Origin of the sequence: Streptomyces sp. WAC07094, from assembly GCF_036320405.1 — a bacterium.
Taxonomy (GTDB): domain Bacteria; phylum Actinomycetota; class Actinomycetes; order Streptomycetales; family Streptomycetaceae; genus Streptomyces; species Streptomyces lannensis.
The window spans coordinates 3,379,771-3,435,321 of record NZ_JAVMJZ010000001.1 but is presented as its reverse complement, the minus strand read 5'-3'; the positions used below and the strand labels follow the sequence as shown (position 1 = coordinate 3,435,321).

At 71.5% G+C, this 55,551-nt stretch carries 53 protein-coding genes and 1 riboswitch (1 of these 54 only partly in view); of the genes, 30 read left to right on the top strand and 23 right to left on the bottom strand.

The window, feature by feature from the left end:
- Positions 1-445: the final stretch of a bifunctional phosphoribosylaminoimidazolecarboxamide formyltransferase/IMP cyclohydrolase gene (purH, locus tag RCR19_RS15055; protein ID WP_331265628.1), read on the top strand. Its footprint begins 1,121 nt before the window's first position; 445 of the gene's 1,566 nt are visible here — the last part of the coding sequence; its start codon lies off the left edge, out of view; it ends in the stop codon at positions 443-445.
- A gap of 67 nt (positions 446-512) precedes the next feature.
- On the opposite strand, the gene RCR19_RS15050 is transcribed toward purH, so the two are convergent.
- A complete protein-coding gene (locus RCR19_RS15050) occupies positions 513-1,127 on the bottom strand; it encodes an RDD family protein (RefSeq protein ID WP_331265627.1) in 615 nt (204 codons plus the stop codon).
- 257 nt (positions 1,128-1,384) lie between these two features.
- Here RCR19_RS15050 and RCR19_RS15045 point away from each other — a divergent pair, with 257 nt between their 5' ends.
- From RCR19_RS15045 to RCR19_RS15030, 4 genes are all read left to right on the top strand, one after another.
- A complete protein-coding gene (locus tag RCR19_RS15045; protein WP_331265626.1) occupies positions 1,385-2,239 on the top strand; it encodes a bifunctional methylenetetrahydrofolate dehydrogenase/methenyltetrahydrofolate cyclohydrolase in 855 nt (284 codons plus the stop codon).
- Positions 2,240-2,306: 67 nt separating this feature from the next.
- A complete protein-coding gene (locus RCR19_RS15040) occupies positions 2,307-2,777 on the top strand; it encodes a DUF3017 domain-containing protein (protein WP_331269449.1) in 471 nt (156 codons plus the stop codon).
- 906 nt (positions 2,778-3,683) lie between these two features.
- The gene (locus RCR19_RS15035) at positions 3,684-4,841 is read left to right on the top strand and encodes a DUF2690 domain-containing protein (RefSeq protein ID WP_331265625.1); all 1,158 of its coding nucleotides are present in this window, start codon (positions 3,684-3,686) and stop codon (positions 4,839-4,841) included.
- Positions 4,842-5,274: 433 nt separating this feature from the next.
- Complete coding sequence (locus RCR19_RS15030) at positions 5,275-6,264, top strand: malate dehydrogenase (RefSeq protein ID WP_331265624.1); 990 nt, start codon at positions 5,275-5,277, stop codon at positions 6,262-6,264.
- 100 nt (positions 6,265-6,364) lie between these two features.
- On the opposite strand, the gene RCR19_RS15025 is transcribed toward RCR19_RS15030, so the two are convergent.
- Positions 6,365-7,264, bottom strand: coding sequence for a bifunctional helix-turn-helix transcriptional regulator/GNAT family N-acetyltransferase (locus tag RCR19_RS15025; RefSeq protein WP_331265623.1), 900 nt, complete (start codon positions 7,262-7,264; stop codon positions 6,365-6,367).
- 192 nt (positions 7,265-7,456) lie between these two features.
- Between RCR19_RS15025 and RCR19_RS15020 the strand changes: the two genes are divergently transcribed.
- The 3 genes from RCR19_RS15020 to RCR19_RS15010 are packed head-to-tail and all read left to right on the top strand — an operon-like array spanning position 7,457 to position 10,644.
- Positions 7,457-9,199, top strand: coding sequence for a hypothetical protein (locus tag RCR19_RS15020; RefSeq protein WP_331265622.1), 1,743 nt, complete (start codon positions 7,457-7,459; stop codon positions 9,197-9,199).
- Positions 9,186-9,539, top strand: coding sequence for a hypothetical protein (locus RCR19_RS15015; RefSeq protein ID WP_331265621.1), 354 nt, complete (start codon positions 9,186-9,188; stop codon positions 9,537-9,539). Before RCR19_RS15020 ends, RCR19_RS15015 begins: the two co-directional genes overlap by 14 nt.
- A gap of 10 nt (positions 9,540-9,549) precedes the next feature.
- Positions 9,550-10,644 carry a hypothetical protein gene (locus RCR19_RS15010; protein WP_331265620.1) on the top strand — a complete coding sequence of 365 codons (1,095 nt, stop codon included), beginning with the start codon at positions 9,550-9,552 and terminating at the stop codon, positions 10,642-10,644.
- Positions 10,645-10,767: 123 nt separating this feature from the next.
- Here the strand turns inward: RCR19_RS15010 and RCR19_RS15005 are convergent, their stop codons facing one another.
- Positions 10,768-11,541 (bottom strand): hypothetical protein, encoded by a 774-nt coding sequence (locus tag RCR19_RS15005; protein WP_331265619.1) that lies wholly within the window; start codon positions 11,539-11,541, stop codon positions 10,768-10,770.
- A gap of 192 nt (positions 11,542-11,733) precedes the next feature.
- On the opposite strand from RCR19_RS15005, the gene RCR19_RS15000 reads away from it, so the two are divergent.
- The 5 genes from RCR19_RS15000 to RCR19_RS14980 all read left to right on the top strand — a co-directional run bounded on the left by RCR19_RS15000 (position 11,734) and on the right by RCR19_RS14980 (position 18,852).
- Positions 11,734-13,245 carry an aldehyde dehydrogenase family protein gene (locus RCR19_RS15000; RefSeq protein ID WP_331269448.1) on the top strand — a complete coding sequence of 504 codons (1,512 nt, stop codon included), beginning with the start codon at positions 11,734-11,736 and terminating at the stop codon, positions 13,243-13,245.
- A 97-nt stretch (positions 13,246-13,342) separates the two neighbouring features.
- Positions 13,343-14,869, top strand: a complete 1,527-nt coding sequence (locus RCR19_RS14995) for a GMC oxidoreductase (protein WP_331265618.1) — start codon at positions 13,343-13,345, stop codon at positions 14,867-14,869.
- Positions 14,869-15,957 (top strand): betaine/proline/choline family ABC transporter ATP-binding protein, encoded by a 1,089-nt coding sequence (locus tag RCR19_RS14990; protein ID WP_331265617.1) that lies wholly within the window; start codon positions 14,869-14,871, stop codon positions 15,955-15,957. The genes RCR19_RS14995 and RCR19_RS14990 overlap by 1 nt, the downstream gene beginning before the upstream one ends.
- Positions 15,957-17,894 carry an ABC transporter permease subunit gene (locus RCR19_RS14985; protein WP_331265616.1) on the top strand — a complete coding sequence of 646 codons (1,938 nt, stop codon included), beginning with the start codon at positions 15,957-15,959 and terminating at the stop codon, positions 17,892-17,894. Before RCR19_RS14990 ends, RCR19_RS14985 begins: the two co-directional genes overlap by 1 nt.
- A gap of 1 nt (position 17,895) precedes the next feature.
- On the top strand, positions 17,896-18,852 hold the full coding sequence (locus tag RCR19_RS14980) for an ABC transporter substrate-binding protein (protein ID WP_331265615.1): 957 nt from the start codon (positions 17,896-17,898) through the stop codon (positions 18,850-18,852).
- Here the strand turns inward: RCR19_RS14980 and RCR19_RS14975 are convergent, their stop codons facing one another.
- Both RCR19_RS14975 and RCR19_RS14970 read right to left on the bottom strand, forming a co-directional pair.
- Complete coding sequence (locus RCR19_RS14975; protein ID WP_331265614.1) at positions 18,853-19,578, bottom strand: isocitrate lyase/phosphoenolpyruvate mutase family protein; 726 nt, start codon at positions 19,576-19,578, stop codon at positions 18,853-18,855.
- A 195-nt stretch (positions 19,579-19,773) separates the two neighbouring features.
- Complete coding sequence (locus tag RCR19_RS14970) at positions 19,774-20,262, bottom strand: carboxymuconolactone decarboxylase family protein (RefSeq protein WP_331265613.1); 489 nt, start codon at positions 20,260-20,262, stop codon at positions 19,774-19,776.
- 47 nt (positions 20,263-20,309) lie between these two features.
- Between RCR19_RS14970 and RCR19_RS14965 the strand changes: the two genes are divergently transcribed.
- Entirely contained in the window at positions 20,310-21,701 is a 1,392-nt protein-coding gene (locus RCR19_RS14965) for a PLP-dependent aminotransferase family protein (RefSeq protein WP_331265612.1), read from the top strand.
- A gap of 12 nt (positions 21,702-21,713) precedes the next feature.
- Here the strand turns inward: RCR19_RS14965 and RCR19_RS14960 are convergent, their stop codons facing one another.
- Positions 21,714-22,535 carry a hypothetical protein gene (locus RCR19_RS14960; RefSeq protein WP_331269447.1) on the bottom strand — a complete coding sequence of 274 codons (822 nt, stop codon included), beginning with the start codon at positions 22,533-22,535 and terminating at the stop codon, positions 21,714-21,716.
- A gap of 153 nt (positions 22,536-22,688) precedes the next feature.
- On the opposite strand from RCR19_RS14960, the gene RCR19_RS14955 reads away from it, so the two are divergent.
- Entirely contained in the window at positions 22,689-23,021 is a 333-nt protein-coding gene (locus tag RCR19_RS14955) for a hypothetical protein (protein WP_059128527.1), read from the top strand.
- Positions 23,022-23,028: 7 nt separating this feature from the next.
- Positions 23,029-24,213: a glutathionylspermidine synthase family protein gene (locus RCR19_RS14950; RefSeq protein WP_331265611.1), complete on the top strand. Its 1,185-nt coding sequence runs from the start codon at positions 23,029-23,031 to the stop codon at positions 24,211-24,213.
- Here the strand turns inward: RCR19_RS14950 and rocD are convergent.
- Entirely contained in the window at positions 24,210-25,415 is a 1,206-nt protein-coding gene (gene rocD / locus RCR19_RS14945; protein WP_331265610.1) for an ornithine--oxo-acid transaminase, read from the bottom strand. The genes RCR19_RS14950 and rocD overlap by 4 nt on opposite strands.
- Positions 25,416-25,517: 102 nt before the next feature.
- A riboswitch (ZMP/ZTP riboswitch) is annotated at positions 25,518-25,611 on the top strand.
- Between the two features lie 32 nt (positions 25,612-25,643).
- Here rocD and RCR19_RS14940 point away from each other — a divergent pair.
- Positions 25,644-27,092, top strand: coding sequence for a glycine hydroxymethyltransferase (locus tag RCR19_RS14940; protein ID WP_331265609.1), 1,449 nt, complete (start codon positions 25,644-25,646; stop codon positions 27,090-27,092).
- 21 nt (positions 27,093-27,113) lie between these two features.
- On the opposite strand, the gene RCR19_RS14935 is transcribed toward RCR19_RS14940, so the two are convergent.
- A complete protein-coding gene (locus RCR19_RS14935) occupies positions 27,114-27,794 on the bottom strand; it encodes a hypothetical protein (RefSeq protein WP_331265608.1) in 681 nt (226 codons plus the stop codon).
- Between the two features lie 91 nt (positions 27,795-27,885).
- Between RCR19_RS14935 and trpS the strand changes: the two genes are divergently transcribed.
- Together trpS and RCR19_RS14925 are read left to right on the top strand one after the other, a co-directional pair.
- Positions 27,886-28,893 (top strand): tryptophan--tRNA ligase, encoded by a 1,008-nt coding sequence (trpS, locus tag RCR19_RS14930; protein ID WP_331265607.1) that lies wholly within the window; start codon positions 27,886-27,888, stop codon positions 28,891-28,893.
- A gap of 157 nt (positions 28,894-29,050) precedes the next feature.
- Positions 29,051-29,632, top strand: a complete 582-nt coding sequence (locus RCR19_RS14925; RefSeq protein WP_331265606.1) for a 2'-5' RNA ligase family protein — start codon at positions 29,051-29,053, stop codon at positions 29,630-29,632.
- A 26-nt stretch (positions 29,633-29,658) separates the two neighbouring features.
- Here RCR19_RS14925 and RCR19_RS14920 read toward each other — a convergent pair whose 3' ends face one another.
- Positions 29,659-30,426, bottom strand: a complete 768-nt coding sequence (locus RCR19_RS14920; protein ID WP_331265605.1) for a decaprenylphospho-beta-D-erythro-pentofuranosid-2-ulose 2-reductase — start codon at positions 30,424-30,426, stop codon at positions 29,659-29,661.
- A gap of 166 nt (positions 30,427-30,592) precedes the next feature.
- Here RCR19_RS14920 and RCR19_RS14915 point away from each other — a divergent pair, with 166 nt between their 5' ends.
- On the top strand, positions 30,593-31,504 hold the full coding sequence (locus RCR19_RS14915; protein WP_331265604.1) for a YihY/virulence factor BrkB family protein: 912 nt from the start codon (positions 30,593-30,595) through the stop codon (positions 31,502-31,504).
- On the opposite strand, the gene RCR19_RS14910 is transcribed toward RCR19_RS14915, so the two are convergent.
- Positions 31,452-32,714: a D-alanyl-D-alanine carboxypeptidase gene (locus RCR19_RS14910; RefSeq protein ID WP_331265603.1), complete on the bottom strand. Its 1,263-nt coding sequence runs from the start codon at positions 32,712-32,714 to the stop codon at positions 31,452-31,454. The genes RCR19_RS14915 and RCR19_RS14910 overlap by 53 nt on opposite strands.
- 112 nt (positions 32,715-32,826) lie before the next feature.
- Here RCR19_RS14910 and RCR19_RS14905 point away from each other — a divergent pair, with 112 nt between their 5' ends.
- From RCR19_RS14905 to RCR19_RS14895, 3 genes are all read left to right on the top strand, one after another.
- Positions 32,827-33,069 carry a hypothetical protein gene (locus tag RCR19_RS14905; protein WP_059128518.1) on the top strand — a complete coding sequence of 81 codons (243 nt, stop codon included), beginning with the start codon at positions 32,827-32,829 and terminating at the stop codon, positions 33,067-33,069.
- A gap of 17 nt (positions 33,070-33,086) precedes the next feature.
- Positions 33,087-34,346, top strand: a complete 1,260-nt coding sequence (locus RCR19_RS14900; protein WP_331265602.1) for a metallophosphoesterase — start codon at positions 33,087-33,089, stop codon at positions 34,344-34,346.
- Positions 34,347-34,503: 157 nt separating this feature from the next.
- On the top strand, positions 34,504-36,060 hold the full coding sequence (locus RCR19_RS14895; RefSeq protein ID WP_331265601.1) for an ABC transporter substrate-binding protein: 1,557 nt from the start codon (positions 34,504-34,506) through the stop codon (positions 36,058-36,060).
- An 18-nt stretch (positions 36,061-36,078) separates the two neighbouring features.
- Here RCR19_RS14895 and RCR19_RS14890 read toward each other — a convergent pair whose 3' ends face one another.
- Both RCR19_RS14890 and RCR19_RS14885 read right to left on the bottom strand, forming a co-directional pair.
- Entirely contained in the window at positions 36,079-37,548 is a 1,470-nt protein-coding gene (locus tag RCR19_RS14890) for a HAMP domain-containing sensor histidine kinase (RefSeq protein WP_331265600.1), read from the bottom strand.
- Positions 37,545-38,249 (bottom strand): response regulator transcription factor, encoded by a 705-nt coding sequence (locus RCR19_RS14885; protein WP_059128556.1) that lies wholly within the window; start codon positions 38,247-38,249, stop codon positions 37,545-37,547. The genes RCR19_RS14890 and RCR19_RS14885 overlap by 4 nt, the downstream gene beginning before the upstream one ends.
- A gap of 159 nt (positions 38,250-38,408) precedes the next feature.
- On the opposite strand from RCR19_RS14885, the gene RCR19_RS14880 reads away from it, so the two are divergent.
- Positions 38,409-40,838 carry an MMPL family transporter gene (locus RCR19_RS14880; protein ID WP_331269446.1) on the top strand — a complete coding sequence of 810 codons (2,430 nt, stop codon included), beginning with the start codon at positions 38,409-38,411 and terminating at the stop codon, positions 40,836-40,838.
- A 214-nt stretch (positions 40,839-41,052) separates the two neighbouring features.
- Here the strand turns inward: RCR19_RS14880 and RCR19_RS14875 are convergent, their stop codons facing one another.
- From RCR19_RS14875 to RCR19_RS14865, 3 genes are read right to left on the bottom strand one after another with little or no spacing between them, the layout of a single operon-like run.
- A complete protein-coding gene (locus RCR19_RS14875; protein ID WP_331265599.1) occupies positions 41,053-41,793 on the bottom strand; it encodes a TetR family transcriptional regulator in 741 nt (246 codons plus the stop codon).
- Positions 41,794-41,804: 11 nt separating this feature from the next.
- On the bottom strand, positions 41,805-42,290 hold the full coding sequence (locus tag RCR19_RS14870) for a DCC1-like thiol-disulfide oxidoreductase family protein (protein WP_331265598.1): 486 nt from the start codon (positions 42,288-42,290) through the stop codon (positions 41,805-41,807).
- Between the two features lie 3 nt (positions 42,291-42,293).
- Complete coding sequence (locus tag RCR19_RS14865) at positions 42,294-42,701, bottom strand: hypothetical protein (protein WP_331265597.1); 408 nt, start codon at positions 42,699-42,701, stop codon at positions 42,294-42,296.
- Positions 42,702-43,183: 482 nt separating this feature from the next.
- Between RCR19_RS14865 and RCR19_RS14860 the strand changes: the two genes are divergently transcribed.
- The gene (locus tag RCR19_RS14860; RefSeq protein WP_331265596.1) at positions 43,184-44,125 is read left to right on the top strand and encodes a hypothetical protein; all 942 of its coding nucleotides are present in this window, start codon (positions 43,184-43,186) and stop codon (positions 44,123-44,125) included.
- Here RCR19_RS14860 and RCR19_RS14855 read toward each other — a convergent pair.
- From RCR19_RS14855 to RCR19_RS14825, 7 genes are all read right to left on the bottom strand, one after another.
- On the bottom strand, positions 44,122-44,415 hold the full coding sequence (locus RCR19_RS14855) for a hypothetical protein (RefSeq protein WP_331265595.1): 294 nt from the start codon (positions 44,413-44,415) through the stop codon (positions 44,122-44,124). The two genes, RCR19_RS14860 and RCR19_RS14855, sit on opposite strands and share 4 nt — an antisense overlap.
- Complete coding sequence (locus RCR19_RS14850) at positions 44,415-44,996, bottom strand: hypothetical protein (protein ID WP_331265594.1); 582 nt, start codon at positions 44,994-44,996, stop codon at positions 44,415-44,417. The genes RCR19_RS14855 and RCR19_RS14850 overlap by 1 nt, the downstream gene beginning before the upstream one ends.
- A 147-nt stretch (positions 44,997-45,143) precedes the next feature.
- Positions 45,144-45,905 (bottom strand): succinate dehydrogenase iron-sulfur subunit, encoded by a 762-nt coding sequence (locus RCR19_RS14845; RefSeq protein WP_059128510.1) that lies wholly within the window; start codon positions 45,903-45,905, stop codon positions 45,144-45,146.
- Positions 45,905-47,659: a succinate dehydrogenase flavoprotein subunit gene (gene sdhA / locus RCR19_RS14840; protein WP_331265593.1), complete on the bottom strand. Its 1,755-nt coding sequence runs from the start codon at positions 47,657-47,659 to the stop codon at positions 45,905-45,907. Before sdhA ends, RCR19_RS14845 begins: the two co-directional genes overlap by 1 nt.
- A 19-nt stretch (positions 47,660-47,678) precedes the next feature.
- Positions 47,679-48,161 (bottom strand): succinate dehydrogenase hydrophobic membrane anchor subunit, encoded by a 483-nt coding sequence (locus tag RCR19_RS14835; RefSeq protein WP_059128508.1) that lies wholly within the window; start codon positions 48,159-48,161, stop codon positions 47,679-47,681.
- A 5-nt stretch (positions 48,162-48,166) separates the two neighbouring features.
- The gene (gene sdhC / locus RCR19_RS14830) at positions 48,167-48,547 is read right to left on the bottom strand and encodes a succinate dehydrogenase, cytochrome b556 subunit (protein ID WP_331265592.1); all 381 of its coding nucleotides are present in this window, start codon (positions 48,545-48,547) and stop codon (positions 48,167-48,169) included.
- A gap of 229 nt (positions 48,548-48,776) precedes the next feature.
- A complete protein-coding gene (locus tag RCR19_RS14825) occupies positions 48,777-49,451 on the bottom strand; it encodes a 2-oxo-4-hydroxy-4-carboxy-5-ureidoimidazoline decarboxylase (protein ID WP_079050407.1) in 675 nt (224 codons plus the stop codon).
- Between the two features lie 230 nt (positions 49,452-49,681).
- Here RCR19_RS14825 and RCR19_RS14820 point away from each other — a divergent pair, with 230 nt between their 5' ends.
- Both RCR19_RS14820 and RCR19_RS14815 read left to right on the top strand, forming a co-directional pair.
- Positions 49,682-51,277, top strand: coding sequence for a glycoside hydrolase family 20 protein (locus RCR19_RS14820; protein ID WP_331269445.1), 1,596 nt, complete (start codon positions 49,682-49,684; stop codon positions 51,275-51,277).
- Positions 51,278-51,452: 175 nt separating this feature from the next.
- Positions 51,453-52,022 (top strand): hypothetical protein, encoded by a 570-nt coding sequence (locus RCR19_RS14815; RefSeq protein ID WP_331265591.1) that lies wholly within the window; start codon positions 51,453-51,455, stop codon positions 52,020-52,022.
- 121 nt (positions 52,023-52,143) lie between these two features.
- On the opposite strand, the gene RCR19_RS14810 is transcribed toward RCR19_RS14815, so the two are convergent.
- Complete coding sequence (locus RCR19_RS14810) at positions 52,144-52,638, bottom strand: DUF1877 family protein (protein WP_331265590.1); 495 nt, start codon at positions 52,636-52,638, stop codon at positions 52,144-52,146.
- Positions 52,639-52,807: 169 nt separating this feature from the next.
- Here RCR19_RS14810 and RCR19_RS14805 point away from each other — a divergent pair, with 169 nt between their 5' ends.
- The 3 genes from RCR19_RS14805 to RCR19_RS14795 all read left to right on the top strand — a co-directional run bounded on the left by RCR19_RS14805 (position 52,808) and on the right by RCR19_RS14795 (position 55,225).
- A complete protein-coding gene (locus tag RCR19_RS14805; RefSeq protein ID WP_331265589.1) occupies positions 52,808-53,212 on the top strand; it encodes a hypothetical protein in 405 nt (134 codons plus the stop codon).
- A gap of 512 nt (positions 53,213-53,724) precedes the next feature.
- Positions 53,725-54,357 carry an RNA polymerase sigma factor gene (locus tag RCR19_RS14800; RefSeq protein WP_331265588.1) on the top strand — a complete coding sequence of 211 codons (633 nt, stop codon included), beginning with the start codon at positions 53,725-53,727 and terminating at the stop codon, positions 54,355-54,357.
- Positions 54,358-54,454: 97 nt separating this feature from the next.
- Positions 54,455-55,225 carry a hypothetical protein gene (locus RCR19_RS14795; RefSeq protein ID WP_331265587.1) on the top strand — a complete coding sequence of 257 codons (771 nt, stop codon included), beginning with the start codon at positions 54,455-54,457 and terminating at the stop codon, positions 55,223-55,225.
- Positions 55,226-55,551: the final 326 nt, after the last annotated feature.

Here is a 55,551-nt window from a genome sequence, read left to right as displayed (position 1 = left end):
CGGCGGTGCGCTCCTGCAGGTCACCGACCGTCTGCAGGCCGAGGGCGACGACCCCGCCCACTGGACCCTCGCCTCGGGTGACGCGCTCGGTCCCGACGAGCTGCGCGAACTCGCTTTCGCCTGGAAGGCCTGCCGCGCGGTCAAGTCCAACGCCATCCTGCTGGCCAAGGACGGGGCCTCGGTCGGCGTCGGCATGGGCCAGGTCAACCGGGTGGACTCCTGCAAGCTCGCCGTCGAGCGGGCGGGGGAGGAGCGGGCCCAGGGTTCCTACGCCGCTTCGGACGCCTTCTTCCCGTTCCCCGACGGGCCGGAGATCCTGATCGCCGCGGGTGTCAAGGCCATTGTCCAGCCGGGTGGTTCGATCCGCGACGAACAGGTCGTGGAGGCCGCCCGGGAGGCGGGCGTGACCATGTACTTCACGGGGACGCGCCACTTCTTCCACTGAGCCGGAGCCCGAAAAGGCCTGCGGCCCCTCGACGAGGGGCCGCAGGCCTTTTCGGTTCAACCACAGCTCACTGCGAGCGGATCACGATCGAGGAGCACACCTTGTCGGCGAACGTCTGCTTCTTGGCGTCCCACAGAGGCCACAGCCAGCCGAGGTAGCAGGCCACGCTGTCGAGGAAGTGGGCGATACGGCGGACGAAGGCCATGCCGACACCGAGCGGCTGACCGGTGGCCTCCTTCACCAGGCGGATGCCGACGGCCTTCTTGCCGATGGTCTGGCCGGTGCGGCCCTCCATGATCAGCTGCCAGATCGCCAGGCCGATGACGATGAGGTAGCCGACGATCGCCAGCGCTGGTATGTCCTGGGCGGCGCCGATCGCGACCAGGATGTAGGGGACGACGAACACGAGGACGTCCACCACCGTGCCGAGGAAGCGCCAGCCCCAGTTCGCGTACGGCGGCTGGGCGCCGTAGCCCGGCTGCTGCGGGTAGCCCGGGTAGCCGCCCGGCTGCTGCGGGTAGCCCTGCGGGGGGATGCCCGGCTGACCCTGCTGGGGGTAGCCGTAGCCCGGCTGGCCCTGCTGGGGCTGACCGTAGCCCGGCTGGGGCTGCCCGTAGCCGGACGGCGGGTTCTGCGGGTTCTGCGGCTGACCGTAAGGGTTGTTGGGCGAGCCGAAACTCATGGCCTGATTCCTCCGTAGCACGATCGGGGACGACGCGGAATGGCGCGGAGGATCGTCAACAGATGAGCGGTTTGCCCCCCAACACGGCCGCGATACTGCGCCAGTCATCGTCGTGGGGGAGTGGAGTCCTTGTCCAGCGGCATTACGCAGGTGTTGTCCAAGTGCAACATCACCGATCTTGGGACAGGGCGGACGGGTCGGGCGCGGAAGCCGCCCGGATTGGAACCACGGGCGGTTCATCCGGGAGGATGGGAGCCATGACCGCCCAGATTCTCGATGGCAAGGCCACCGCAGCCGAGATCAAGTCCGAGCTGACCGCCCGCGTGGCGGCGCTGAAGGAGAAGGGCGTCACGCCCGGCCTCGGCACCATCCTGGTCGGGGACGATCCCGGCAGCCGCAAGTACGTCGCCGGCAAGCACCGCGACTGTGCGGAGGTCGGTATCGCCTCCATCCAGCGCGAACTGCCCGCGACGGCCTCCCAGGAGGAGATCGAGGCGGTCGTCCGCGAGCTGAACGAGGACCCGGCCTGCACCGGCTACATCGTGCAGCTGCCGCTGCCCAAGGGCATCGACGAGAACCGGATCCTGGAGCTGATGGACCCGGAGAAGGACGCGGACGGGCTCCACCCCATGAACCTCGGGCGCCTCGTCCTGAACGAGCCGGCGCCGCTGCCCTGCACCCCGAACGGCGTGCTGACCCTCCTGCGCCGCTACGGCGTGGAAATCAAGGGCGCCGAGGTGGTGGTGGTCGGCCGGGGCGTGACCATCGGCCGCCCGATGCCGCTGCTGCTGACGCGGCGCAGCGAGAACGCCACGGTCACCCAGTGCCACACCGGCACGCGCGACCTCTCGGCCCATCTGAGGCGGGCCGACATCATCGTCGCGGCGGCGGGCTCCGCGCACCTGATCCGGGCCGAGGACGTGAAGCCGGGAGCGGCCGTCCTCGACGTCGGCGTGTCGCGCAGCGCCGAAGGCAAGATCGTCGGCGATGTGCACCCCGAGGTGGCCGAGGTGGCCGGGTGGATCTCCCCGAACCCCGGCGGTGTGGGTCCGATGACCCGCGCCCAGCTGCTCGTCAACGTGGTCGAGGCGGCGGAGCGCAGTGTCGGCTGAGAACAGGCCCGAGGGCCCCACGGGAGAGCGGCGGACCGGCGAGAGGGAGCCCGTCGCCAAGGACGCCGTGCAGGAGCAGCGGCCGGACGACACCGAGCCCGTCGTGACGGACGCCGTCAGCGCGCCCGACGCCGAGGGCAGGCCGCGGCGCGCGACCAGGCGGTTCCCCCGGGTCACCCGGGACACCGCGCGGCCCGAGGGCGGCGGCAGGGCCGCGCCCGGCGACGCACCCGCGCCCGCCCGGCAGTGGCCGATCCTGGTCGTGCTGTCCGCAGTCGCACTCGGGCTTCTGCTGACCGCGCTGGACGTGTTCCGTCTCGGCACGATCCTGATCGGCGTGGCGCTGCTCGGCGGCGCCGCGATGCGCTGGGCGCTGCCCGACGTGGGCATGCTCGCGGTGCGCTCCCGCTTCACGGACATGGTCACGTACGGCGTCCTCGGTCTGGCGATCGTGCTGCTCGCGCTGATGGCGCAGCCGAGGCCGTGGCTGGAGATACCGTTCCTCGACGACACCCTGCACTTCACGGTCCGCACCTGACGGCGTCCGGGGACGCGACACGACGGCGGCGGGCGGACCCTCACCCGAGGGTCCGCCCGCCGCCGTCGTGGGCGCCCTCGGCCGTCCGGCCGGAAAGCGGGGGCGCGCCCGGCCTCTCCCCCGTGGGAGGCCGAGCGCGCGGGGCGGCCGGCCGCCCGGGAAACACCCTCATGTACTCGCTCGGGGTGTTCAACACCCGACATTCCGCTGTGGCACGGAAGTGACCGTTCCGCTACGGTGTCCGCCCGCCGCAACGGAACCGGTGCGGCCCCGACGCCGTCCGCCGGACCGAACAGGCTCGCGGGCGGGGTGATGCGGAGGGGCGTGTCACAAATGCCCGGCAGCCCCTGCCGGACGATCTGCGGCTCGGGGTGCGGCAGTTCGTCGAGCACTGCGGCTTTTGAAGGACCGGACGGGCTCGGACCGGTCGCCGCCCGGCCGGACCGGCCGCCCGAGCCGCATGCCGTGGGAGACCGCGCCCCGACGGCCGCGCCCCGCACCCCGCCGGCGCCGCTCGCCGTGGCCTGGCGCCGTCACGCTCGGGTGAGCCGTGGTCCCTGCGCCTGCTGAGGTCACCGCTGTGTGCCCGTTGTGTCGATGTGTTGACAACTTCGGGGATGGCGGCCGAATCACAGACGGACCGTGGCTAACGTGTCCAACCGGGACGGTCCGGGGCGTCCCGCGCGGTGAACCGGGGGTCCGTTCGAACGGGCGGTGGGACACTGGGCCGCGGACCGACGGGTGTGCGACGGTGCATGCCTGCGACCGAATGCTCCCGTGCGCCCCCACTCCGGGTGGCGGGATCACGGCCGGGAGCCTCCCCGTGGGTAGCGGGGAGGGGGGACTCGACAGCGCACGGCACGCAAGGGGAACGTCAGCAGGTACCGGGGGAAAGAGGGGGAAGCAATGCCTCGTTGGAAGGCCCTGCCCGATGAACTCGACCCGCAGGTCGGTGAGTTCGCGGGACAGCTGCGGCGGCTCGTGGACCGCAGCGGGCTGAGCGTCTCCGCCGTGGCCGACCGCACGGGCTACAGCAAGACGTCCTGGGACCGTTACCTCAACGGCAGATTGCTCGCACCCAAGGGCGCGGTCATCGCCCTGGCCGAGGTGACCGGCACCAATCCCGTGCATCTGACCACCATGTGGGAGCTGGCCGAACGCGCCTGGAGCCGTTCGGAGATGCGCCACGACATGACCATGGAAGCCATCCGGATCTCCCAGGCGCGCGCCGCGCTCGGGGAGTTCGGGCCGCCTCCCGGCACCGGGGGCCGCGGTGCCACGACGACATCGGGTGTCGCGGGACCCGCCGGCGTGGCGCCGGTGGTGCCGTCGCAGCCGACGGCCACCACGGCACCGGACGCCGACGGCGCCGTGGGAGCGCCGCGGGGCGGATCCTTCGGCGAGGGCTCCCGGGGGCGGTCGCAGAACGGGCGGGCCGCCCGCGCGCCCGAGCCACCGGTGACGTCGGCGGAGGGATCCGCGGGGGCACCCGCGGCTCAACGGCAGGCGGCGGCCGGCGGCCCGCCGGACGAGGGCCGGGCGTCCGGCCGTGACACGTCCGAAGGGGCGCGCCGCAGGCGGCCGTTGCTGATGTTCCTCGCGGGGGTGGTCGGGGCGCTCGCCGTGATCGCGGTGGCGTTCTTCCTGACCGGCGGTGACGGCACGAAGGCGGCGGGCGCGCCCGGGCCGTCCGCCACGGCGCCGAGTCCCGCGCCCGACCTGCCGGCCGGCGTCAAGTGCGCCGGTGTGGGCTGCACCGGCAAGGACCCGGAGAACATGGGCTGCGGCGGCACGCTGGCGAAGACCTCCACCAGCGTCACCGTCGGCACGACCCTCGTCGAGGTCCGCTACAGCAAGACCTGCGGGGCCGCTTGGGCCCGTGTCACCCGGGCGGCGCAGGGCGACACGGTCACGGTGTCGGCGGCCGGGGCCGCCCGGCAGACCGGCTCGGTGGCCGCCGCCGGGGACACGGACGCCTACACCCCGATGGTGTCCGTGGCGGGCGGGGCCGCGGCCAAGGCGTGCGTGACGCTGACGTCGGGGCAGGAGGGGTGCACGAAGTAGGGCGCTGCCCGCGGGGCGGCCACCAGGTGAGGGGCGTGCGGGATCCTGCCGCGCGCCCCCACCGAAAAACAATCGCCGTACGGCATGCATGACCCCCGCGTCGCGGGGCAGGCGGAACGTACCCCCACGGGAGTCCGGCAGTCCGGGAGGCCCCCATACCCCTTCCGGCTGGACGCCCCGCACGGCGGCCGCCTCGCGTCCCCCTCTCCCGGCACGCGGCGGCCGCCGCGTCTGTGGGGCGGGCCACAGGGGCCCGGGCGTACGGGATCCCGGATGCGCGATAGCCTGACGGCTGGATCTCTCTTGACGCCAAGATATCGATCGTCTGTACCCGTGATCGACCATCGCGGCGGGGCGCCGGTCACGAGCCGGCGGCGGGATCCCGCACCCCGGGCGACGAAGCCCTACCGCCAGCTGTCAAACGGAGAACGCCATGACCCGCACTCCCGTGAACGTCACCGTCACCGGCGCGGCCGGCCAGATCGGCTACGCACTGCTCTTCCGCATCGCCTCCGGCCAGCTGCTCGGCGCGGACGTGCCGGTCAAGCTGCGCCTGCTGGAGATCACCCCGGCGCTCAAGGCCGCCGAGGGCACGGCCATGGAGCTCGACGACTGCGCGTTCCCGCTCCTGCAGGGCATCGACATCAGCGACGACCCGAACGTCGCCTTCGACGGCACCAACGTCGCCCTCCTCGTGGGTGCCCGCCCGCGCACCAAGGGCATGGAGCGCGGTGACCTCCTCGAGGCCAACGGCGGCATCTTCAAGCCGCAGGGCAAGGCCATCAACGACCACGCCGCGGACGACGTCAAGATCCTCGTGGTCGGCAACCCGGCCAACACCAACGCGCTGATCGCCCAGGCCGCCGCCCCGGACGTGCCGTCCGAGCGCTTCACCGCGATGACCCGCCTGGACCACAACCGCGCGCTGACCCAGCTGTCGAAGAAGACGGGCGTCCCGGTCTCCGAGATCAAGCGCCTGACGATCTGGGGCAACCACTCCGCCACCCAGTACCCGGACATCTTCCACGCCACGGTCGCCGGCAAGAACGCCGCCGAGGTCGTGTCGGACGAGAAGTGGCTCGCCGAGGACTTCATCCCGACCGTCGCCAAGCGCGGTGCGGCGATCATCGAGGCCCGCGGCGCCTCCTCGGCCGCCTCCGCCGCCAACGCCGCCATCGACCACGTCCACACCTGGGTCAACGGCACCGCCGAGGGCAACTGGACCTCCATGGCCATCCCGTCGGACGGCTCCTACGGCGTCCCGGAGGGCCTGATCTCCTCCTTCCCGGTCACGACGAAGGACGGCACGTACGAGATCGTGCAGGGCCTGGACGTCAACGAGTTCTCCCGCGCCCGCATCGACGCCTCCGTCAAGGAGCTGGAGGAGGAGCGCGAGGCGGTCCGCGCGCTCGGCCTCATCTGATCCCCGGGCCTTCGGCCCGCACAGGCCCCGTTCCGGTCGCGTCCGGAACGGGGCCTGCGGCTGTGCGGACACCGCTGCGAACCGTCCCCGGGTGCCGCGGTCAGCGAACGGCCCCGTCCGTCAGCCGCTTCTCGAACCAGTGGGCCGCGTACACGTTGTCGTCGTAGCGCGGGATCTGTGTGTATCCGCAGGCCCGGTACATGGCCTGAGCCTCCGTCAGGACGGCATGCGTGTCCAGTCGCACCAGGCCGAGGCCGTGTTCGACCGCCTGTCGCTCCAGGCCGTCGAGCAGACGGCGCGCGAGGCCCAGGCGGCGGGCCTCCGGGTGGACCCACACATGGCGGATCTCGCCGACGCCGGGCTTCAGGGTCCGCAGCGCCCCGCATCCGACGGGCCGGTTCTCCTCGTAGGCGACCAGGAAGGCGCCGGCGTCCCCGGACACCTCTTCCGGACGGACCAGTGCGGTGGGGTCGAAACCCTCGGGGAAGCGGGCGTCGATGTCGGCGGCGTAGGCGTCGAGGCAGGCCCGCGCGTCCGCGGAGGCGCCGTCGACACGTTCGATCACGATGCCGGCGAGACGCAGCAGGCGCCGTGCGGTGCCGAGCGCGGCGGTCAGTTCGCCGCGCTGGTCCTCGCTGAGGTCGCGCAGCAGGCGTTCGGCCAGGGCGTCGGCGCGGCGGTTCTGCTCCCCGACCTCGTCGCGTCCGGCGGGCGTCAGTTCCGTGAGCCGCAGCCGGCTGTCCTCGTGATGGACGCTCGTCCGCACCAGCCCCTGGGCCTCCAGCGCCCGTGTCATCCGGCTGAGATACCCGGCGTCCAGACCGAGCCGCACGCGCAGCTCGCGCAGTGAGGCGCCGTCCCCGATCTCGTACAGCAGCCGGGCCTGGCCCAGCGGCCGGTCCTGCCCCAGGTAGTGGTCGTCGAGAACGCCGATCCGGCGGGTGAGGTAGCGGTTGAACCGGCGGAAGGCCGTCACATGCTCGGTGGACACTGGCTCCATGTTCCTTTGACCTTAGTCAAAGGAACTGCGGGCGTCCATGGACGTGGCCGGTCACCCGCCGCAGTCGTCACCCGTCACGGGCGTGAACTTTGCGCTTTCCCGGACACAGGTGCCCCCCTATGCTGATGGTTCATCAACTTGCATGTGACCCACGTCTCTTGAGGGCCGGGGGTCCGTCATCGGGGGAGTGGCGTGAGCACCGCCTACGTGCCGCAGCAACCACAGCCGACGCAGTTCGGACCACCACCGGCACAGCCGCCGAGCCCACCGCACGCCAGTGAGGCCACGCGACTGCTGTGTGCGGGTGTCCACCTGGATTCCGTCTACCGGGACCGGGTCATCGAGGAACTGCACCTCAACGAACAGCGGATCGTGGCGCCCTCGCTCGGCTTCGACGCGGCGCGGGTGCTCGCCCACGCCCTGCGGGCCCGGCGCCTGGAACTCGCGTGGGCGGGGGCGGTCATCGGCCTGTGGCTGGTGGGTTCCGCGCTCTCCGGCGGTCTGCTGCTCGGCTTCCTCGTGCCCAGCCTGATGCTGGCGATCGCGTCCTGGATCAGGGGCCGGGCCGGGGACCCTCCGCTGTACCGGCGGGTGCCGGCCTTCTTCCTGCGCTGGTGGGGTCGTCTCACCTTCGCCGGGTACCTCGTCATCACCGTCCTGGCCGCGTTCTCCGGCTCCGACGACGGCTCGTCGTACGAGTCGTCCTACGACCCCTACGGCGGCTCCTCCGGCATGCCGAGCGTGTCCGACCTGGTGCTGCCGAGCGAGAGCGTCAAGCCCTGGCAGGCGTGGTTCGCCCTCGGCGTTCTCGCGCTCATCGCCCTGTGCATCGCCGGGCAACGCCGTCAGTTCGCCCGCGTCATGGCCGCCGAGCTGTCCTCGCAGCGCTTTCCGGACGCCGCGGGCGACCCCGCGGAACAGGAGCAGGGGGCGCGCCTGCAGCGGGTGCGGCAGCGCATCCGGCTCGAACAGCACGCGCCGCTGATCATGTATCACGAGGCCCGGCCGTTCTGCGGCGCGGGCACGGCCTTCGACACCTGGGTCCTCGCCGTCGAGCTCGTGCCCGACCCGTCGAAGAAGCAGCAGCCGCTCAGCAACCGGGCCGTGCTGGAGAAGGTCCGCCCGCTGCTCGCCCAGTTGCGCGTGCCCGCCGAGTACGCCGGGCCCGGCGTCCGCGACCGGCTGCGCCAGCTGGAGATCGACGAGTGCGTGTTCCTGCCCGCCGAGGGACTGCTCCGCCGCGAGGACGCCCCCTACCACCCGCAGGCGTTCGAGGAGCACCGGGCGCGCGCGGTCGAGGAGGGAGGCGAGAAGCGGCGGCACTTCCTGCGCATCCGGGTCGGCGGATGGGAGGAGGAGCTGGTCGTCACCGTGTTCGTGCGCGTCCACACCCAGGGCCGCATGCTCATGCTGGAGATCGCTCCGCATGTGCTCACCCCCGTGCGTGAGGACTTCAAGGACGCCGACCGAACGGCCCACCGCTTCCGTCACAACAACCCGCTCGGGCGGGCCGCCTGGGCGCTCGCCCGAGTGCCGGGCTCCCCGGCGCGCGCCCTGATCACGCTCGGCAGGACCGTGGTGTACGGATGGCGGCTGCTGACCGGCGGCTACGCGAACGCACTGCCCGACGGTCCGGCCCTGTCGGTACGCGAGCTGGGCTCGACGCCCGACCGGTCGCTCTTCCAGGACATGGACGTCGACCGCTATCTCAAGAGTGTCCAGGACCGTGTCGCCCACGGGGTTCGGGCGGCCCTGGCCGATTCCGGCTACCGAACCGGCGAGTTCGTGCAGCGCATCGTGAACATCAGCAACGGCGGCGTTCACATCGGCCGGGTGGAGGGCAGCACCTTCGCGGTCGGTGAGCACGCCAGCGCCTCCGCCACCACCGGCGGCCCCGCGCCGCAGAAGGGACCAGAGACCGATGGCCACGGATGAGCCGAACGTCAGCATCGGCGACGTGTCGCACAGCACCTTCGCTGTCGGCAGCCACGCACAGGCCGTCAGCCACAACGGGACTGCCGGACAGCGTGACGAAGCCACCGAGGAACTGCTGAAGGCGGTGCGCGAGCTGCGCGCCGACCTGACCCGGGTGCGCGGCGACGAGCGGACGGCCGCTCTCGACTCGGCGCTCGCCCAGACGGAGGACGAGATCACCCGTACGGGCCAGGCGGCCCCCTCGCGCCGCGAACGGCTGCGGGAGTTGCTCGGCGACTCGCAGGCACTGCTGAACGTGCTCGCGTCCGCGGGGGCCGTGGCCGGGCTGCTGGGAATGTGAGAGGGAGACGATGAGCGGGGGGCGGTACTGGAACGAGGACACCCAGCGCTGGGAGGACGGCGACGCGGTCCGGAACCCGGCCCCGGCGACGCCGCCACCACCGGCGCGCCCGCAGCACGCCCCGGATGCGGCGACGCCGGGACCGGTCGCGCCCGACGCGGCGGCCTCGGACGAGGGCCGAGGGACGGGTCCTTCGCAGACAGGTCCTTCCGAGGCGGATGTCGCCTGGTGGCAGACGCGGACACAGGCCGGTGAGGGCGGGGTCGTCGAGCCGGTCGCGCCGGACGCGACCGACGGGAGCGGGGCGCGGCCCGTCCCCGAGTGGCCGGCCGACGCGGGCCGGCCGTACCCGGACTGGCCGCCGCAGCCGACCGCGCCCGCCGCTCCCGGTGGGCTCGACCGCCGGGTCCTGTGGTCCGTGGTGGTCGGCGCGGCGGTGGTCGGGGTCGCCGTGAGCCTCGTGCTGAGCCTGGTGATCGGCCCCGGGGACGACAAGGGAGACGATCGGTCCGCCGCGAGCGCCTCCCCGACAGCGGGGCCCACCGGGGCGACGGAGAGCTCCGAGGCGCCCTCGCCCACCGACGACCCGGCGTCGCCCTCCACCTCGCCGAGCGCACTCCCGACGGGCTACGCGTCACGGGACGACGGCGAGGGCTTCCGGATCGCCGTCCCCGAGGGCTGGACACGCTCGACGGTGAAGTCCACGTACGGCATTCGCGTGGTCAACTACCGCAGCGAGGACCGCTCCCACCGGCTTCAGGTCTACCAGGTGGCGGAGTCGTCGCCGGACGCGTCGTTCGAGCTGTACCTGTCCGCCGGGACCGCGAAGCCGGCCGGCTTCAAGAAGATCTCCCTGCAGAACCTCGACGACGGCGAGTTCACCGGCTCGCGGCTGGAGTACCTGGCGGACACCATCAAGGGCGAGCCCGCCGTGGGCACCTGGCACGTCTACGACGAGCGCTTCGTGGCGGCGGACGGCAACATCTACGCCATCGCCGTGTACGGCCCCGACGCGGACGGCCGGGACGACGAGCTTCAGTTGCTCACCACCGCCCTGAACTGGTTCTGCCCGCTCGGAGCCACCTGCGACCCGGCGCCGGCCTGACGCCGTACGCCGGTGCCGGCCGGGCCTCGCCCGGACGGGCGAATCCCCCCGCCGCACGGGCGAGGGGACGGGGACGACCGATCCGGTGGGCCGTGTCCGGCCCTCCGGTGATGCGATGGGACGTCAGGACGCCGGAAGGTTCGGAACCTGGGAGATGTCCACCGATTCGCTCGCGAGCGGGGTCCGCACCAGGACCAGCTTGTTGTAGTCCGTGAAGGTGAGGGACAGGTCCGTGCCCGGCCCGGTCTGGGCGGCGCGGAACAGGCGATGCGGCTTGCCCGCCGTGACGTACAGCGTCGAGGTCAGGCCGTTCACCTGGAAGGACAGGGGGACCACCCGCGTTCCGTCCAGGGTCCTCGCGAGACCCGCCTTCAGTGTGTTCGGCGCCTTGACCATCGCCGACCGCTGGAGCGATTCGAGGTCGCAGGTGCTCGCGATGCCGCTGAGAAGGGCGTTGGAGGTGGAGCCGTGGATATAGCGGTTCTCGTACTCCCGGCTCGCGGCGACACCCCGCTCGCCGGGGAGCTCCGCCTTCCAGAACGTCTGGTCGGGCTTGAGCCACACCTCGGTGCCGCGCTTGATGATCTCGACCGAGCCGCCGTGGCCGCCGAGCGTCATGGTGCCCGCACAGTTGCCGCGCCGGTCCAGCGCGATGTTCATCGCGGTCGGCAGACGCTTGTTGGACGAGGCCGTCGGGCTCCGGTCCACATATCCGAGGCGTACCGATGTTGCCTTCCGCAGCCCTTCCTGTGCCTGGGCGGCCAACCGCTGCGGGTCCTGGTTGCCACCGGTCCGGGCCGACGAAACGCCGCCCATGCCGGGGGAGAACAACAGACCCATCGTCGCAGCCGCGGTCGCCGTACAGGTCGCGATTGTGAAGCCACGGGTCGGGAACATCGCATCACCTCCATGAGTATCTGCCCGAAAGCGTACTTTTATCCCTTTTCGACCGCATTCTCAGTGACGCCTCGCACTTTCCGCCACCGAACGCGCATGCATCGGCGGGTCGGGGGCAGGTGCATCCGGTCTCTGAGGGTGACACGCGTGTGACACGGAGGCATGGACCAGGAACGGAAGGCAACACCGAACATGGCCGGACAGCAGGCAGACAAGACGATCCAGGTGGCGGGGGAGTGGCGCCCGGCGCTCTCCGGGGCCACCCGCGAGATCCTCGACCCCGCGGATGCCGTGCCGTTCGCCCGGGTGGCCGAGGGCGACGAACGGGACGCCGACGCCGCCGTCGACGCCGCCCGCCACGCCTTCGACGCGGGGTCCTGGCCCCGCACCCCCGTCGCCGAACGGGCCGCGCTGCTGCGCCGCGTCGCCGACCTCCTGATACGCGACCGCGAAGAGCTCGGGTTGCTGGAGAGCCGGGACGCCGGCAAGACCGTCGAAGAGGGGCGGGTCGACATCGACTGCGTCGCCGACGCCTTCCGCTACTTCGCGGACCTCGTCACCGCGGAGGGCCCCGGCCGTGTCGTCGACGCCGGCTCGCCCGACGTCCACAGCGTCGTCGTGCACGAGCCCGTCGGTGTCTGCGCGCTGATCACGCCCTGGAACTACCCGCTGCTGCAGGCCAGCTGGAAGATCGCCCCCGCGCTCGCGGCCGGCAACACCTTTGTGGTCAAGCCGAGTGAGATCACCCCGATGACCACGATCGCGCTGCTGGAACGGCTCGACGAGGCCGGACTGCCCGCCGGAGTGGCCAACATCGTCACCGGCCCCGGTCACTCGGTCGGCGCCCGGCTCGCCGAGCACCCCGACGTCGACCTCGTGTCCTTCACCGGCGGGCTCGTCAGCGGCACCAAGGTGGCCCAGGCCGCCGCCGCCGGGGTCAAGAAGATCGCCCTCGAACTCGGCGGCAAGAACCCGAACGTCGTCTTCGCCGACGCCTGCGCCACGGAGGAGGACTTCGACACGGCCGTCGACCAGGCCCTCAACGCCGCCTTCATCCACAGCGGCCAGGTCTGCTCGGCGGGCGCCCGCCTGATCGTCGAGGAGTCGGTCCGGGAGCGCTTCGTGGCCGAACTGGCTCGCCGGGCCGGCCGGATCCGCCTCGGACGCGGAACCGAGAAGGGCGTCGAATGCGGCCCGCTCGTCTCCGAGCAGCAGCGTGCCAGGACGGAGGCGTACGTCGCCTCCGCGCTCGCCGAGGGCGCGGTGCTGCGGTGCGGCGGCAGGCGCCCCGAGCCGAGCGGGACCAGGCCCGCCGACGGCTACTTCTACGAGCCGACCGTCCTCGACCAGTGCCACCGGGAGATGAAGGTCGTACGGGAGGAGGTCTTCGGGCCCGTCCTGACCGTGGAGACCTTCCGCACGGAGGACGAGGCGGTCGCGCTCGCCAACGACACCGAGTACGGCCTGGCCGGTGCCGTCTGGACCACCGACCCCGGCCGCGCCCGCCGGGTCGCCGGCCGGCTGCGCCACGGCACCGTCTGGGTCAACGACTTCCACCCCTACCTCCCGCAGGCGGAGTGGGGCGGATTCGGAAAGAGCGGCATCGGTCGTGAGCTCGGCCCCGCGGGCCTCGCCGAATACCGCGAGACCAAGCACGTCTACCAGAACCTCGCGCCGCGCCCCGTGCGCTGGTTCGCGGGCTGAACCGCGCCCCTCCCTCCCGTCCCCGTCCCCACGTCCCGTCCCCCCACCCCCCACCGACGCGCAGCACCTTCGCACGTCTCCCGAGGAGCAGCACCCCATGTCCGAGCAGCACATATACGACTACGTCGTCATAGGCGGCGGTACGGCGGGCTCCGTGATCGCCTCCCGCCTCACCGAGAACCCGGACGTCACCGTCGCCGTCATCGAGGGCGGCCCGAGCGACGTCGGCCGCGACGACGTCCTCACCCTGCGCCGCTGGATGGGCCTGCTCGGGGGTGAACTCGACTACGACTACCCGACCACCGAACAGCCGCGCGGCAACTCCCACATCCGGCACAGCAGGGCCCGTGTGCTCGGCGGCTGCTCCTCGCACAACACGCTGATCGCGTTCAAGCCCCTGCCGTCCGACTGGGACGAGTGGGAGGCGGCCGGTGCCGAGGGCTGGGGCGCCGTTCCCATGGAGGCGTACTACGCCCGTCTCCTCAACAACATCGTTCCGGTCCACGAGAAGGACCGGAACGCGATCGCCGGCGACTTCGTGGACGCCGCCCGCGCCGCGCTGGGCGTCCCGCGTGTGGAGGGCTTCAACAAGAAGCCGTTCACCGAGGGCGTCGGCTTCTTCGACCTCGCGTACCACCCCGAGGACAACAAGCGGTCGTCGGCGTCCGTGGCCTATCTGCACCCCGTGATGGACGAGCGCCCCAATCTGACGCTCATGCTGGAGACCTGGGCGTACCGGCTGGAGCTCGAGGGCACCCGCGCACAGGGCGTGCACGTGCGCACCGCGGCGGGCGAGGAGGTCCTCGTACGGGCCCGGCGCGAGGTCGTGCTGTGTGCGGGCGCCGTCGACTCGCCCCGTCTGCTGCTGCACTCCGGCATCGGGCCGAAGGCGGACCTGGAGGACCTCGGCATACCGGTCGTGCACGACCTGCCGGGAGTCGGCGAGAACCTGCTCGACCACCCGGAGTCGGTGATCGTGTGGGAGACGCACGGCCCGATCCCGGAGAACTCCGCGATGGACAGCGACGCCGGGCTCTTCGTGCGTCGCGACCCGGACCACGCGGGTCCCGACCTGATGTTCCACTTCTACCAGGTGCCGTTCACCGACAACCCGGAGCGACTGGGCTACCGGCGGCCGGAGTTCGGCGTCTCGATGACCCCGAACATCCCTAAGCCGAGGAGCCGGGGCCGCCTCTGGCTGAAGAGCGCGGACCCGGAGGAGAAGCCGGCGCTGGACTTCCGGTACTTCACCGACGAGGAGGACCACGACGCCCGCACCCTCGTCGACGGCATCAGGATCGCCCGCGAGATCGCGCGGACGGAGCCGCTGGCCGGATGGCTGAAGCGGGAGGTGTGCCCCGGTCCGGACATCACCGGGGACGAGGAGCTGAACGACTACGCCCGCAAGGCGGCCCACACCGTGTACCACCCGGCGGGCACCTGCCGGATGGGCGCCACGACCGACGAACTCGCCGTGGTCGATCCCGAGTTGCGGATCCGCGGCCTCGACGCGATCCGCATCGCGGACGCATCCGTCTTCCCGACCATTCCCGCCGTGAACCCCATGATCGGGGTGCTCATGGTCGGGGAGAAGGCCGCCGATCTGCTCGGAGGTGAGGCCTGATGGCACTCACGGTTCCCACCCGCAAGCCCCCCACCGGGGACTTGGCCGGCACTCCCGTCTTCCGCGTGGAGGGCCTGTGGAAGGTCTTCGGCGCCAAGGCCGACCGCGTCCCGGCCGAGCCCGAGCTCGGCAGCCTGACCCCGGCCGAACTGCGTGAGCGCACCGGCTGCACGGCGGCCGTCCGCGATGTGGGCTTCGATGTCCGCAAGGGCGAGGTCTTCGTCGTCATGGGCCTGTCCGGCTCCGGCAAGTCCACGCTCGTACGCTGTCTGACCCGGCTGATCGAGCCGACCGCGGGCAGCATCGCCATCGACGGCGAGGACGTCCGCGCCATGGACAAGGCGCGGCTGCGCGAACTGCGCCGCCACCGGGCCGCCATGGTCTTCCAGCACTTCGGCCTGCTGCCGCACCGCACGGTCCTCGACAACGTCGCCTACGGTCTGGAGATCCAGGGCGTCGGGAAGGCCGAACGCCGCGAACGTGCCGCGGAGTTCGTGACCAAGGTCGGCCTTGAGGGCATGGAGCAGCGGCGCCCCGCACAGCTCTCGGGCGGCCAGCGGCAGCGGGTGGGGCTCGCCCGCGCGCTCGCCGTGGACCCCGAAGTGCTGCTGTTCGACGAGCCGTTCAGCGCGCTCGACCCGCTGATCCGGCGCGACATGCAGGAGGAGGTCGTCCGGCTGCACCGCGAGGAGAGCCGCACGATGGTCTTCATCACGCACGACCTCGGCGAGGCACTCAAACTGGGCGACCGCATCGCCCTGATGCGCGACGGCCGCATCGTGCAGCTGGGCACCCCCGAGGAGATCGTGGGCTCCCCGGCCGACGACTACGTCCGGGACTTCGTGCGGGACGTCCCCCGAGAGCAGGTCATCACGGTTCGTGCGGCCATGCGCGCCGCGTCCGCCGAGGAGGCGGCGAAGGGCCCCGCACTGTCGCCGGACGCGACCGTCTCGGAGGCGATCGAGGCCGTGGCCCGTACCGGGTCCCCGGCCCGCGTCATGGACGGCGGCCGCTGCCTCGGCGTTGTCGACCACGAACGGCTGCTCGCCGTCGTGGCCGGAACGGAACACGGCGAGGGGGCGGCTTGATGGCCACCCTCACCGCGACCCCGGACCGCGTCGGCCTGCCGGGCCTCCTGCGCCACCGCGCCGTCGGCAAGCTCGTGCTGCTCGCCGTCGCCGCGGCGGTCCTCGTCCCCCTTGCCGACGCCCACTGGGCGAGCGGCAGTTGGCCGCAGGCGCTCACGGTCGACCTGTCCAAACCGCTGACCGGCGTCAGTGACTGGATCATCGACAACCGGGACAGCCATCCCCTGTTCCTCTACTTCTTCGGCTACATCAGCAACGCGGTCGTACTGTCCGTACGCGCCGTCTACCTCGTGCTGCTCGCCGCGGGCTGGGCCGGTGTGACGGCCGCCGCCGGACTGCTGGCCTGGCGGGTTGCCGGTGTGCGCCTCGCCCTCGGCACGGCGGCCGCCCTTCTCGCCTGCGGTCTGCTCGGCATGTGGGTCCCCACCATGCAGACGCTGGCGCTCATGGTGGTCGCGGTGCTCGTCTCGGTCGTGCTCGGTGTGCTGCTCGGTCTCGCGGCGGGCCTGTCCGACCGTACGTTCCGCGCCCTGCGCCCCGTCCTCGACACGATGCAGGTGCTTCCCGCGTTCGCGTACCTCCTGCCCGTGGTCCTCGTCTTCGGTATCGGGGTACCGGCCGCCGTCCTCGCCACCGTCGTGTACGCGGCCCCGCCGATGGCCCGGCTCACCGCACTCGGACTGCGCGGTGCCGACCACGAGGTCCTCGAGGCGGTCGAGTCGCTCGGCACCACGGCGCGCCAGCGCCTGTTCACCGCACGCCTTCCGCTGGCCCGCAGGGAACTGCTCCTCGGCCTCAACCAGACGATCATGATGGCACTGTCCATGGCCGTCATCGCCTCCGTGATCGGCGCGGGCGGCCTCGGCGACCGTGTCTACCAGGCCCTCGCCTCCGTCGACGTGGGCGCCGCGCTCGCCGCCGGGCTTCCGATCGTCCTGCTCGCGGTGGTCCTCGACCGGGTCACGGGTGCGGCCGGCGAAGGTCTGCGGCTCGGCGGCCGCGCGGGATGGGCCTACGCCGCCGCCGCGGCGGTGGCCGTCGCCGTGGCCGCGCGCCTCGCGGGGGGCCTGGACTGGCCCGGCTCCTGGACCGTGCAGATCGCCGAGCCGGTGAACCGTGCCGTCGACTGGATGACCGCCCATCTGTACTCGGGCGTCCCGTACGTGGGCGGCACCGCCGACTGGGCGGGCCACTTCACCACCTGGATCCTCGACCCCCTGCGGGCCGGACTTCAGTGGCTGCCCTGGTGGTCGGTTCTGCTCGTGGTCGCCGCGCTGGCCTGGCTGATCGGCACCTGGCGCACCGCGCTCACGGCCGTCCTGGCGATGGCCGCGACCGGTGTGCTCGGAGTGTGGAAGCCCTCCCTGGACACGCTGTCCCAGGTGCTGGCGGCCGTGGCCGTCACGCTCGTCCTCGGGGTCGCGACCGGGATCGCCGCGGCGCGCAGCGACCGTTTCGAGCGGCTGCTCCGCCCGGTCCTCGACGTCTTCCAGACGATGCCGCAGTTCGTGTACCTGATTCCGGTCGTCGCCCTCTTCGGCGTGGGCCGCGCGCCCGCCGCCGTCGCGGCTGTCGTGTACGCGCTCCCGGCCGTCGTCCGCATCACCACCCAGGGCCTGCGCCAGGTCGACCCGGCCGCCCTGGAGTCGGCGCGCTCGCTCGGCGCCTCGAGCGTTCAGCAACTGCGTCAGGTCCAGCTTCCGCTGGCCCGTCCGGCGCTGCTGCTCGCCGTGAACCAGGGTGTCGTCCTGGTCCTCGCAGTCGTGATCATCGGCGGTCTGGTCGGTGGCGGTGCGCTCGGCTACGACGTCGTCTTCGGGCTGGCACAGGGTGACCTGGCGACCGGTCTGGTGGCGGGAGCGGCGATCGTCTGCCTCGGACTGATGCTCGACCGGGTGACCCAGCCGACCGAGCGGCGCGCACAGAAGGGAGCGTGACATGCCCCGTACCCGCACGAAGATCATCACCGTCCTGGCCGTGCTCGGGCTGACGACGGGCTGCGGCGCCGCCGACATGACCAAGCAGGCGTCGCCCTTCGCGAACGCGCAGGGCGCCAGGACCGTGACCCTCTCGGTGCAGTCGTGGGTCGGCGCGCAGGCCAACGTCGCGGTGGCCCAGTACCTCCTCCAGCACAAGCTCGGATACCGCGTCGACACGGTCCAGGTCGACGAGATCCCCGCCTGGGACGCGCTCAGCCAGGGCCGGGTCGACGCGATCCTCGAGGACTGGGGCCACCCGGACCAGGAGAAGCGCTACGTCGAGGACAAGAAGACGATCGCGCGGGCCGGAGGCCTCGGGGTCACCGGCCACATAGGCTGGTACGTCCCCACCTATCTCGTCCGGCAGCACCCCGACATCACCGACTGGAAGAACCTCGACAAGTACGCGAACCTGTTCCGCACCGCGGAGAGCGGCGGCAAGGGCCAGCTGATGGACGGCTCGCCGTCCTACGTCACCAACGACAAGGCGCTGGTGGAGAACCTGAAGCTGGACTACCAGGTGATCTTCGCCGGTTCGGAGGCGGCGCAGATCACGCAGATCAGGCAGTTCGCGAAGGAGCACAAGCCCTTCCTCACGTACTGGTACGCGCCGCAGTGGCTGTTCAAGAAGGTCCCGATGACCGAGGTCAGGCTGCCGCCGTACAAGGAGGGCTGCGACGCGGACCCGGCGAAGGTGGCGTGTGCGTACCCGCACACGCCACTGCAGAAGTACCTCAACGCCGACTTCGACCGCAGCGGCGGCAAGGCGGCGCGGTTCCTGAAGAAGTTCCACTGGACCACCGAGGACCAGAACAAGGTCGCCCTGATGATCGCCGACCAGAAGCTGACCCCGGAGCAGGCCGCGAAGAAGTGGGTGGACAGCCACGCCTCGACATGGAAGTCGTGGCTGTCCTGATCAGCCCTGCCCCAGCCGTGCGGCGAGTTCCCCGAGATGCGCCGCCGCACGGTGCTGCAGCCACGGCCCGAACGTGACGCGGGTGGCCCCGAGCGCGCCGAGTTCGCGGGGGGAGGGGCTCTCGCCGTCCAGCCGGGCGAACGCGTTGAGCGGTCCGGGGACCTGAGCCCGCAGTATCGGCAGTACGTCGGCGGGGGCGCCGATCGGATAGACGCAGTCGGCGCCCGCGGCGACGTACACCGCGGCCCGTTCGACGGCCCGTTCGGGATCGCCGTCGCCGTGGGCGAAGGTGTCCACACGGGCGTTGACGAACAGCCGGTCCCCGGCCGCGGCCCGCACTGCGGCGATCCGGTCGGCGTGCCGGTGCGGGTCAAGCAGGACACCCGCGTCCGAGTCCTCGAGGTTGCAGCCCACCGCCCCGGTCTCCAGCAGCCGCTCCACCAGCTCGCGCGGGGCCAGTCCGTATCCGTTCTCCAGGTCGGCCGACACCGGGACATCGACCGCGCGGACGATCCGGGCGACCGCAGCGAACATCTCGCCGGCGGGCGTCTCCCCGTCGGCGTACCCGAGCGAGGCGGCGATCCCCGCACTGGGCGTGGAGAGCGCCGGGAACCCCGCCTCCGCGAACACCCGTGCGCTGACCGCGTCCCAGGGGCCGGGCAGCACCAGGGGGTCGCCGGGCGGGCGATCGTGGTGCAGGGCCCGGAAGGTGTCGGCCGCGTTCACCACTCGGTGCTGCCCGGAGGGATCGGCCGGGCGCCCGCGAGGTGCGTGTCCGGGCAGAAGGCGCGGTGGTTGGGCTGGGAGCACGGACCTGGACCAGTTCGGCGAGCGCGGGGTCGTCGAGGCCCCGCCGCGAGGCGGCGCCGATGGCCTGCAGCGCCGTGCGCACTCCGGCGTCGAGCCGGGTGGTCCGGGCCGTCACGAATACTGGCCCGGCCGGTAGTGGCCCGGCACCGCACGGGCCGTCACGCCGAACCGGTTCCACGCGTTGATCACTGCGATCACGGCGATCAGCTGGGCGAGCTCCGCCTCGTCGAACTGCTCGGCGGCCTGCTCGTAGACCTCGTCCGGCACGAAGCCGTCGGTGAGGACGGTCACCGCGTCGGTCAGCTCCAGCGCCGCGACCTCCCTCTCGGTGTAGAAGTGCCGCGACTCCTCCCAGGCGCTCAGCTGGATGATCCGCTCGACGCTCTCGCCCGCCGCGAGCGCGTCCTTGGTGTGCATGTCCAGGCAGAAGGCGCAGTGGTTGAGCTGTGAGGCGCGGATCCGGACCAGCTCGCGCAGCTTGGGGTCTAGGCCCTCCCCGGCGGCCGCGTCCAGTCGCACCATCGTCTTGTACACCTGGGGGGCGTGCTTGGCCCACTGCATGCGGGGGGTGTGCTCGCGGGCGTATTCATGCGTCGTCATGCCGTCGACCCTAGGAGCGGAGCAGCCCAGGAGTATGGTCCATTTCCATGGCTGAATCCTGGGCCACCTTCGGTGTCGATCTTCATCTGGAGCCGACGGGACCGGCGGTGCGCAAGGGGCTGACCAGCGCGCTTCGCGAGGCGGTCCGCACCGGCCGGCTCGCGCAGGGGACCCGGCTGCCCTCCTCCCGCTCTCTCGCCGCCGACCTGGGCATCGCCCGCAACACGGTCGCCGACGCGTACGCCGACCTCGTGGCCGAGGGTTGGCTCGTCGCGCGCCAGGGCTCGGGCACCCGGGTGGCCGAGCGGACCTCGCCCGAGCCGCCGGCCGCCCCCGTCGTGCGGCTGCCCCGGGAGCGCAGGCGCCCGGTGCACGACCTGCAGCCCGGCACCCCCGACGTCGCCTCCTTCCCTCGTGTCGAATGGCTCAGGGCCGCCCGCCGCGCCCTGACGGCGGCGCCCAACGAGGTCCTGGGCTACGGCGACCCGCGCGGCCTCGCGGCACTGCGCACCGCGCTCGCGGAGTACCTGTCCCGCGCCCGGGGGGTGCGGGCCGACCCCGAGCACGTCCTGGTCTGCGCGGGCTTCGCACATGCGCTGACGATCCTCGGCAGGGTGCTGCACGCACGCGGAGTCCCCTCGGTCTCCGTCGAGACATACGGGCTCGAGGTGCACCGGGAGCTTCTGGAGGCGGCCGGTCTGCGCACCGAACCCCTTCCGTTCGACGCACGGGGCACGAGCACCGAGGGGCTCGCGGGACCGGGAGCGGTACTGCTGACTCCGGCCCACCAGTTCCCGATGGGCGTGCCGCTGCACCCCGCCCGGCGGGCGGCCGTCGTGGACTGGGCGCGGAACAGCGGCGGGCTGGTCCTCGAGGACGACTACGACGGGGAGTTCCGCTACGACCGGCAGCCGGTCGGGGCGTTGCAGGGACTGGACCCCGAGCACGTGGTCTATCTGGGAACGGCCAGCAAGTCCCTGGCCCCCGGGCTGCGCCTGGGCTGGATGGTGCTGCCCGAGGCGCTCCTCGAGGAGGCCGTCGCGGCCAAGGGCGCCTTCGACACATGCGGCGTGCTCGACCAGCTGGCCCTGGCGGAGTTCCTCACGTCGGGCGCGTACGACCGCCATGTGCGCGCCGCCCGGCTGCGCTACCGGCGCCGGCGCGACGCCCTGGTACGGGCTCTTGCGGTCCGCGCCCCCGGTGTCCGCATCACGGGGATCGCCGCCGGCCTGCACGCGGTCCTGCGGCTCCCGCCGGGCACCGAGGGGAGCGTGGTGCGCGCGGCGGCGTGGCAGGGCCTCGCGGTGCACGGGCTGGGCGGCTACCGCCACCCCGATGCGACCGTCGAGCCGATGGACGCCCTGGTCGTGGGATACGGAACACCGCCCGACCACGGTTGGGCGGGGGCGCTCGAGGCCCTGTGCAGGGTGCTGCCCTGACGGCCGGGACCGTCACCCCTCGGCGACGGGCGCCTCCCCGAACCGCGCGAGCGCCAGCGCCCCCGCCACGGCGACGACGAAGCCCACGACCGCGAGCCAGGCCAGTCCCTCACGGGTGCGGTCGCCCAGCCACACCACCCCGATCGCGGCCGGCCCCACAGTCTCGCCCACCACCATGCCCGCGGTGGCCACCGTGACCGATCCCCGCTCCAGCGCCGTGGTCAGCAGCAGAAAGGCCGCCCCGCCGCCCAGCACGAGCCCGTACGTCGCCGGATCGGTGAGCAGCGGTCCTGGCGCCAGCGAGTCGATGAGTCGCACCGACACCTCGACGACCCCGAAACCGAACCCGGCGCAGAGCCCCAGCACCAGGTCCCGGCGCCACCCCCGCAAACGGCCCCCGGCCGGTCCGAGCAGCAGCACCGCCACGGCCGTCGCCGGCATCGCGTACCTCAGCTCCGTGGACCCCGCGCGGCCGCCCTCCGTCCCCGACGCCACGCCCAGCATCGCCAGTCCGGCGCAGACCACCGCGACCGCGGCCCACTCGTTCCGGGTCGGCCGCACCCGCAGCAGCCGGGCCGCGACCACCGCCGTGACCGCCAGGCTGGAGGCGAGGGCCGCCGCCACCGCGTAGATCGGCAGGGACCGCAGGGCCGCGATCTGAAACAGGAACCCGAGCCCGTCCAGCGCGAGTCCGGCCACATACCGCCACTGCCCGAGCGCACGCAGCAGGAGCGCCGCGTCCCCGCCCTCGCCCCTGCCCACCGCGCGTGCCGCCATCGCCTGCAACACGGTCGCCGTGCCGAAGCAGACGGCCGCACCCAGCGCGCAGATCATTCCGAAGAGCACAGAGCGACTCCGAGGGGCGGCGGAAGAACGGGGGCATCGTCGAACACCCGAGTGACGATCTCTAGTCTGTCGGGCGGAAACTCACCGACGTCTCACCGACGTCCCACTCGACGAAGTCTCACTCGACGGGGGAACACGAACATGGCGGACACACGCCGGCAACTGCGCTCGGGCACGGTCGTCCTCGGTGGCATGGGACTCCTCGCCGCCGCACTCACCGCCTGCTCCTCGGACCCGGACAAGCGCTGCGTCGACCGCGACAGTTACACCCTCGGCCGGGGCTACCGGGTCGTCGCCGACAAGAACTGCACGTCTGCCAAGACGTCCTCCCACGGCTCCTGGTACTACGGCGGCAAGAAGAAGAGCGGCTTCGTCGAGGGCGGTTCCTTCACCCGGCCCGGCAAGGGGTCCGGCGGCGGCAGCCACGGCGTCGACCGGGGCGGCTTCGGCAGCCACGGCAAGTCCGGCGGCTGAGCCCACCGTGGAACGCCGTACCGTCGAGCCGCGTCCCGGCTGGCAGCAGACCGTCGAGGCGCAGGGCCTGGTCTACCCCCTCACCCGCCACCCGGACGACTCCCTGCGCCCGTACTGGGACGAGAGCGCGTACTACGTCTTCACGCTGCCCGAGGTGGAGGCACTGGAGGAGACGGTCGAGGAACTGCACGGGATGTGCCTGGCCGCGGCCGGGCACATCGTCGCCGCGGACCGCTTCGCCGACCTCGGCCTCACCGACCCGCGCGTCGTGGCGGCCGTCGCCGAGGCCTGGCACCGCCGCGCCGAACTCCCGTCCGTGTACGGCAGGTTCGACCTGCGCTACGACGGCACGGGACCGGCGAAGCTGCTGGAGTACAACGCCGACACGCCCACGTCCCTGGTCGAGGCGGCCAGTCCCCAGTGGTTCTGGATGGAGGACCGCTTCCCGGACGCCGACCAGTGGAACTCCCTGCACGAACGCCTGGTCGCGGCCTGGAAGAAGCAGTCCGCCCTCCTCCCGCCCGGCAGCCCGCTCCACTTCGCGCACTCCTCGGCCGACGAGCTCGGCGAGGACCTGATGACGATCGCCTATCTGAAGGAGACCGCCGATCAGGCCGGCCTCGACACCGACTGGATCTCCATGGAGGAGATCGGCTGGGATCCGCTCTCCGGGCGCTTCGTCGACAACAGGCTCCGGTTCATCCGCAGCTGCTTCAAGCTCTACCCCTGGGAGTGGCTGACCGCGGACCGCTTCGCCGGACACGTCCTGGACACCCTCGACAACGGCGGCGGTACGGGCAGCACCCTGTGGATCGAGCCCGCCTGGAAGATGCTGCTCAGCAACAAGGCCCTCCTGGCGGTCCTCTGGGAGCTGTACCCGGGCCATCCGAATCTGCTCCCCGCGTACCTGGACGGCCCCCGCGATCTGGCCGGCACCGCGGGCTACGTCGCCAAGCCGCTCCTCGGCCGCGAGGGCGAGGGGGTGACGGTCCACGAGCCGGGATCCGAGCCCGTCGTGCGCGACGAGGCGTGCTGCTACCAGGAACTGGCGCCCCTGCCGTCGTTCGACGGCAATCGCGTCGTCCTCGGAGCCTGGGTCGTCGAGGGCGAGTCGGCCGGGCTCGGCATCCGCGAGTCCTCCGGCCTGATCACCGACGAGTACGCCCGCTTCCTGCCGCACGTGATCCTCTAGAGGCCAAGGACCGCGCGCAACTGGGCGAGCCCCCAGTCCAGGTCCTCCTTGCCGATGACGAGCGGCGGGGCGATCCGGACGGTGGAACCGTGGGTGTCCTTCACCAGGACACCCCGGTCCATCAGCTTCTCGGCGACCTCGCGTCCCGTGCCGCAGTCGGGACGGATGTCCACCCCGGCCCACAGTCCGCGCCCGCGTACCCCGGTGACCCGGCCGGTGCCGGCCAGCGCGCGCAGTTCACGGTGCAGATGGTCGCCCAGCTCGGCGGCGCGTGCCTGGTACTCCCCCGACCGCAGCATCGCGATCACCTCGAGCGCCACCGCGCAGGCGAGCGGGTTCCCGCCGAAGGTCGAGCCGTGCTCGCCCGGCCGGAACACCCCGAGCACCTCGGCGCTCGACACCACGGCCGACACCGGCACGATCCCGCCGCCGAGCGCCTTGCCGAGCACGTACATGTCCGGAACGACACCCTCGTGCTCGCAGGCGAACGTCCGTCCCGTCCGGCCGAGCCCCGACTGGATCTCGTCGGCGACGAAGAGCACGCCTCGTTCGCGGGTGAGCTCCCGTACCGCGGGCAGGTAGCCGGCGGGCGGCACCAGCACGCCCGCCTCGCCCTGGATCGGTTCGAGCAGCACCGCCACCGTGTTCTCGGTCATCGCCGCGCGCATCGCGGTCAGGTCGCCGTAGGGCACGATCTCGAAGCCCGGCGTGTAGGGCCCGAAGTCCGCACGTGCCTCGGGGTCGGTGGAGAAGCTGATGATCGTCGTCGTACGGCCGTGGAAGTTGTTGCCCGCGACCACGATCTTCGCCATCAGGGCGGGCACGCCCTTGACCCGGTAACCCCACTTGCGGGCCGTCTTGACGGCGCTCTCCACCGCCTCGGCGCCCGTGTTCATCGGCAGCACCATCTCCATCCCGCACAGCGCCGCGAGCTGCTCGCAGAACGCCCCGAACCGGTCGTGGTGGAACGCCCGGGACGTCAGCGTCACCCGCGCCAGCTGTGCCTTGGCCGCATCGATCAACCGCCGGTTGCAGTGGCCGAAGTTCAGCGCCGAGTACCCGGCCAGCAGATCCAGATAGCGGCGCCCCTCCACGTCCGTCATCCAGGCCCCGTCCGCGGTGGCCACGACGACGGGGAGGGGGTGGTAGGTGGGCGCGCCGTGTGCCTCGGCCACGGCGACGAAGCTGTCGGTGGTGCTCACGGGGCTCCCCTTCCGGCCGTGCGAGGGCGTCTTCCCTCCTTCCTATCGTCGCTCGCATGGTGGACGCAGGAGCCTGGCCGACGGGCCCGCCCGGTAGGCTGACCGACGGGCCGTGACTGGCGCGCTGGGATGGGACCGACCATCGGGGAGCGGCCCGTAGTCGAGCGATCGAGTGCCGTGCGCCTGGGCCGACCGTGAACGCTGAACGCCCGCCGTCCGGAGGTCCCCATGCCAGAGCAGCCACTCTCCACCGAGTCCGCGGCCTTCCGAGCCGCCCTGGACGTGATCCGCGCCGTGGAGCCGAGGGTCGCCGACGCCATCGGCCAGGAGGTCGCCGACCAGCGCGAGATGCTCAAGCTGATCGCCTCCGAGAACTACGCCTCCCCGGCCACACTGCTGGCGATGGGCAACTGGTTCAGCGACAAGTACGCCGAGGGCACCGTCGGCCGCCGCTTCTACGCCGGCTGCCGCAACGTCGACACCGTCGAGTCGCTCGCCGCCGAGCACGCCAAGGAGCTGTTCGGCGCCCGACACGCCTATGTCCAGCCGCACTCCGGCATCGACGCCAACCTGGTCGCCTTCTGGGCGGTCCTGGCCCAGCGGGTCGAGGCCCCTGCCCTGGAGAAGGCCGGTGTCCGCCAGGTCAACGACCTGTCCGAGGAGGACTGGGCCGAGTTGCGCCGGGCCTTCGGCAACCAGCGCATGCTCGGCATGTCCCTGGACGCGGGCGGCCACCTCACCCACGGCTTCCGCCCGAACATCTCCGGCAAGATGTTCGACCAGCGCTCGTACGGCACCGACCCGGTCACGGGCCTGATCGACTACGAGGCCCTGCGTGCCTCGGCCCGCGAGTTCAGGCCGCTGATCATCGTGGCGGGCTACTCGGCCTACCCCCGGCTGGTGAACTTCCGGGTCATGCGCGAGATCGCCGACGAGGTCGGCGCGACGCTCATGGTCGACATGGCGCACTTCGCCGGCCTCGTCGCGGGCAAGGTCCTGACCGGCGACTTCGACCCGATCCCGCACGCCCAGATCGTGACGACTACCACCCACAAGTCGCTGCGCGGCCCGCGCGGCGGCATGGTCCTGTGCGACGACTCGCTCAAGGACCAGGTCGACCGCGGCTGCCCGATGGTGCTGGGCGGTCCGCTGCCGCATGTGATGGCCGCGAAGGCGGTCGCCCTGGCGGAGGCCCGGCAGGACTCGTTCCGCGACTACGCCCGGCGGATCGTCGACAACTCCCGCGCCCTGGCCGAAGGCCTGGTGCGCCGCGGCGCCACCCTCGTCACCGGCGGCACCGACAACCACCTGAACCTGATCGACGTGGCCTCCTCCTACGGCCTCACCGGCCGCCAGGCGGAAGCGGCGCTGCTGGAGTCGGGCATCGTCACCAACCGCAACGCCATCCCGGCCGACCCGAACGGAGCCTGGTACACCTCGGGCATCCGCATCGGCACGCCGGCGCTGACCACGCGCGGTCTCGGCGTCGCGGAGATGGACGAGATCGCCGGCCTGATCGACCGTGTGCTGACCGAGGCCGTCCCCGGCACCACGGGCAAGGGAACCCCCTCGAAGGCCCAGCACGTGCTGGACCTCAAGGTCGCGGACGAGGTCGCCCGCCGGGCGTCCGACCTGCTGACCGGTTTCCCGCTGTACCCGGAGATCGACCTGAGCTGATCGGGGTCCGCGCGGCGACCCTCACCGGAGGTCTCCGAGATCGATCAGTTCCTGTCGCGGCGGTCCGGCATCCCGCCGGGCCGCCGCCCGCCGCAGCGCGACGAACGCGCCGCCGCCCCCCAGCACCAGCCCGGCCCCGAGTCCCACCGCGCCCCAGCGCAGTCCGTCCGCGGAGTCGTCCCCGGCGGCGACGCGCTCCCCGAACAGGCCGTCCCGCGCCAGCCGGTCGAAGAGCGACCGGGGCACCCGCCGCCACCGGATGTCGTCGTCGGACACGTCCGGTGCCGGATCCGAGCGCACCCACGCCGTCCCGTCCTGCGCCAGGAAGACCTGGTCCTCCCGCTCGATGGCCACGTCACCGCCGGGCGCCCTCCGGGTGTACGGCCAGCCCCCGATCCCGGTCAGCGCCCACACCACGGTGGCCCGTACCTGTGGATACCGGCCCCGGGTCCAGTCCTCCGGCACCCGTTCCGTCCCGCCGTCCATCGGGGACAGCAGTTGCAGCAGCAGCGCGAAGTCGTGGTCGCCCGAGCGCAGCGCCGTCGTGCGGCCGCTGCCGCCCGTCACGACGAGCGCCAGGTCGGGTATGTCCTTGCTCACGGCCTGCGACGGAGCGGCGGCCGCCGCCAGCGCCGCGACCGTCACCGCCAGGGCCGCCAGCAGTCTGCCCGGCCCGCGCACGAGGCCCCCCATGTTTGTCATGTCCCCTTGTTACACCGTCGACGACGCTTCGCTTCACCCCTGTTTCCGGCACGTTCCGGCGGGGGCCCCGGGACCTGAGAGAATGACGGACATGGCCTCACTTCGCGTGCTCTCCGGGATCCAGCCCACCGCCGGCTCGTTCCACCTCGGCAACTACCTCGGCGCCGTCCGTCAGTGGGTGGCCCTCCAGGAGACCCACGACGCGTTCTACATGGTCGTCGACCTGCACGCGATCACCATCCCGCAGGACCCCGCGGAGCTGCGCGCCAACACCCGGCTCGCCGCCGCCCAGCTGCTCGCGGCCGGGCTCGACCCGGAGCGTTGCACGCTCTTCGTGCAGAGCCACGTCCCCGAGCACGCACAGCTCGCCTGGATCATGAACTGCCTCACCGGCTTCGGCGAGGCGAGCCGTATGACCCAGTTCAAGGACAAGTCCGCGAAGCAGGGTGCCGACCGCGCGAGCGTCGGCCTGTTCACGTACCCGATCCTCCAGGTCGCGGACATCCTGCTGTACCAGGCCAACGAGGTGCCGGTCGGTGAGGACCAGCGCCAGCACATCGAGCTGACCCGCGACCTCGCCGAGCGCTTCAACGGCCGGTTCGGGGACACCTTCACGGTCCCGCGGCCCTACATCCTGAAGGAGACGGCGAAGATCTACGACCTTCAGGAGCCGTCGATCAAGATGAGCAAGTCGGCGTCCACGCCGAAGGGCCTGATCAACCTGCTCGACGACCCGAAGACCACCGCCAAGAAGGTCAAGAGCGCCGTCACGGACACCGACACCGTCGTCCGGTACGACCCGGAGGGGAAGCCGGGCGTCAGCAATCTGCTGACCATCTACTCGACCCTCAGCGGTGCGGCCGTCGCGGAACTGGAGGAGAAGTACGCGGGCAAGGGCTACGGTGCGCTCAAGACGGACCTCGCCGAGGTCATGGTCGACTTCGTGACGCCGTTCCGGGAGCGCACCCAGCAGTACCTGGACGACCCCGAGACGCTCGACTCGATCCTGGCCAAGGGCGCGGAGAAGGCGCGTGCGGTCGCGGCGGAGACCCTCTCGCAGGCATACGCGAGGGTCGGCTTCCTGCCCGCCAAGCACTGACCCCCACCGGGCCCCGGCGCGCCGCGGAGTGCTGCACTCCACTCCGTCTGCGCCTGCCCGAGGGCACAGACCTGGCCGTACAGTCGGAAGCCGAACATCTCCGCGGCGGCTCGTCCTGCCCCGGGCCATGCACACCAACACGACGACAGGAGACGACGTGGGGACCGTAACGATCGGTGTGTCGATCGCGGTCCCGGAGCCTCACGGCAGCCAGCTCCAGGAGCTGCGCGCGGGCTTCGGCGACGCCGCGGCTCACGGCATCCCCACGCACGTCACCCTGTTGCCTCCGACGGAGGTCGACGCCCGCGAGCTGCCCGCGATCGAGGCCCACCTCGTCGAGGTCGCGGCGGCGGGCCGGCCCTTCCCGATGCGGCTCGCCGGGACGGGCACGTTCCGGCCCCTGTCGCCCGTCGTGTACGTCAGGGTCGTCCAGGGCGCCGAGGTGTGCGCGCGGCTGCAGAAGCAGGTCCGTGACGCCTCCGGGCCGCTGGCCCGCGAGCTGCTCTTCCCCTACCACCCGCACGTCACGGTCGCGCACGGCATCGACGAGGCGGCGATGGACCGGGCCTACGAGGAACTCGCCGACTACCGCGCCGAATGGCCCTGCACCGGGTTCGCGCTGTACGAGCAGGGCGCGGACGGCGTCTGGCGCAAGCTGCGGGAGTTCGTGTTCGGCGGCGCGGTCGTGCCGCCGCAGGCGTCCGCACGGGCCGAGGACGCCACCCTCCCGCTGTTCTAGCCCGCCCGCGGCCGGGCGGGCCGCGCTCACCGGACGGGCAACCGCCGGAACAGCGCCCGGGGCAGATGCCGCAGCGCCGACATCACCAGTCGCAGCGCCCCCGGCACCCACACCACCTCCGACCCCCTGCGCAGGCCGATCTCGATCGCGGCGGCGATCTCCTCCGGCGTCGCGGCCAGGGGTGCCGCGTCCCGGGCCTGCGTCCCGCTTCTACGGACCGAGGCGGGGCGTACGACCATGACGTGCACACCGGTGCCGTGGAGCGCGTCTCCGAGGCCCTGTGCGAACGTGTCGAGCCCCGCCTTGCTGGAGCCGTAGATGAAGTCGGCGCGGCGGGCGCGCTCGCCGGCCACCGACGACAGCACCACCAGCGCGCCGTGGCCCTGGTCCTGGAGCGCACGGGCGCACACCAGCCCCGCCGAGACCGCACCCGTGTAGTTGGTCTGCGCCACACGTGCCGCGGCCAGCGGGTCGCGCTCGTCGGTCGCCTGATCACCGAGCACACCGAACGCGAGGATCACCAGGTCGATCTCGCCCTCCGTGAACACCTTCCCGAGGACGCTCTCGTGGGACTCAGGGTCGAGCGCGTCGAAGGCCACGGTGCGGGTGTCGGCGCCGAGTTCGCTCAAGTGCTCGGCCGCCCTGTTGAGGCCGGGGGACGGGCGCCCGGCCAGCCATACGGTCCGGGTGCGGCGGGCGATGAGGCGGCGCGCGGTGGCCAGCGCGATCTCGGACGTGCCGCCGAGAATCAGCAGGGACTTCGGAGGGCTGAAAGCGTCCTTGGGGGCAGGCATGACCGTGACCGTAGCGCCGTGAAACAGGCATAACATCTCAATGTCCCCGGTCTGTGCGGCTCCTCACCGGAATGGGCGAGTCACCGTACGCGGCCGGCGATGCCGAATGCCGCGCTCACGGGGGTACCCGAGGAATGACCGAGGGACACGAGGGGAGATCCGGATCATGGACTGGCTGAAGAAGCTCCCCGTCATCGGGCCGTTGGTCATACGCCTCATGGCCACGCACGCCTGGCGCTCCTACGAGCGCCTCGACCGTGTGAAGTGGACCCGGCTCGCCGCCGCGATGACGTTCATCAGCTTCGTGGCGCTCTTTCCGCTGCTCACCATCACCGCCGCGATCGCCGCCGCGACCCTCAGCGAGTCCCGCCAGAAGGAGCTGCAGAACAAGATCGCCGAGCAGTTCCCCGGCATCTCCGGCCAGCTCGACATCCACGGTCTGGTGCAGAACGCGGGCACCGTCGGCCTCATCGCCGGCGCCACGCTGTTCTTGGTGGGCATCGGCTGGGTCGCCCAGGTGCGGGACTGCCTGCGTGCCGTGTGGGAGCTGCCCGACAGAGGTGAGAACCCGGTGCTGGCCAAGGCCAAGGACGGGGTGGTGCTCGTCGGCCTGGGCGGCGCGATCCTGGTGACCATCGCCGTGACCACCGTCGCCTCGGTGCTGATCGACCGGGTGGCCGGGCAGTTGGGCCTCGAACGGAACGGCTGGGGCAGCGTCCTGCTGCAGGTCGCCGCCCTCCTCGTCGCCGTCGTCGCCGACTTCCTGGTCCTGCTGTACGTGCTCACCCTGCTGCCCGGCGTCGAACCCCCACGGCACCGGCTGCTGACCGCCGCCCTGATCGGCGCGGTCGGCTTCGAACTGCTCAAGCTGCTGCTCAGCGGATACATCCAGGGCGTCGCGTCGAAGAGCATGTACGGCGCCTTCGGGGTGCCCGTCGCCCTGCTGCTGTGGATCAACTTCACCGCGAAACTCGTGCTGTTCTGCGCCGCCTGGACGGCGACGCGGAGCAGCGGGTCCGACGGTGTCAGGGGCGCGTCCGGCGGCGCACCAGATCCGGCAGCGGCCAGCGGCGGTTGACCAGGAAGACGCCCGCCGCGAGCAGCACGAGCACCCCGGCGGCGATGGCGAGCGCCACGCCGACCCCGCCGGAGCCGCTCTCCCGCACCGAGGCGGCCACCGGCTTGGCCGAGGTCTGCTCCCCACCCGGGGCGGCGGTCGCGGGCGCGCTGGGCTGTGAGCCGGCCTGGGCGCCCCGCGGGGCGACGAGTTCGCCCACCGGAGTCACCTTCCCGGCCGCGCCGAAGCCCCAGTCGAGCAGCCGGGCGGCCTCCTTGTAGACCTCGTTGTGGTCCTTCTTCTCCGGGTTCATCACGGTGACGAGCAGCACCCGGCCGCCGCGTTCGGCGACACCCGTGAAGGTGGCGCCCGCGTTGGTGGTGTTGCCGTTCTTCACACCCGCGATGCCCTGGTACGGGGTGATGTCGGAGTCCCCGGCCAGCAGCCTGTTGGTGTTCTGGATCTCGAAGGACCCGCGCGTAGTCCTGCCGTGCTTCTTGGTGGTCTCGCCCGGGAACTTCGCCCGCACCGTCGAGCAGTACTCCCGGAAGTCCTTCTTCTGCAGCCCCGAGCGGGCGAACAGGGTCAGGTCGTAGGCGGAGGAGACCTGGCCGCCGGCGTCGTAGCCGTCGGGGCTGACCACATGCGTGTCGAGAGCCTGGAGTTCCTCGGCGTGCGCCTGCATGTCCTCGACGGTCTGCTTGACGCCGTGGTTCATCGAGGACAGCACATGCACGGCGTCGTTGCCGGAGCGCAGGAAGACACCGAGCCACAGGTCGTGGACCGTGTAGGTCTCGCCCTCCTTTATCCCGACCAGGCTGGACCCGGCGCCCATGCCGGCCAGGTCGGAGGGAGCCACCTTGTGCTTCTCGCTCCTCGGGAACTTGGGCAGCACCGTGTCGGCGAACAGCATCTTCAGCGTGCTCGCCGGGGGAAGCCGCCAGTGCGCGTTGTGGGCGGCGAGGACGTCACCGGACTCGGCGTCGGCGACGATCCAGGAGCGCGCGCTCAGGTCCTTCGGGAGCACGGGGGCACCGCTGCCGAGATTGGCCTGGGTTCCGGGTTTGCCCAGCAAAGCGCCGCCGACGGTCGACATGCGGGCCGGGGGCGTGGCCGCATGGGACAGGGTCGGGCTCTGCGTGTCCGCGAGGGCGGTCGCGGGAGCTGCGAGCGTGAGGGGCAACAGGGCTGCGGTGGCGAGCGCCAGACGGCGCCCGGCGATCTTCTTCATGGCGGACACGGTGGCGAAAGTACAGGGCGCGGAGCGGGAAGTCCCGCCGTATCCCGGCCGATGCTCGGTACCCCGCGCCGAGCGGCGCCCGGAGAACCGCGATACTGAACTCATGAAGCTCAGCCGCCCCGTCTCCTGGTTCCTGCTCGCCTTCGGGGTGTGGAGCTGGGTCATCTGGATCACTTTCGTCAAGAACCTGTGGAAGGACGGCAGTGGACTCGCGTTCGACGACGCGGGGAATCCGACGGCCTACTTCTGGGTGCACTTGACGCTTGCCGTCGTCTCCTTTGTCTTGGGGACTGTCATCGGTGCCCTGGGGTTGCGCGGACTGCGCGCGTTGCGGCGAACGTCATAGCGGAGGGCTGGAGAACGGTGGTCGTTGTCGTCCTGTTGATCGCTCTGACCGCCCTGGTCGCCCTGGCGGCGCTGCACTGGTTCGCGTGGCGCCGGCTGGTGCGCGACACGACCCGGGGTCCGGGCCCGGCCCGCCGAGCCGGCGCAGTGGTGCTCGTCGCCGGACCGGTGCTCATGGTCGGGGCCCTGGTCGCCGAGCGGGCCGGAGCCCCCTTCTGGCTCCAGCGCGCCCTCGGATGGCCCGGGTTCCTGTGGATGGCGGTTTCGCTCTATCTGCTGCTGGCACTGGTCGCGGGTGAACTCGTGCGTCCCCTGGTCCACCTGCTGGTGCGGCGCGGGTCGCGGACGAGGCAGACGGCGCCGAGTCCCGCACCGGTCCCGGCGGGGACGGCACCCGCCCGGTCCGAGTCGGAAGCGGAACCCGTCCAGGACCCGGCGCCCCCGCCCGCGGACCCCTCGCGCCGTCTCTTCGTCTCCCGGGCGGTCGGCGGCGCGGTGGCCGCCGCCACGGCAGGCACGGTGGGGTACGGCACATACGGCGTTCTGCGCGGCCCCGCCGTGAAACGCGTCACGGTCCCGCTGGCCCGGCTGCCGCGCTCGGCCCACGGGTTCCGCATCGCCGTCGTGAGCGACATCCATCTGGGCCCGGTGCTCGGCCGTGGCTTCGCACAGCGCGTGGTGGACACGATCAACTCGACCCAGCCGGACCTGATCGCGGTCGTCGGAGACCTGGTCGACGGCAGCGTGAAGGACCTGGGCCCGTCCGCGGCACCGCTGTCCCGGCTGAGGGCGCGCCACGGCAGCTACTTCGTCACCGGCAACCACGAGTACTTCTCCGGCGCGGACCAGTGGGTCGAGGAGGTACGCCGGCTCGGTCTGCACCCGCTGGAGAACGCGCGCACGGAACTGCCCGCGTTCGACCTGGCCGGCGTCAACGACCTGGCGGGCGAGAGCGAGGGCGAGGGCCCCGACTTCGGCAAGGCACTGGGCGATCGCGACACCTCGCGCGCCGTGGTGCTGCTGGCCCATCAACCGCTGCAGATCCACGAGGCCGTGCGCCATCACGTGGACCTTCAGCTCTCCGGCCACACCCACGGCGGCCAGCTCTGGCCCGGAAACTTCGTGGCGGCCGCCGCCAACCCGACCGTCGCGGGCCTGGACCGGTACGGCGACACGCAGTTGTACGTCTCCCGGGGAGCGGGCGCCTGGGGGCCGCCGACGCGGGTCGGCGCGCCGTCGGACATCACGATCGTGCAACTGGCGTCGAAGCAGGCGTGAGGCTGTCCCCCGGCCCGTGAAATGCCGTTGGATCAAGCCTTGGACAAGTTCACTCTCATCTCAACAAATCCCTCTTCCCTCAGGTCAAACTCCTGTGATTAGGTGATCCGCGCCACAGGGGAGTGGCATGCGCTGAGTGCCTGGGGAGGGCGCGCCGATGCGTTCGGTTCGCATACGGATTCTCGCGACTGTGCTGGTTCTGGCAGGAGTGGGAGTGGGCGGGTGGCAGTTGCTGCCGGCCGCGGAGAACAGCAACAAGACGATCACCGTGGGGACGACGGACGCCGTCACGTCCCTGGACCCGGCGGGGGCCTACGACGCAGGATCCTGGGCGTTGTTCAGCAGCGTGTTCCAGTCGCTGCTGACCTTCGAACCCGACGGTGTGGAACCGGTGCCGGACGCGGCCAAGAGCTGCGGGTTCCTCGGGTCGGACCTGCAGACGTACCGCTGCACCCTGCGCGACGGACTGACGTTCCCGAGCGGGCGCACCATGACCGCCGAGGACGTCAAGTACTCCTTCGACCGGGTCAAGAAGATCAACTCGGATGTCGGCCCGGCGTCCCTGCTCGAGACACTGGATTCGGTCGACGCCAGCAAACTCACCGTCACCTTCCATCTGTCCTCGTCCGACGCGACGTTCCCCTTCAAGGTGGCCACCGGCGCCGGAGTGATCGTCGACCACACCAAGTACCCGCAGAACGCGCTGCGCGGCGACTCCGGTGCCGACGGGACGGGCCCGTACACCCTGACGTCGTACTCGAAGGACAAGAACGCCGTCCTCGCCCCGAACACCCGCTACAAGGGCAACGTCAAGGACACGGGCCGGCCCATCGACCTGCGCTACTACGCAGATCCCGCCGCGCTGGAGAAGGCCTGGAAGGCGAAGGAGGTCGACGTCGCCGCGCGCCAGCTGCCGCCCGCCATGCTCGCGGACCTCTCACCGACCGACCCCGACCAGCGCGTCAGCGAGGCCGACAGCGCCGAGATCCGCAATCTGGTCCTGAACACCGCCTCCAGCTCGCCGCTGCACGACCGCCGGGTCCGCCAGGCCGTCGCGATGACGGTCAACCGCGAGGAGCTGATCTACAAGGTGTACGAGGGCACTGCCGACCCGCTCTACTCGCTCATCCCGGCGGGCATCACGGGGCACACCACCTCGTTCTTCGACGCCTACCCCACGCACAGCGTCGCCAAGGCCCGCGCGCTGCTCACCGAGGCGGGGGTGCATGTGCCCGTCCACTTCACCTACGGCTACGGCAAGGGCCGCGGCGCCGCCGAGGAGGAGGCCACCGAGCTGAAGCGGCAGCTCGAGGCGACCGGGTTGTTCAAGGTGGACCTCCAGGGCTACGAGTGGACCGCCTTCCAGAAGCGGTACGCGGAAGGCAAGCTCGACGCGTACGCCGTCGGCTGGGTGGCCGACTACCCCGACCCGGACACCTTCACCGCCCCGCTCATCGGTACCGGGAACAGCATGAAGAACGGCTACGGCAACGAGGAAGTCGACGGGCTGATCCGGGAGAGCCAGCGGTTCTCGGACCGCGCCCGGAGCGCCGAGGACTTCGAGCGGATCCAGCAGCACGTGGCGGACGACGTTCCGCTGATCCCGCTGTGGCAGCGCAAGGAGTACGTGGTCAGCAGCGAGGACGTCGGCGGAGGCCAGTACCTGTCGGACGGTACCGGCGTCTTCCGGCTCTGGCGGCTGACCTGGATCTGACGGACGTCGGGCGGGCGCTCACCGGTGGTCCCGGTCGTGCGCCCGCTCCGGCAGCGTGACCGTCACCGCCAGCCCCTCGCCCGGCGCCGTCCGCACCGCCACATCGCCGCCGTGCGCCGCCACCACCCCGTGCACGATCGCCATGCCGAGCCCGCTGCCCGCACCCTGGCCCGCGCGGAAGAAGCGGTCGAAGACACGTGCCGCGTCCTCCTCCGCGAGGCCCGGACCCTCGTCCGCGACGCACAGCCGTACGACCTCGCCCTCGCGTTCGAGACCGAGCAGCACCGGAGTGCCGGCGGGCGTGTGGACCCGGACGTTCGTCACGAGGTTGCCGAGCACCTGACGCAGACCCGACTCGTCGGCCCGTACGAGCAGCGCTCCGTCCGCACGCACCGTCACCGGCCGTCCCGGCTGCTGGGCCCGCAGGTCCTCCGCCGCGTCCCGCACCAGCCGGCTCAGGTCCACGTTCCGGAAACGGAGTTCGGGCCGCTGGTCCAGGCGGGCGAGGACGAGGAGTTCGTCCACCAGGCGTCCCATCCGGTCCGCCTCCGCCATCATCCGCTCCCAGGACCGCTTGCGCTCGTCCGGATCGGTGAGCATCCCCTTGTCGTACAGCTGGAGGTAGCCGCGTATCGCCGACAGAGGCGTGCGCAGCTCGTGCGAGGCGTCCGCGACGAAGTGGCGGAGCTGGGCGGCGCTGCGCTCGCGTGTGCGATACGCGGACTCCACCTGGTGGAGCATCGAGTTGAGCGCGGTGCGCAGCTGCTCCACCTCCAGTGATGTCTCCTTGCTGGAGGGCATCCGCCGGGTCAGATCGCCCTCGGCGATGGCCGACGACGTCTCCACCATGTCCTCCAGCGGCCGCATCCGCCGGCCCACACTGATCATCGTCAGCACCGCGAGCAGGGCCAGCAGCAGGGTCCCGATGGTGAGATCGAGTCTGAGCGCCTTGGCCATGCCGGTGTGCAGCACCCTGGTCGAGCGGGCGAGCAGCACATAGGTGCCGTCCGCGAGCCGCGCCCCGGTCACACGGTAGGGGTCGCCGCGCAGGTGGATGTCGCGCGGTTGGGGGGCCACGACGAGTGCGGCGGGGTCGTGGACGGCGGAGGCGAGCGCCTGCTGGGCGTCGGTCGGCTTCAGGCCGGCGACGGTGAGCACCGTGCCGTCCCGGTCGACGGCCGCGAACACGGAGTCCGGGTTCGGCGAGTCGCCGCCGCTGTGCGGCAGCAGCCGGTCGCGGACGACCGCAAGCGCGCTCAGCGAGTCGATCTCCCGCAGGGTCAGCTGCGAACGCACCAGCGAGTCACGTGATTTGGTCAGCTCGGTGTCGATCTGCCCGAGTACGTAGTGCCGCATGCCCATCAGGCTGATGGCGGTCGCCGCCACGATACCGAGCGCCAGCAGCCCCACGTTCGCCAGCGTCAACTTGCCGCGCAGGGAGTGGATGCCCCGTGACCGCGGGAGCGGGGGGAGTCGCGGAAGCATCATGCCAGGCCGTATCCGACACCCCGCCGTGTGGTGATCACCGGCGGTCCGAGCGTGTCGAGCTTGCGGCGCAGATAACTGACGTACGTCTCGACGACCGTCGACTCGGGCGGTGTGTGCTCGTACTGCCACACATGGCGCAGCAGCTGTTCCTTGGGCACGATCCGGCCTCCGTTGCGCACCAGGAAGCGCAGCAGCGCGTACTCCGTGGGGGTCAGCTCGACCGTGCGGCCCGCACGGTGCACCGAGTAGGTCGTCTCGTCCAGCTCCAGATCGCCGTAGCGCAGCGGTGGACGCTGGGGCAGGACGTCCGCCGTGCGGGTGCGCCGCAGGACGGCCCGCAGCCGCGCGACGACCTCGTCTATGTTGAACGGCTTGGTGATGTAGTCGTCGCCGAAGCCGAGCGCCCCGACGATCTCGGCGGGCGCGTCGCGTGCGGTGACGAAGACCAGCGCCAGGTCCGGCCGGCGGGCGCGAAGTTCCCGGCCGAGCGCACGTCCGTCGCCGTCCGGCAGCATCACGTCCAGCAGCGCCGCGTCCGGCCGTGTCCGTTCCGCGAGGGTGAGTGCCTCGCGCACGGTGCCCGCGATCATCACCTGGAAGCGGTGATAGCGCAGGGCGATGGCGAGGACGTCCGCGATGCTCTCCTCGTCCTCGACCACGAGAACCGTGGCCCCTTCGTGCGCTGCCTCGTTGGCCGTCATGTCCCCCAGTATCCGCGGCGGCACCGGCGGCCGGGGCGGTGGGCGCTTTGGAGTTCCTTGAGAGTCGGGCCGTGGCGAGCCCGCCCGGGCCCGCCGCCGCCGATCCTGGTGCTCCGGGACCTGGGGGACGCCGATGAAGGAGGGTGGAGAGTGACGACACTGGCGAGGTGGTGCTATCGGCACCGGTTGCTGGTCCTGTTGTTGTGGGTGGGAGCGCTGGTCGGGATGGGCGTGACGGCGTCCGCCAAGGGGCCCGACTACGCGAATGTCTTCTCCCTGCCGAACACGGACTCCAAGACCGCGTACGACCTGATGACGAAGGCCTTTCCCAAGGCCTCGGGCGACACCGACACGGTGGTCTGGAAGGTCGAGCGCGGATCGGTGCGCGACGAGGCGGTGCGGGCGCGGATCCAGCCCGCACTGGCGAAGATCGCGCGGATGCCGGGGATCGGCGCGGTCGGCAGCCCCTACGCGGGCCCCCAGGGCGCGGCGCAGATCAGCCGGGACGGGACGATCGCGTACGCGCAGCTGACGTTCACCGAGCGGGCCAACGAGGTGCCCCAGGAACTGGTCCAGGACGTCGTCGACACGGCGCAGGACGCCGAGCGCGGCGGTCTCGAGGTCGAGTTGGGCGGTCAGGCGATCACCCGGATCCAGCAGCCGCCCACCGGCCTGTCCGAGATGGTCGGCATCGTGGCGGCGGCGGTCGTGCTGTTCCTGGCCTTCGGCTCGCTCTTCGCGATGCTGCTGCCGATCGCCGTCGCGGTGTTCGGTGTCGGCATCGGGCTGTTCTCCACGCAGCTGATCAGCCATGTCACGGACGTGCCCGACATCGCGCCCCTGCTGGCCTCGTTGATCGGCCTCGGGGTCGGCATCGACTACGCCCTGTTCATCGTCACCCGGCACCGGCGCGGCATCCTGCGCGGCATGGAGCCGGAGGAGGCGGCGGTCACCGCCCTCAACACCTCCGGCCGGGCGGTGCTGTTCGCGGGCGGCACGGTGTGCATCGCGCTCGCCGGGATGCTGGTGACCAATCTGCGCTTCCTGGACGGTGTGGTCATCGGCACCTCGCTCACCGTCGTGCTGAGCGTGCTCGCGGCCGTCACCCTGCTGCCGGCGCTGCTCGGTCTGCTCGGCCCGCGGGTGCTCAGCCGCCGGCAGCGGCGGCGGCTCGCGGCCCAGGGACCCGAAGCGGAGCGGGCGAGCGGCCTCGCGGCGAAGTGGTCGGCCACGGTGCAGAAGCGCCCCCGGACCATCGCCGTGCTCGCGGTGGTGGTCATGACCGTGCTCGCCCTGCCCGTGCTCTCCCTTCGCCTCGGGGCCGCCGACCAGGGCAACGACGACGCGTCGACGACGACCCGCAAGGCGTACGACCTGCTCGCCGAGGGCTTCGGACCCGGCTTCAACGGGCCGCTGCAGGTGGTCTCGGTCAGCGGTGACACGGACACGCTGGTCCGGGGCATCCGGGAGACAGACGGCGTGGCCCGGGCGGCCGCGCTGCCGCCCGCACAGGGCGTCACGGTCATCCAGGTCGTCCCGACCACCTCGCCGCAGTCCGAGCAGACGGACAGGCTCATCGACACCCTGCGCGACGAGGTGATCCCGAAGGCGGGAGCGCAGGCCCATGTCGGCGGCGTCACGGCGGTCTCCAAGGACTTCGCGTCCGTCACCGGCGACCGGCTGCCGTACTTCATCGGGACCATCATCGGGCTCGGCTTCCTGCTCCTGCTGATCGCGTTCCGCTCGCTCGTGGTGCCGCTGACGGCCGCCGTGATGAACCTGATCGCCGCGGCGTCGTCCTTCGGCGTCCTGGTGGCGGTCTTCCAGTGGGGCTGGGGCCTGGACCTGCTGGGCCTCGGCAAGGAGGGGCCGATCCAGGCCTTCCTGCCGATCATCATGCTGTCCCTGCTGTTCGGTCTGTCGATGGACTACCAGGTCTTCCTGGTGAGCCGGATGCACGAGGAGTGGGTGCACACCAGGGACAACGCCCGCGCCGTCCGGGTCGGCCTCGCGGAGACCAGCCGGGTCATCAACTCCGCGGCTCTGATCATGGTCTGCGTGTTCCTGGCGTTCGTGCTCAGCGGCAACTCGGGCGCCGCGATGGCGGGCGTCGGGCTCGCCGCGGCCGTGGCGCTGGACGCGTTCGTCCTGCGGACGGCGCTGGTGCCGGCGGTGATGCATCTGCTCGGTGGGGCGAACTGGTGGCTGCCCGGCTGGCTGGAGAGGCGGCTGCCGCATCTGGCGGTGGAGCCGGCCGAAGAGCCGCAGCAGGAGAGGACGCCGACGGCCGGGGGCGCGACGGTGGTGTACGGGTTCGTACGGGACGCGGAGGGCGAGCCGGTCCAGGGAGCGGCCGCGACGCTGCTCTCGAAGGGCGGCCGTCAGCTGGACCGCGTCACATCACTGGCGGACGGCTCCTACATCCTCGCGGTCCCCTCGCCGGGCACCTACCTCGTGGCGATCACGGCCGCCGCGTACGGATCGAAGGCCCGGCACGTGGTCGTCGGCGAGGAACCGCTGGTGCACGACGTGGAGTTGGCGGGCGACGAGGTGGACGCCGTCAACCGGCCCTCCACCGCCCGGCCTTGAGGCTCGCGCCCGCATCGAGGCCGGTCCCGGCACCGATCGTGCGGGCGGTGTGACGATCCCGCCGGGGGCGTGGACGCGGTGGTTCCCGCACATGTCCCCGGCCGGATCGCTCCGCAGGTGAAGGCGCCGGCCCGGACGACGCACACCGGTATCCGTGCCTCGGCGCAGGGGGCGACCCCGGTCTTCGGGTCCGGTGGTGTTCAGGCGGTGGCCGTCACTCGGCCCGCTGCCTGCTTCCGGGGTCCGGCAGCATCTTCGTCATGCCCGGCAGGAAGTCCGTGAACAGTTCGTGCACCTCGAGGACAAGGGGCCGCAGCACACGGAAGCGGGCCAGGGCGACACCCCGGGCGGTGAGCCGGGCGCCGCGTTCGGCCAGCCGGTAGCTGCGCTCGCGGCCCTCGGTCCTGTCGAAGATCCAGTACAGCACGAGCCCCATCTGGGAGAGCCACATCAACTCGGGCAGGACGTCCCGCAGATCGGCGGAGACCTTGGTCTTCGCGCCCGCCAGCACCTCCTTGTGGACGGCGATGGCCTCCTGGCGCGCGTGCTCCGACTCGGGGGAGAAGGGGCTGAGCGGACTGTCCGGGTCGGCGGCGTTCTTGAAGAACTGCACCGCGAACTCGTGGTAGGGCGTGGCGATGTCCAGCCACGCCTCCAGGACGCCCGCCAGCCGTGCCTCGAGACCGGTCTCCCGCTCCAGGACCTCCCGGACCGCCAGCCGGTGCTCGGCGGCGATCCGGTCGTAGAAGCCCTGGATCAGATGTTCCTTGCCCGCGAAGTAGTAGTAGGCGTTCCCCACGGAGACGCCGGCCTCCTTGGCGATCGCCCGCATCGTCGTCTTGTCGTAGCCGCGCTCCTGGAACAGGCGCATCGCCGTCTCCAGGATGAGCGCACGGGTCTGCTCCGACTTGGTGGGCGTACCGGCCTCGTCGGCTCGGTCGTTCTTCGAGGGCACGAACACAGAGCCTAACGAGTGGCGCAGGCGCCGCCGTCGCACCCGGGCCCCGTGTAGGTCCACCCCCGTGCCGGGTCGTAGCGCCAGCCGTCCCCCTGCCGGTAGGCGCGCCCGCCCCACTGCGCCCCGCGCCACTTGGCGGCCGCCAGCACCGCGCCCCTGGCGAGCCTGGCCCCCGTCGGCGTGCTGAGCCGGTGGGCGAGGGCACGGTGGCCGCGCAGCGCCCACAGCGTCACGACCCAGGCGCCGGGCCCGCGGTAGAGCTGGCCTGCGTCGCCGACGACGGTGATCTCGTCGAGGGTGGCGCGGTGGTCGAGTCCGGGAAAGCGCAGGCGCGCCTCCTGCGAGCCGGCCGGAACCAGGTCGAGCGGTACCAGCTGGGGCTGCCGTACCAGCCAGTCGCGCAGGAAGGTGCACAGGGAGCACTCGGCGTCGTACAGGACGGTCAGCCCGTGGACCGGGACGCGCGCGGCGTCCCGGATCTCCGGGGCCGGCACGGCTCAGGCCCCCGTCGAAGGCGTGACCCAGCCCTGCGGTCCGACGGGCGGGACCTGCTCCCGCTCCATCGCACCGTGCCGCCGGATCCTGTTGAGCACGTACACGTTGCCCAGGTGCATCGCACCGAGCACCAGCAGCACCACGCCGAGCTTGGTCGACAGTGCCTCGAAGATGCCGCGCGCGTCCTCGACGGTGCCGTGGCCGTTCAGATACAGCGCCACGAAGCCGAGGTTGACGAGGTAGAAGCCGACCACGAGGAGGTGGTTGACGGCGTCGGCGAGCTTCTCGTTCCCGTGCAGCACGTCCTCGAGGAAGACCCGCCCGTTGCGGCTGAGGGTGCGCGCCACCCAGACCGTCAGGGCGACGCTGATCAGCAGATAGATGACGTAGGCGATGACCGTGAGGTCCATGTCCCCACCCTTCTTGAACGCGTTCAAAAACGCTGACGGTGTTGACTGTAGACCTGTTTTTGAACGTGTTCAACTCAATCGGGAGAGGTGCGCCCCGTGGTCCGGCCGCCACGTGAAGCGACGGTCACGCCTGCGCCCCGAACCTCGACGCGGAGGGCGGATGTCGTGACGCCTCCGCGGCATCCGTACGAAATCCACCGGAACCCCGGCCTCAAGGCCTGCCTGGCCACCAAGTGGTCCCCGTTCTGCTTCCACAACGAACTCCGGTTCTCCACCGGACTCCTGCCCCCCGACCGGATCGACGCGGAGACGTCGTCGGAGACGACCGACCGGGAACCGGTGCGCACACGCCGAGAACCGGAGCGCGGTGCGTGCCGCCCGCCGGCTGAGCAACCGGGGCCCCTCCCGCCCTGCCCATGGGCCGTGATCCCCGAGCGCCATACTGAGGGGCGCCGAGGGGCGTATGGGGAGGGCGGGGCTTCGTGCGACGGGTGCTGTCGGTGCACTTCGCGCCGTGTGCGCTGTTCGTCGCCGGGGTGCTCGCGCTCGTACGGGCAGGGAGTTTCTCGGGGCGCAGCGACTGGAGTGCCGTATGGCCGCAGCGGCCGGCGGCGCTGCTCGGAGCGATCGCGACGGTCACCGTCTGCGCAGCAGTTCTCGCCCTGTTGCTGCAGCCGTTCCAGGTGCGTGCGGTCCGCGTGCTGGAGGGCTACTGGGACCGCTGGCCGCTCACGGCCGGACTTGCGGGGATTCTGGCCCGGGTTCAGCGCAAACGGTGGCAGGCGCTGCGGCGACGGGCCGAGGCGGCGACGGGTGGGGACCGGGCACGGCGCGTGCGGGCCGACGCGCGCCGTCGCCTCGCCGCCCACCCGCCGGCCGATCTTCTGCTGCCGACGGCACTGGGCAACGCCCTGCGGGCCGGGGAGTTGAGCGCCGGAGAACGCTACGGACTGACGACGCTGACCTCGTGGCCGCGCATCTACCTCCAGGTGTCCGACCGTGTGGCCGAGGTGCTCCGTTCCACTCGTGACGCACTCGACACAGCGGTGAATCTCTGCTGGTCCTTCCTGCTGCTCACCGGCGCCGGATGCGCGGCCCTCCACGACGAGCCGTCAGCCTGGTGGCTGTGCGGCGCCGGCCTGGTGCTCGCGGCGGTCGCCTACAAGGGTGCGGTGACGGCGGCGCAGGCCTACTCGGGCCTGATGCACGTGGTGTACGACCTGCACCGCTTCGATCTCCTGGACGCGCTGCACCACCCACTGCCTTCGGACCGTACGAGCGAAGAGGCGGTGTTTTCGGAACTCTCGGACCAGTTGGCCGGCATTCGGCGTCAGGGCACGACGTACGACCACGCGGCGGCGCGTGGTCGTACCCGACGACATGGTCCATCGGCCGACGATCGCGACGGCCCGCCGCGGTCCTAGCAGTCCCCGAGTACGGCTCGGCCCTTGTGGTACTGGGCGCGGAGCTCGCTCTCCGGGCAGAGCGCGAGAACTGCCGGTGGCAGACACCTCAACGGACACGTGGCCGTATGCAGCACCTCAAAGGCGCCGGACTGCTCGAGGTGGGCCCGGGCCAGGGATTCCCCCTGCTCGAGTGCCCTCTCCCAGTCGTCCACCTGATTGCGTGTGTAGTGGCCCCGGAACGGCCGGACGCATGAGGGGCACTGGTGCAGGTCCACCCCGTTGCCCGGCAGTGTCACGTCGTACAGCATCAGCCGTCTCCTCCGTTCAGCGACTTGGGTTTCTCCGGAGGTCCCCCCGGGTCTTCATGGAAGAGGTGGTGGATCCACCAGGCCTCGACGAGAGCGCCGGCCAGAGCCAGGCCCGCGGCTGCCCATCGCCATGCGGCCTGCTCGTCGTGAGGTGGAACGAGTGCCGTGGCCACGGAGAAGATCAGCAGCATCGTGCCGGTGTTGAAGGTGACGACGGCACGGCGGTTGCGCACCTGCCACTGGATGAAGTGGGCGCTCCGCCGCTCCAGGAGTTCGCTGCTCCGCTTCAGGTCCTCCGGTGCGTACCAGGCTTCGATCGTCTGCCGGTTGTACAGGTACTTGCGGGCATCGGCACCGATTTGCATGGTCGCGATCAATGCAATGGCCGACATGACGACAAGAAGCAGCGTCACGCCGGGCCACCGGAAGTCGCCGCCGTCAACGATGATCACGCCGACCAGGGACAGGGACGCGCCCGCGAGCAGGGGCGCGGCCACCGTCTGCGCTGTCGCGGACGCTTCCGGATAGCCGAGAAAGTGCGGGGCCCTCGGCCCTATGTACGGTTCCTTGCTCTGCTCCACGAACCGTCCCCCTACCTACTGGGCATTGGGGTCGGAGTGTGACAGACGGAGCTGCTTATTCAGTAGAGGTGCAAACAGGCCAGAAACGCACGAGGGCCCTGTTCCCGGAGTTGCGGAAACAGGGCCCTCGTTACCGGATCCGGAGGATCAGAAGCGGCGCGTGATCAGCGCTCGCTTCACCTCCTGGATCGCCTTCGTCACCTCGATGCCGCGCGGGCAGGCGTCCGTGCAGTTGAACGTCGTGCGGCAGCGCCACACGCCGTCCTTGTCGTTCAGGATCTCCAGGCGCTGCTCACCGGCCTCGTCACGCGAGTCGAAGATGAAGCGGTGCGCGTTGACGATGGCGGCCGGTCCGAAGTACTGGCCGTCGTTCCAGAACACCGGGCACGACGAGGTGCAGGCGGCGCACAGGATGCACTTCGTCGTGTCGTCGAAGCGTGCACGGTCCTCGGCGGACTGCAGGCGCTCGCGCGTCGGCTCGTTCGTGTCCTTCGTGACGAGGAAGGGCATCACGTCACGGTAGGCCTGGAAGAACGGCTCCATGTCGACGACCAGGTCCTTGAGGACCGTCAGGCCCTTGATGGGCTCGACCGTGATCGGCTTCTCGGGGTTGATGTCCTTGATCAGCGTCTTGCAGGCAAGGCGGTTCTTGCCGTTGATCCGCATGGCGTCCGAGCCGCAGATGCCGTGGGCGCAGGAGCGGCGGAAGGTGAGGGTGCCGTCGATGTCCCACTTGATCTTGTGGAGGCCGTCGAGCACGCGCTCCTTCGGGTCGATCTCCAGCTGGAAGTCTTCCCAGGTCGCCTCGGCCGAGACCTCCGGGTTGAAGCGGCGGACCCGGAAGGTGACGGTGATGTAGGGGGAGGCGGCGGACTCCGCCTCCACCTTGTCCAGTACGGGGGTTGCCATCAGTACTTACGCTCCATCGGCTGGTAGCGGGTCTGGACGACCGGCTTGTAGTCGAGACGGATGGACTCGGTGCCGTCGTCGCCCACCTCGCGGTACGCCATGGTGTGGCGCATGAAGTTGACGTCGTCGCGGTTCGGGTAGTCCTCGCGGTAGTGGCCGCCGCGGGACTCCTTGCGGGCGAGGGCGGACACCGCCATGACCTCGGCCAGGTCCAGCAGGTTGCCCAGCTCGATGGCCTCCAGCAGGTCCGTGTTGAACCGCCTGCCCTTGTCCTGGATCGCCACGTTCTTGTAGCGCTCCCGGAGTTCGGCGATCTTTTCGACGGCCGTCTTGATCGTCTGCTCGGTACGGAACACCATGACGTTCGCGTCCATGGTCTCCTGCAGCTCGCGGCGCAGGTCGGCCACACGCTCGCTGCCCGTGGAGGAGCGCAGGTTCTCGATCCGGGAGACCACCAGTTCGGCGGGGTTCTCCGGCAGTTCGACGAAGTCCGCCCTCTGCGAGTAGTCCGCCGCGGCGATACCCGCCCGGCGCCCGAAGACGTTGATGTCCAGCAGCGAGTTGGTGCCCAGGCGGTTCGCGCCGTGGACGGACACACAGGCGACCTCGCCGGCCGCGTACAGGCCCGGTACCACCGTGGTGTTGTCCGTGAGGACCTCACCCTCGACGTTCGTCGGGATGCCGCCCATGGCGTAGTGCGCGGTCGGCTGGATCGGGATCGGGTCCGTGTAGGGCTCGATGCCGAGGTAGGTGCGGGCGAACTCGGTGATGTCCGGCAGCTTGGCGTCCAGCTGCTCCGGCGGCAGGTGGGTGAGGTCCAGATAGACGTGGTCGCCCTCGGGACCGCAGCCCCGCCCCTCGCGGATCTCCGTGTAGATGGAGCGGGACACGACGTCACGGGACGCCAGGTCCTTCATCACCGGCGCGTACTTCTCCATGAAGCGCTCGCCGTCCTTGTTGCGAAGGATGCCGCCCTCGCCGCGCGCACCCTCGGTGAGGAGGATGCCCATGCGCCAGATGCCGGTCGGGTGGAACTGGAAGAACTCCATGTCCTCCAGCGGCAGACCCCGGCGGTAGACCGCGGCCTGGCCGTCACCGGTCAGCGTGTGCGCGTTCGAGGTCACCTTGAAGAACTTGCCGCAGCCGCCGGAGGCGTAGATCACGGCCTTCGCCTGGAAGATGTGGATCTCGCCGGTCGCCAGTTCGTAGGCCACCACACCGGCCGACTTCTTGACGCCGTCGACCTCGGTGATCAGCTGGTCGAGGACGTAGAACTCGTTGAAGAACTCCACGCCCTCCTTCACGCAGTTCTGGTAGAGCGTCTGGAGGATCATGTGGCCGGTGCGGTCGGCCGCGTAGCAGGAGCGGCGGACCGGGGCCTCGCCGTGGTTGCGCGAGTGACCGCCGAACCGGCGCTGGTCGATCCTCCCCTCGGGCGTCCGGTTGAACGGCAGGCCCATCTTCTCCAGGTCGAGGACCGAGTCGATGGCCTCCTTCGCCAGGATCTCGGCGGCGTCCTGGTCGACCAGGTAGTCACCGCCCTTGACCGTGTCGAAGGTGTGCCACTCCCAGTTGTCCTCCTCCACGTTGGCCAGCGCGGCGGCCATGCCGCCCTGCGCGGCGCCCGTGTGGGAGCGGGTCGGGTAGAGCTTCGTCAGCACGGCGGTGCGGCTGCGCTTGGTGGCCTCGATGGCGGCGCGCATGCCGGCGCCGCCGGCGCCGACGATGACGGTGTCGTACTTGTGGATCTTCATATTTCTCGCAGCCCCGTGCCTAGCGGATGTTCGGGTCGAAGGTGAAGATCACCAGCGTGCCCAGCAGGATGGTGAACACCGTGGCGGTGTACAGCAGGCCCTTCAGCCACAGCCGCGTGTTCGCCCGCTCCGCGTAGTCGTTGATGACGGTACGCAGACCGTTGGCGCCGTGCAGCATGGCGAGCCAGAGCATGGCGAGGTCCCAGACCTGCCACCACGGGGAGGCCCAGCGGCCGGCCACGAAGGCGAAGCCGATCTTGGAGACGCCGCCGTCGAGGACCAGCTGGATCAGCAGGTGCCCGAGGACCAGGACGACCAGGACGATGCCGGACAGGCGCATGAACACCCAGCCGTACATCTCGAAGTTGCCGCGGGTCGACTTCGGGGTCTTCTTCGTCCGCTTGCGCGGCGGCTCGATGACCGGCGCCGGGTTGTCGACGTCGTACAGCGAGGCACCCTCGACGGGGCCGATGCCGGAGGCGGTGGTTTCAGTCGTGGACATGCGCGTCAGCTCCCGAACACTTCACGAGCGGCGTGGCCGAGGACGGGGTAGACGGCCCCGAGCATCAGCACGACCCAGACGCCGACGACGGTCCAGAGCATCTGCTTCTGGTAGCGCGGGCCCCGCGACCAGAAGTCGACGGCGATGACCCGAAGGCCGTTCAGCGCGTGGAAGAGGATGGCGGCGACCAGGCCGTACTCCAGCACGGCGACGATCGGCGTCTTGTACGTGGCCACGACCTCGTCGTAGGCCTCGGGGGAGACACGGACGAGTGCGGTGTCCAGCACGTGTACGAACAGGAAGAAGAAGATGAGGACGCCGGTGACTCGATGAGCCACCCAGGACCACATTCCTTCCCGGCCGCGGTACAGCGTTCCAGCCGGCACGGAAGAACCCTCCGGGAGCGGGGACTAGGGCCGCGCCGGCTTCTGTGTCGGTCGGGCCCGGCCGGGTACGGTCCACCGGCCCCCAGCATCGTAGCGACGTGCGGTCGGAACGCTTACGGCGGCCCTACCGATGTGATCAAACTGGCAATCAAACGAGCACGGACGGGCTATTGGCGGCCCCGGTGAGACGGAAGGGGGCGGTGGCTGCGAGCCCGCGGCATCCGCTCCTCTACCCGGCGCGTTGCGCGACGGGCGTGTCGGAGAAGTGCCGGACCAGGCGGATCAGCCTGCCCCTTGTCAGACGCCGCAGCTCCTCCGCGGCGAGGGGGCGCTCCTCCTCCGGATCGTGCGTCAATCGTGACCGGATGGCGGCCAGGACACGGTCGGCCGCCTCGCCGGGGGCCACATCGTCCAGGCAGATGACGAACACGTGCCCGAATCGGCTCTCGTAGGCGGCGTGGGCCGCACTGAGGGCGGTGTGGGCGGCGGAGTATGCGCCGGCCGGGAGGAGGGTGAGCGATTCACCGGCCAGCGCCTCGGCCAGATCGGCGGGCGTCAGGTCGTAGGCGGCCTCGTCGGCGGCGGCGAGCAGGGAGTCCAGGTCCGGATAGGGGCGGTGGTCTGCGACGCGGTCGGCCCAGCGCGGGCTCCGGCAGCAGGTGAGAAGCGCGCGCCGGGCGTTCGCGGCGGGCGTGGAGTTGAACCGCTCGATACCCGTGGGGGCCTCGATGCGGTGCTGCGCCGGCAGGGCGGTGGGGCCGGGGAGGTCGGGGAGACGGTGCGCAGGCAGCGTGGGTCCTCGGCGAGTGGCGGGCGTGACGTCGTGGGCGTCACAGGGGGTCGGCAGGGGAGGGTGCGGGAAATGCGCCGTCACGTTATCCACGGTGATCGGGGGGTCGTCCATCGGCTGACCGAATTTCACCCGAATGGGAGAGTTCTATGGCGTCCGGTGGACGGGTGGGGCGGGCAGGGGTCATAGGTTCGGAAGGGGCAGGCGCAGGGAGAGGTGAGGGGAATGCGATCGGACGGCGGTCGGATACGTGCGGGTGCGGCGCCTTCGGTGCCGCGAGGGCGTACGGGCCCGGCGTGGCCGTACACGGGAGTGGAGCGGGGTGCGGAGCGGTGACCGGCCGGATGCGGCAGGGTCCCGAGAACAAGACGCACCGAAGGCGCAACGGGTTGCTGCTGGGCGGGGGAATCGTCGTGGCGGGCGCGATCGCCGCGGCGGTGGTGTTGTGGCCGTCCGGCGGCGGCGAGCCGCCGCGGAGTTCCGTCAGCCCGTCGACTCCTCTCTCGTCACCGACCGCCACCTATGCCCTGTCCCGGGCGCCCCGCACCATCCCCGCCGTCCGGGAGCACGTCCCCGCACGCGGTCCGGGCTGGCGTCCGGCGTCCGGTGCCCGTGTGGTCGTCGACAGCCCCTCCCTGGACGACGAAGGCCGGTTGCTGGCCGGAGAGCTGGGGATGGAGTACGGCGGCCGGACCGCCGCCCGCGACGGCGACGTCGAACTGGGCCTGGCCGGAAGCGGCGACCGGGAGTCGTACACGATGACCGTGCAGAACGGACGGGTGCGGATCACCGGCCCGGGCGACGCGGGGGTCTTCTACGGCACCCGCACCCTCAAACAGGAGGTGCACGGCGGCGGTACGGCTCCCGAGGGGGTCGTGCGGGACGCGCCCGCCAAGCCGCGGCGCGGTTTCATGCTCGACATGGCCCGCAAGTTCTACTCGGCCGGCTGGATCGAGGACCGTGTCCGGGAGCTCGGCGACCTGAAGTACAACGAACTTGGTCTGCACTTCTCCGACGACCAGGGCTTCCGTATCGAGTCCGGCTCGCACCCGGAGATCGTGTCCCCGCAGCACCTCAGCAAGGCGGAGGTCAAGCGGATCGTCGACCTCGCCGCGAGCCGCCACATCACGATCGTCCCCGAGATCGACTCGCCCGGGCACCTGGGCGCGGTCATCGCCGCGCACCCCGACCTGCAACTGCGCAGCGTCTCGGGTGCCGCACCGCGGGGCACGCTCGACATCTCGAAGCCGGAGGCCGCGAAGATCGTGGACGACCTCCTCAACGAGTTCGCGGGGGTGTTCCCCGGTGGCTACTGGCATCTGGGCGGCGACGAGTACCAGGCACTGACGGTGCCGAACCCCGCCGCGTCCTTTCCGCAACTGGCCGCCGCTGCGCGGGCGAAGTACGGGGCGAGCGCGAGCGTCGCCGACCTCGCGACCGGCTGGCTGAACGACCGCGCCGACGTGATGCGCGGGCACGGCCGGACGATGCGCGCGTGGAACGACGGCTTCTACCGCACCAGCGTGGTGCAGCCGGCCAAGGACCTCGAGGTCGCGTACTGGACGGGCAAGGAGCGCGGCGCCAGGCAGCCGGCGGAGTACCTGGCCGCGGGCCGCAAGGTGATCAACTACAACGACGAGTTCCTCTACTACGTGCTGGGGCAGCCGCACACCTTCGTCTATCCCACCGGTCAGCGGATCTACGAGCAGTGGAATCCGCGCATGCTGCGGGGGACGGCGGAGGTGCCGGCCGGGTACGACGGGCAGATCCTCGGCGGCGTGTTCGCGGTCTGGAGCGATCGCGCCGCCGCGCAGACGCAGGACCAGGTGGCGGCCGGGATCCGGATGCCCCTGCGGGCGACGGTCCAGAAGCTGTGGGACCCGGGGGCGCCCCCGCTGTCCTGGACGGAGTTCCGGCAACTGGCCGATCGGCTCGGCTGACACGGGTGCCGCACCGGGGCCCGATCGTGGGGCAGTTGGCCGAAAACAACTTCCACCAACTCCTTCACCGACCGGCGTGGTGCCGTTGTGACACTCCCGGTAGGTTGCACGCAGTAGGGGGAAGTGCGGGCTCCGTAGACATGTGGCGCCCAACGAGGCATGTCTAGGAGGCGTGATGAGCCTGGTGGACCAGATCGCACAGGCCGACGAACGTGCGCTCGCGGCGAGCGGGTTGGCTTGTTTGGATCGCTGTATACCGCTCCTCGGAGGCGACGACGACATCCTGCGCCCGTTGTGGGCGAGCCTTGTCGAGGGCCACGAGTGGGAGGAGCGGCTCGCCAAGGTGCGGGCCGAACTCGGCGCCGGGGTGCGGGCCGACGCGGACGCGGACGGCACCTTCGAGGCGGAGGCCGCGGGGCTCGTGCGCCGCATGCTGGAGGCGATTCCCGCGCAGGCCCCGGCGGATGCGCTGCGCCAGTGGGCCGACGCCTGCTCGGTCGCGGCGCTGCAGATACACCGGCTGCTCGATCCCGCCGACGACGAGACCTCGGTGGCGGCCCGCCGCGAGGGCCGCACGGACGGTATGCCGCCGCTCGCCGCCGCCGAACTGCGGCGCCAGATCACCATCCTGGAGGTGGTGACGGGCCACGGCGCGGCCGGACTGCGACAGGCCCGCGATGTGTCGACCGAGGGGCGCCGGGTGCTGCAGGCCGTCGTGTCGAGGCGGGCCCGCGGCAGGGCGTGAGCGGGGGCCGGGCGCGGCGGCGGCCCGAGCGCTCGCGCGTGCCGGGTCCCGCCGTGGACGCACCGGGCCAGGGCCGGCCGTGGACGCACCGGGCCAGGGTCGGCCCGATGGCCCGGGCACCTCAGTCCATGAACCACTTCACCACCGCGTCCCCGCACTCGGCCGTGCGCGCGTAGAACGCCGTGAGGTCGCGGTGCGCCGCCGCGAAGGCGCCCCGCGTCCGGGGCTCCGCCGCGATCCCGCCATGGCGCGCAAGCAGACGGCTCCGCGCGGGACGCCACAGTGCCTCGAAGTCGGCCGAGGTCAGAAACAGCGCGACCCGTGTGGCCTGGGCCGCAGTCAGCACCAGGAACGGCGGCTTGCCCCGGTCCGGGAGGAACACCGGCCGGCCGCCGAGCACCACCTCGGTCCGCGGCGGGTCCTCCGTGCGCAGCGGGGGAGAGCCGGCGTAGAGCAGTTCCTGTTCCCGGTAGTCCTCGTCCAGCACCTCCTCGCGGTGACGGCAGACCCGCGCCCGGTCGCCGCTCCGGTCGTCCTCGAACAGTCGTTGCAGCCAATTCACGCTGTTGCGCAGCGCCGGCGGCGGTACCGCGCGCAGATGCAGATGGGTGCTCATCAAAGGAAGGAGCGCACCGGAGCACGGAAGCATCACCGTCCGGCCCGGCTCCCTCGTCACGGGAAGATCCTGTGGCCGTCGTGCGGGCGAGCTGGGGCGGTCCTGCGCCGGTTGCGGGAATCCCACGGAATCGAGTGACGTATCGCACGCTGACCTCGCTCTTCCGTATGTGACGACTCAGCAGGAGACCAGACCCCAAGCGGCAGCGAAGCCCCTGCGATGGGCGGCGGACGCCGTGGCGACGATGCGGGAGGGGGCGCGGCTGCGCCTCGACTACTCGGCGCAGAGCCTGTGGCGCATCGACCGGATGATCGACGACCTGCGCCGCGAAGGGGCACCCTTCGCCGCCGTGCAGAGCGTTCTGCGCGGTTTCGGCGCCTATGCCGGCGAGGTGATCGTGCGGCAGACGGGCGCCGAGTGGTGGTCGACCGGCGGCGACCACTGGATCCGCACCCCGGACGGCGGTCTGTGGGACCCCATCGACGAGGCCCGCCGCTGCTTCGCCGGGCACGGATCGCTGCGGCTGCTGTGCCGGGACGCGACGGCGAGGGCGTCCGCCCACCGGGCCGGTTGACCCCGGCCCCCGCTGCTCCACGAGTCCCCGACCGTTCCCGTGCCGCTGTGCGGGCACGGCTCGGCCGGGGACTCCGGCCATGGGTGGGCCCCCGGCCGACCGGTCCCTCCCCGCGCCGCTCCCGGGGGGGGAGATGGGAGCGGGCGGGGGCCGGGGAGAGGGAAACGCCGCCGGCGTCCGGTGTGCGTGGGTGACCGGCCGCCGTGCGGACCCGGGCTTCCCACAGAGCGCACGGGGACGGCGATACGTCACCGGGGGCCGGAAGCGGAACCCCCGTCAGGCACCCGATCCGGCGGGCGGGACGGCACGCCTTCCGGCCGGTCCGCGCCCTCGCGGGGACCCCTCGGGCCACCGGCCGGTTCCCGAGGGGAATCCGGCAGCAGTCGTGAAGGGCGCCAGCCCCGTTGTGACACTTCCGCGACGTCCGACGCAGTTTGTGAGGGGGGCGCCCGGCACCGGATCGTGCCGGACGCCGCGGAGCTGCTACGAACCCGGTACGAACGAGGACGGTTTTGGGCCAGGGACGGCACCCCCGACGCGTACAGGCGTACGACGGGGAATTGGGCGCGGCGGTCGCGCGGGCCCAGGACGGCGACGAGGCGGCCTTCGCGGTCGCCTACCGGCTGGTACAGCCCGGGCTGCTCGGCTATCTGCGCGGCCTCGTGGGGGACGACGCCGAGGACGTGGCGTCCGATGCCTGGCTGGAGATAGCCCGGGACCTCGGGCGGTTCAAGGGGGACGGAGCGGGCTTCCGCGGCTGGACGGCGACCATCGCCCGGCACCGGGCGCTCGACCATCTGCGCCGGCAGCGGACGCGGCCCCGGCCGACGGCGCTCGAACAGGACGTACTGGACCTGCCCGGTCCGAGCAGCACGCATGAGCAGGCCCTTGAGTCCCTCTCGACCGAGCGCGCCCTGCAACTGGTCGGCGAGCTGCCGCGGGACCAGGCCGAGGCCGTGCTGCTGCGTGTCGTCGTCGGTCTGGACGGCCCCTCCGCCGCGCGGGTGCTCGGCAAACGCCCCGGTGCGGTGCGCACCGCGGCGCACCGGGGCCTGAAGCGCCTGGCCCGCCGGCTGGGTGTCGAGGGCGCGGCGGACGAGGGTGTGACGGATGAGGCTTCCCGGACGCTGGGGGAGTCGAAGTGAACGACGACGGCGCCGCGTTCGTACGGACGACCGTGCGGGCCCGGCGGGCCGGTTGGATGTGACAGGTCGGACGGACCGGACAGGAACGGAAGCGGACATGGGTGAACAGCTGGGCGGCGACGGGTTTCCCGGTCGTCGGCGTGTGCACCCTGACGGCACCGTGGCCGGCCCCGGGGGAGCGCCGGACGAGGCCGGTCTCGAGACGGCGCTGGCCGCGGCCGTGCGCGGCGGTGATGTCGACGCCGGGGCGGAGCAGCGCGCTGTCGCCGCGTTCCGGGCGGCCCGGGACGCGGGTGTCCACAGGGCCAGGACCCGTCGCCGGGACGACTGGCGGGTCCGCGAGGAGCGCCGGGTCGGACGCCCGCTCAGGACGACGTTCGCCGTGATCCTCGCGAGCCTCACCCTGGGCGGTGTGGCGGTCGCCGCGATCGGCTCGGCCGGGTCGTCCTCGCACGGCGCCGGTCCGGGCACGGGAGACAAGCCGTCCACGGGTGCGTCCGCCCTGCCGGGCAAGGAGCCCTCGGCCGTGTCCCCCACCCGCCCCGGGCGGGCGGACCGGCCGGACACCGCCAAGGACACCGCGGCCCACTGCCGCGCCTATGCGCAGGTGAAGGGCCGCGGCAAGGCGCTGGACTCGACCGCCTGGCAGCGGCTCGTGACGGCGGCGGGCGGCGAGGAGAAGGTCACCGCCTACTGCGCCGGCCGACTGGCGGGGTCGAAGGCGGCCGACGGCCCGAGCGGCAGCGGCAAGTCCGGCGCCGGCGCGGGCCAGGGGAACAAGGGCTCCGGCAACGGGACGGGCGGCTCCGGCAACGCGTCCGGCAACGGACCGGCGCACACCGACCAGGGCAACGGGAAGAACGAGTAGCGTCGTCCGGGGAGTCGCGGCCCCGAGCACCCGGTAACCCCTTTCACACCGCGGGACGTGCGAGCATCCGAGTGTTCCCGTGGTGTGCGGTCGACCCCCGGGTCCCGCGAGTGCACCGCCTGGGCAACGGCCGGGGCCGCCACCCCCCACAGGAGAGGCCCCGGCCGTCGCGCGGCACGGGCCGCGCGGCGGCCCGTACTCCCTACAGCGCCGTGGATGCGTTTTCTGTCACACCTCACCGCGTCACGGGTTGGTTGCACGTTGTACGGACGTGGACGTAGAACGGTTTCAAGCCGTAACGTGCCCATCGCGCCGACCGCGGACGA

What these genes read in the sequence shown, in the direction of transcription:
- RCR19_RS14915 (WP_331265604.1), top strand. Translation starts at nt 30,593, where the DNA reads ATGGACTGGCTGAAGAAGCTCCCCGTCATCGGGCCGTTGGTCATACGC.
- RCR19_RS15030 (WP_331265624.1), top strand. Translation starts at nt 5,275, where the DNA reads ATGACCCGCACTCCCGTGAACGTCACCGTCACCGGCGCGGCCGGCCAG.
- RCR19_RS15025 (WP_331265623.1), bottom strand. Translation starts at nt 7,264, where the DNA reads ATGGAGCCAGTGTCCACCGAGCATGTGACGGCCTTCCGCCGGTTCAAC.
- RCR19_RS14990 (WP_331265617.1), top strand. Translation starts at nt 14,869, where the DNA reads ATGGCACTCACGGTTCCCACCCGCAAGCCCCCCACCGGGGACTTGGCC.
- RCR19_RS14985 (WP_331265616.1), top strand. Translation starts at nt 15,957, where the DNA reads ATGGCCACCCTCACCGCGACCCCGGACCGCGTCGGCCTGCCGGGCCTC.
- RCR19_RS14965 (WP_331265612.1), top strand. Translation starts at nt 20,310, where the DNA reads ATGGCTGAATCCTGGGCCACCTTCGGTGTCGATCTTCATCTGGAGCCG.
- RCR19_RS14815 (WP_331265591.1), top strand. Translation starts at nt 51,453, where the DNA reads ATGAGCCTGGTGGACCAGATCGCACAGGCCGACGAACGTGCGCTCGCG.
- RCR19_RS15000 (WP_331269448.1), top strand. Translation starts at nt 11,734, where the DNA reads ATGGCCGGACAGCAGGCAGACAAGACGATCCAGGTGGCGGGGGAGTGG.
- RCR19_RS14820 (WP_331269445.1), top strand. Translation starts at nt 49,682, where the DNA reads ATGCGGCAGGGTCCCGAGAACAAGACGCACCGAAGGCGCAACGGGTTG.
- RCR19_RS14995 (WP_331265618.1), top strand. Translation starts at nt 13,343, where the DNA reads ATGTCCGAGCAGCACATATACGACTACGTCGTCATAGGCGGCGGTACG.
- RCR19_RS15050 (WP_331265627.1), bottom strand. Translation starts at nt 1,127, where the DNA reads ATGAGTTTCGGCTCGCCCAACAACCCTTACGGTCAGCCGCAGAACCCG.
- RCR19_RS14795 (WP_331265587.1), top strand. Translation starts at nt 54,455, where the DNA reads ATGGGTGAACAGCTGGGCGGCGACGGGTTTCCCGGTCGTCGGCGTGTG.
- RCR19_RS14935 (WP_331265608.1), bottom strand. Translation starts at nt 27,794, where the DNA reads ATGACAAACATGGGGGGCCTCGTGCGCGGGCCGGGCAGACTGCTGGCG.
- RCR19_RS14895 (WP_331265601.1), top strand. Translation starts at nt 34,504, where the DNA reads ATGCGTTCGGTTCGCATACGGATTCTCGCGACTGTGCTGGTTCTGGCA.
- RCR19_RS15005 (WP_331265619.1), bottom strand. Translation starts at nt 11,541, where the DNA reads ATGTTCCCGACCCGTGGCTTCACAATCGCGACCTGTACGGCGACCGCG.
- RCR19_RS15045 (WP_331265626.1), top strand. Translation starts at nt 1,385, where the DNA reads ATGACCGCCCAGATTCTCGATGGCAAGGCCACCGCAGCCGAGATCAAG.
- RCR19_RS14845 (WP_059128510.1), bottom strand. Translation starts at nt 45,905, where the DNA reads ATGGCAACCCCCGTACTGGACAAGGTGGAGGCGGAGTCCGCCGCCTCC.
- RCR19_RS15035 (WP_331265625.1), top strand. Translation starts at nt 3,684, where the DNA reads ATGCCTCGTTGGAAGGCCCTGCCCGATGAACTCGACCCGCAGGTCGGT.
- RCR19_RS14835 (WP_059128508.1), bottom strand. Translation starts at nt 48,161, where the DNA reads ATGTCCACGACTGAAACCACCGCCTCCGGCATCGGCCCCGTCGAGGGT.
- trpS (WP_331265607.1), top strand. Translation starts at nt 27,886, where the DNA reads ATGGCCTCACTTCGCGTGCTCTCCGGGATCCAGCCCACCGCCGGCTCG.
- RCR19_RS14940 (WP_331265609.1), top strand. Translation starts at nt 25,644, where the DNA reads ATGCCAGAGCAGCCACTCTCCACCGAGTCCGCGGCCTTCCGAGCCGCC.
- RCR19_RS14960 (WP_331269447.1), bottom strand. Translation starts at nt 22,535, where the DNA reads ATGATCTGCGCGCTGGGTGCGGCCGTCTGCTTCGGCACGGCGACCGTG.
- RCR19_RS14825 (WP_079050407.1), bottom strand. Translation starts at nt 49,451, where the DNA reads ATGGACGACCCCCCGATCACCGTGGATAACGTGACGGCGCATTTCCCG.
- RCR19_RS14980 (WP_331265615.1), top strand. Translation starts at nt 17,896, where the DNA reads ATGCCCCGTACCCGCACGAAGATCATCACCGTCCTGGCCGTGCTCGGG.
- RCR19_RS15015 (WP_331265621.1), top strand. Translation starts at nt 9,186, where the DNA reads ATGGCCACGGATGAGCCGAACGTCAGCATCGGCGACGTGTCGCACAGC.
- RCR19_RS14885 (WP_059128556.1), bottom strand. Translation starts at nt 38,249, where the DNA reads ATGACGGCCAACGAGGCAGCGCACGAAGGGGCCACGGTTCTCGTGGTC.
- RCR19_RS14910 (WP_331265603.1), bottom strand. Translation starts at nt 32,714, where the DNA reads ATGAAGAAGATCGCCGGGCGCCGTCTGGCGCTCGCCACCGCAGCCCTG.
- RCR19_RS14865 (WP_331265597.1), bottom strand. Translation starts at nt 42,701, where the DNA reads ATGGACCTCACGGTCATCGCCTACGTCATCTATCTGCTGATCAGCGTC.
- RCR19_RS14970 (WP_331265613.1), bottom strand. Translation starts at nt 20,262, where the DNA reads ATGACGACGCATGAATACGCCCGCGAGCACACCCCCCGCATGCAGTGG.
- RCR19_RS14955 (WP_059128527.1), top strand. Translation starts at nt 22,689, where the DNA reads ATGGCGGACACACGCCGGCAACTGCGCTCGGGCACGGTCGTCCTCGGT.
- RCR19_RS14920 (WP_331265605.1), bottom strand. Translation starts at nt 30,426, where the DNA reads ATGCCTGCCCCCAAGGACGCTTTCAGCCCTCCGAAGTCCCTGCTGATT.
- RCR19_RS14810 (WP_331265590.1), bottom strand. Translation starts at nt 52,638, where the DNA reads ATGAGCACCCATCTGCATCTGCGCGCGGTACCGCCGCCGGCGCTGCGC.
- RCR19_RS14905 (WP_059128518.1), top strand. Translation starts at nt 32,827, where the DNA reads ATGAAGCTCAGCCGCCCCGTCTCCTGGTTCCTGCTCGCCTTCGGGGTG.
- RCR19_RS15010 (WP_331265620.1), top strand. Translation starts at nt 9,550, where the DNA reads ATGAGCGGGGGGCGGTACTGGAACGAGGACACCCAGCGCTGGGAGGAC.
- RCR19_RS14855 (WP_331265595.1), bottom strand. Translation starts at nt 44,415, where the DNA reads ATGCTGTACGACGTGACACTGCCGGGCAACGGGGTGGACCTGCACCAG.
- RCR19_RS14890 (WP_331265600.1), bottom strand. Translation starts at nt 37,548, where the DNA reads ATGATGCTTCCGCGACTCCCCCCGCTCCCGCGGTCACGGGGCATCCAC.
- sdhA (WP_331265593.1), bottom strand. Translation starts at nt 47,659, where the DNA reads ATGAAGATCCACAAGTACGACACCGTCATCGTCGGCGCCGGCGGCGCC.